At 75.3% G+C, this 57371-nt stretch carries 49 protein-coding genes and 1 pseudogene (1 of these 50 cut by a window edge); 26 read left to right on the forward strand and 24 right to left on the reverse strand.

Annotated elements, in window-relative coordinates; all coding sequences use genetic code 11:
* From IEZ31_RS40830 to IEZ31_RS40845, 4 genes are all read left to right on the forward strand, one after another.
* A partial coding sequence (locus IEZ31_RS40830) for a putative PEP-binding protein (RefSeq protein WP_308429479.1) occupies positions 1–557 on the forward strand: 557 nt, incomplete at its 5' end.
* 20 nt (positions 558–577) lie between these two features.
* On the forward strand, positions 578–1432 hold the full coding sequence (locus IEZ31_RS40835) for a universal stress protein (RefSeq protein ID WP_190255489.1): 855 nt from the start codon (positions 578–580) through the stop codon (positions 1430–1432).
* Between the two features lie 72 nt (positions 1433–1504).
* Positions 1505–3964, forward strand: coding sequence for a cation-translocating P-type ATPase (locus tag IEZ31_RS40840; protein WP_190255490.1), 2460 nt, complete (start codon positions 1505–1507; stop codon positions 3962–3964).
* Between the two features lie 32 nt (positions 3965–3996).
* Positions 3997–4311: an HPF/RaiA family ribosome-associated protein gene (locus IEZ31_RS40845; RefSeq protein WP_190255491.1), complete on the forward strand. Its 315-nt coding sequence runs from the start codon at positions 3997–3999 to the stop codon at positions 4309–4311.
* A 117-nt stretch (positions 4312–4428) separates the two neighbouring features.
* On the opposite strand, the gene IEZ31_RS40850 is transcribed toward IEZ31_RS40845, so the two are convergent.
* The 6 genes from IEZ31_RS40850 to IEZ31_RS40875 form a co-directional block, all read right to left on the reverse strand.
* A complete protein-coding gene (locus tag IEZ31_RS40850) occupies positions 4429–5391 on the reverse strand; it encodes an Acg family FMN-binding oxidoreductase (RefSeq protein WP_190255492.1) in 963 nt (320 codons plus the stop codon).
* Positions 5392–5407: 16 nt separating this feature from the next.
* Positions 5408–6391, reverse strand: a complete 984-nt coding sequence (locus tag IEZ31_RS40855; RefSeq protein ID WP_190255493.1) for an Acg family FMN-binding oxidoreductase — start codon at positions 6389–6391, stop codon at positions 5408–5410.
* Between the two features lie 10 nt (positions 6392–6401).
* Positions 6402–6746, reverse strand: coding sequence for an iron-containing alcohol dehydrogenase (locus tag IEZ31_RS40860; RefSeq protein WP_229836457.1), 345 nt, complete (start codon positions 6744–6746; stop codon positions 6402–6404).
* Between the two features lie 84 nt (positions 6747–6830).
* Positions 6831–7640 carry a universal stress protein gene (locus IEZ31_RS40865; RefSeq protein ID WP_190255494.1) on the reverse strand — a complete coding sequence of 270 codons (810 nt, stop codon included), beginning with the start codon at positions 7638–7640 and terminating at the stop codon, positions 6831–6833.
* Positions 7641–7651: 11 nt separating this feature from the next.
* On the reverse strand, positions 7652–8338 hold the full coding sequence (locus tag IEZ31_RS40870; protein ID WP_190255495.1) for a CBS domain-containing protein: 687 nt from the start codon (positions 8336–8338) through the stop codon (positions 7652–7654).
* A gap of 74 nt (positions 8339–8412) precedes the next feature.
* On the reverse strand, positions 8413–8823 hold the full coding sequence (locus IEZ31_RS40875) for a pyridoxamine 5'-phosphate oxidase family protein (protein WP_190255496.1): 411 nt from the start codon (positions 8821–8823) through the stop codon (positions 8413–8415).
* 185 nt (positions 8824–9008) lie between these two features.
* On the opposite strand from IEZ31_RS40875, the gene IEZ31_RS40880 reads away from it, so the two are divergent.
* Positions 9009–10025 (forward strand): Acg family FMN-binding oxidoreductase, encoded by a 1017-nt coding sequence (locus IEZ31_RS40880; protein WP_190255497.1) that lies wholly within the window; start codon positions 9009–9011, stop codon positions 10023–10025.
* On the forward strand, positions 10022–11257 hold the full coding sequence (locus IEZ31_RS40885) for an acetyl-CoA hydrolase/transferase family protein (RefSeq protein ID WP_190255498.1): 1236 nt from the start codon (positions 10022–10024) through the stop codon (positions 11255–11257). Before IEZ31_RS40880 ends, IEZ31_RS40885 begins: the two co-directional genes overlap by 4 nt.
* A 34-nt stretch (positions 11258–11291) precedes the next feature.
* Here IEZ31_RS40885 and IEZ31_RS40890 read toward each other — a convergent pair whose 3' ends face one another.
* The gene (locus tag IEZ31_RS40890) at positions 11292–11984 is read right to left on the reverse strand and encodes a CBS domain-containing protein (protein WP_190255499.1); all 693 of its coding nucleotides are present in this window, start codon (positions 11982–11984) and stop codon (positions 11292–11294) included.
* Positions 11985–12175: 191 nt separating this feature from the next.
* On the opposite strand from IEZ31_RS40890, the gene IEZ31_RS40895 reads away from it, so the two are divergent.
* The gene (locus IEZ31_RS40895) at positions 12176–13078 is read left to right on the forward strand and encodes a universal stress protein (RefSeq protein ID WP_190255500.1); all 903 of its coding nucleotides are present in this window, start codon (positions 12176–12178) and stop codon (positions 13076–13078) included.
* The gene (locus IEZ31_RS40900) at positions 13075–14079 is read left to right on the forward strand and encodes an Acg family FMN-binding oxidoreductase (RefSeq protein ID WP_190255501.1); all 1005 of its coding nucleotides are present in this window, start codon (positions 13075–13077) and stop codon (positions 14077–14079) included. The genes IEZ31_RS40895 and IEZ31_RS40900 overlap by 4 nt, the downstream gene beginning before the upstream one ends.
* A 45-nt stretch (positions 14080–14124) precedes the next feature.
* Here the strand turns inward: IEZ31_RS40900 and IEZ31_RS40905 are convergent, their stop codons facing one another.
* From IEZ31_RS40905 to hypF, 12 genes are all read right to left on the reverse strand, one after another.
* Positions 14125–16038 (reverse strand): sensor histidine kinase, encoded by a 1914-nt coding sequence (locus IEZ31_RS40905; RefSeq protein WP_190255502.1) that lies wholly within the window; start codon positions 16036–16038, stop codon positions 14125–14127.
* Positions 16039–16160: 122 nt separating this feature from the next.
* On the reverse strand, positions 16161–16742 hold the full coding sequence (locus IEZ31_RS40910; protein ID WP_190255503.1) for a CBS domain-containing protein: 582 nt from the start codon (positions 16740–16742) through the stop codon (positions 16161–16163).
* A 73-nt stretch (positions 16743–16815) separates the two neighbouring features.
* Complete coding sequence (locus IEZ31_RS40915) at positions 16816–17295, reverse strand: hydrogenase maturation protease (RefSeq protein ID WP_190255504.1); 480 nt, start codon at positions 17293–17295, stop codon at positions 16816–16818.
* A complete protein-coding gene (locus tag IEZ31_RS40920; protein ID WP_190255505.1) occupies positions 17292–18599 on the reverse strand; it encodes a Ni/Fe hydrogenase subunit alpha in 1308 nt (435 codons plus the stop codon). Before IEZ31_RS40920 ends, IEZ31_RS40915 begins: the two co-directional genes overlap by 4 nt.
* Positions 18596–19369: an NADH-quinone oxidoreductase subunit B family protein gene (locus tag IEZ31_RS40925; protein ID WP_190255506.1), complete on the reverse strand. Its 774-nt coding sequence runs from the start codon at positions 19367–19369 to the stop codon at positions 18596–18598. Before IEZ31_RS40925 ends, IEZ31_RS40920 begins: the two co-directional genes overlap by 4 nt.
* Positions 19369–20184, reverse strand: coding sequence for an FAD/NAD(P)-binding protein (locus tag IEZ31_RS40930; protein WP_229836459.1), 816 nt, complete (start codon positions 20182–20184; stop codon positions 19369–19371). Before IEZ31_RS40930 ends, IEZ31_RS40925 begins: the two co-directional genes overlap by 1 nt.
* A complete protein-coding gene (locus tag IEZ31_RS40935; RefSeq protein WP_190255507.1) occupies positions 20181–20642 on the reverse strand; it encodes a cyclic nucleotide-binding domain-containing protein in 462 nt (153 codons plus the stop codon). The genes IEZ31_RS40930 and IEZ31_RS40935 overlap by 4 nt, the downstream gene beginning before the upstream one ends.
* The gene (locus IEZ31_RS40940) at positions 20639–21727 is read right to left on the reverse strand and encodes a 4Fe-4S dicluster domain-containing protein (RefSeq protein ID WP_190255508.1); all 1089 of its coding nucleotides are present in this window, start codon (positions 21725–21727) and stop codon (positions 20639–20641) included. The genes IEZ31_RS40935 and IEZ31_RS40940 overlap by 4 nt, the downstream gene beginning before the upstream one ends.
* A 10-nt stretch (positions 21728–21737) precedes the next feature.
* Positions 21738–22796: a hydrogenase expression/formation protein HypE gene (gene hypE, locus IEZ31_RS40945; RefSeq protein WP_190255509.1), complete on the reverse strand. Its 1059-nt coding sequence runs from the start codon at positions 22794–22796 to the stop codon at positions 21738–21740.
* Complete coding sequence (gene hypD, locus IEZ31_RS40950) at positions 22793–23905, reverse strand: hydrogenase formation protein HypD (protein WP_190255510.1); 1113 nt, start codon at positions 23903–23905, stop codon at positions 22793–22795. Before hypD ends, hypE begins: the two co-directional genes overlap by 4 nt.
* Positions 23902–24165 carry a HypC/HybG/HupF family hydrogenase formation chaperone gene (locus IEZ31_RS40955; RefSeq protein ID WP_190255511.1) on the reverse strand — a complete coding sequence of 88 codons (264 nt, stop codon included), beginning with the start codon at positions 24163–24165 and terminating at the stop codon, positions 23902–23904. Before IEZ31_RS40955 ends, hypD begins: the two co-directional genes overlap by 4 nt.
* 4 nt (positions 24166–24169) lie before the next feature.
* Positions 24170–26503, reverse strand: coding sequence for a carbamoyltransferase HypF (gene hypF / locus IEZ31_RS40960; RefSeq protein ID WP_190255512.1), 2334 nt, complete (start codon positions 26501–26503; stop codon positions 24170–24172).
* A gap of 172 nt (positions 26504–26675) precedes the next feature.
* Between hypF and IEZ31_RS40965 the strand changes: the two genes are divergently transcribed.
* From IEZ31_RS40965 to IEZ31_RS40990, 6 genes are all read left to right on the forward strand, one after another.
* A complete protein-coding gene (locus IEZ31_RS40965; RefSeq protein ID WP_190255513.1) occupies positions 26676–27647 on the forward strand; it encodes an Acg family FMN-binding oxidoreductase in 972 nt (323 codons plus the stop codon).
* A 17-nt stretch (positions 27648–27664) separates the two neighbouring features.
* Positions 27665–27934 carry a DUF1876 domain-containing protein gene (locus IEZ31_RS40970; protein ID WP_190255514.1) on the forward strand — a complete coding sequence of 90 codons (270 nt, stop codon included), beginning with the start codon at positions 27665–27667 and terminating at the stop codon, positions 27932–27934.
* Positions 27935–27937: 3 nt separating this feature from the next.
* Positions 27938–30343 (forward strand): glycoside hydrolase family 65 protein, encoded by a 2406-nt coding sequence (locus tag IEZ31_RS40975; RefSeq protein WP_190255515.1) that lies wholly within the window; start codon positions 27938–27940, stop codon positions 30341–30343.
* A 30-nt stretch (positions 30344–30373) separates the two neighbouring features.
* Positions 30374–31054, forward strand: a complete 681-nt coding sequence (locus tag IEZ31_RS40980) for a CBS domain-containing protein (protein WP_190255516.1) — start codon at positions 30374–30376, stop codon at positions 31052–31054.
* 118 nt (positions 31055–31172) lie between these two features.
* Complete coding sequence (locus tag IEZ31_RS40985; RefSeq protein ID WP_190255517.1) at positions 31173–33788, forward strand: bifunctional acetate--CoA ligase family protein/GNAT family N-acetyltransferase; 2616 nt, start codon at positions 31173–31175, stop codon at positions 33786–33788.
* Positions 33789–33835: 47 nt separating this feature from the next.
* Positions 33836–34690, forward strand: a complete 855-nt coding sequence (locus tag IEZ31_RS40990; protein ID WP_190255518.1) for a universal stress protein — start codon at positions 33836–33838, stop codon at positions 34688–34690.
* A gap of 17 nt (positions 34691–34707) precedes the next feature.
* Here IEZ31_RS40990 and IEZ31_RS40995 read toward each other — a convergent pair whose 3' ends face one another.
* From IEZ31_RS40995 to IEZ31_RS57255, 3 genes and pseudogenes are all read right to left on the reverse strand, one after another.
* On the reverse strand, positions 34708–35568 hold the full coding sequence (locus IEZ31_RS40995; protein ID WP_190255519.1) for a universal stress protein: 861 nt from the start codon (positions 35566–35568) through the stop codon (positions 34708–34710).
* 15 nt (positions 35569–35583) lie between these two features.
* Positions 35584–36714, reverse strand: a complete 1131-nt coding sequence (locus IEZ31_RS41000; protein WP_190255520.1) for a site-2 protease family protein — start codon at positions 36712–36714, stop codon at positions 35584–35586.
* 285 nt (positions 36715–36999) lie between these two features.
* A pseudogene (locus IEZ31_RS57255) lies at positions 37000–37404 on the reverse strand (CoA-binding protein); the annotation flags it as partial.
* Positions 37405–37584: 180 nt separating this feature from the next.
* On the opposite strand from IEZ31_RS57255, the gene IEZ31_RS41010 reads away from it, so the two are divergent.
* From IEZ31_RS41010 to IEZ31_RS41030, 5 genes are all read left to right on the forward strand, one after another.
* Complete coding sequence (locus IEZ31_RS41010) at positions 37585–38493, forward strand: polysaccharide deacetylase family protein (protein ID WP_229836463.1); 909 nt, start codon at positions 37585–37587, stop codon at positions 38491–38493.
* A 10-nt stretch (positions 38494–38503) separates the two neighbouring features.
* Positions 38504–40237, forward strand: a complete 1734-nt coding sequence (gene polX, locus IEZ31_RS41015) for a DNA polymerase/3'-5' exonuclease PolX (protein WP_190255523.1) — start codon at positions 38504–38506, stop codon at positions 40235–40237.
* A 742-nt stretch (positions 40238–40979) separates the two neighbouring features.
* Positions 40980–41291 carry a hypothetical protein gene (locus tag IEZ31_RS41020; RefSeq protein WP_190255524.1) on the forward strand — a complete coding sequence of 104 codons (312 nt, stop codon included), beginning with the start codon at positions 40980–40982 and terminating at the stop codon, positions 41289–41291.
* On the forward strand, positions 41288–45622 hold the full coding sequence (locus IEZ31_RS41025) for an HAD-IC family P-type ATPase (protein ID WP_190255525.1): 4335 nt from the start codon (positions 41288–41290) through the stop codon (positions 45620–45622). Before IEZ31_RS41020 ends, IEZ31_RS41025 begins: the two co-directional genes overlap by 4 nt.
* A 113-nt stretch (positions 45623–45735) precedes the next feature.
* Positions 45736–46200, forward strand: a complete 465-nt coding sequence (locus IEZ31_RS41030) for a cyclic nucleotide-binding domain-containing protein (RefSeq protein WP_229836465.1) — start codon at positions 45736–45738, stop codon at positions 46198–46200.
* A 234-nt stretch (positions 46201–46434) separates the two neighbouring features.
* Here IEZ31_RS41030 and IEZ31_RS41035 read toward each other — a convergent pair whose 3' ends face one another.
* The gene (locus IEZ31_RS41035) at positions 46435–47328 is read right to left on the reverse strand and encodes an AraC family transcriptional regulator (RefSeq protein ID WP_190255526.1); all 894 of its coding nucleotides are present in this window, start codon (positions 47326–47328) and stop codon (positions 46435–46437) included.
* A gap of 142 nt (positions 47329–47470) precedes the next feature.
* Here IEZ31_RS41035 and IEZ31_RS41040 point away from each other — a divergent pair, with 142 nt between their 5' ends.
* From IEZ31_RS41040 to IEZ31_RS41060, 5 genes are all read left to right on the forward strand, one after another.
* Positions 47471–50269: an ATP-binding protein gene (locus tag IEZ31_RS41040; protein WP_229836468.1), complete on the forward strand. Its 2799-nt coding sequence runs from the start codon at positions 47471–47473 to the stop codon at positions 50267–50269.
* 194 nt (positions 50270–50463) lie between these two features.
* Complete coding sequence (locus IEZ31_RS41045) at positions 50464–50769, forward strand: putative quinol monooxygenase (protein ID WP_190255528.1); 306 nt, start codon at positions 50464–50466, stop codon at positions 50767–50769.
* 9 nt (positions 50770–50778) lie between these two features.
* A complete protein-coding gene (locus IEZ31_RS41050) occupies positions 50779–51822 on the forward strand; it encodes an alpha/beta hydrolase (RefSeq protein WP_190255529.1) in 1044 nt (347 codons plus the stop codon).
* Positions 51819–52448 (forward strand): class I SAM-dependent methyltransferase, encoded by a 630-nt coding sequence (locus IEZ31_RS41055; protein WP_229836471.1) that lies wholly within the window; start codon positions 51819–51821, stop codon positions 52446–52448. The genes IEZ31_RS41050 and IEZ31_RS41055 overlap by 4 nt, the downstream gene beginning before the upstream one ends.
* 207 nt (positions 52449–52655) lie before the next feature.
* Positions 52656–55172, forward strand: coding sequence for a sensor histidine kinase (locus IEZ31_RS41060; RefSeq protein ID WP_308429484.1), 2517 nt, complete (start codon positions 52656–52658; stop codon positions 55170–55172).
* An 84-nt stretch (positions 55173–55256) separates the two neighbouring features.
* On the opposite strand, the gene IEZ31_RS41065 is transcribed toward IEZ31_RS41060, so the two are convergent.
* Positions 55257–55514, reverse strand: a complete 258-nt coding sequence (locus IEZ31_RS41065) for a hypothetical protein (protein ID WP_190255530.1) — start codon at positions 55512–55514, stop codon at positions 55257–55259.
* A 236-nt stretch (positions 55515–55750) separates the two neighbouring features.
* On the opposite strand from IEZ31_RS41065, the gene IEZ31_RS41070 reads away from it, so the two are divergent.
* Positions 55751–56395: a PhoU domain-containing protein gene (locus IEZ31_RS41070; RefSeq protein WP_190255531.1), complete on the forward strand. Its 645-nt coding sequence runs from the start codon at positions 55751–55753 to the stop codon at positions 56393–56395.
* 65 nt (positions 56396–56460) lie between these two features.
* Positions 56461–57371: the start of a hydantoinase B/oxoprolinase family protein gene (locus tag IEZ31_RS41075; protein ID WP_190255532.1), read on the forward strand. Its footprint extends 2713 nt past the window's final position; 911 of the gene's 3624 nt are visible here — the first part of the coding sequence; it begins with the start codon at positions 56461–56463; its stop codon lies off the right edge, out of view.

Genomic DNA, 57371 nt, shown 5'->3' on the forward strand with positions numbered 1-57371 from the left:
CCGAGGCGGCCCGGCTGGTCGACGGCGCCCGGCCCGAGATCATGGTCCCGCTCGTCGGCGCCGTCGAGGAGCTGGAGGCCGTGCGCGAGGAGGCCCAGCGGATCCTGCGCGAGCTCGGCGTCGACGCGCGCATCGGCACGATGATCGAGGTGCCCCGCGCCGCGCTGACCGCCGGCGAGATCGCCCGCGCCGCCGACTTCTTCTCGTTCGGCACGAACGACCTCACCCAGATGGGCTGGGGCTTCTCCCGCGACGACGTCGAAGGGGCGTTCTTCTCGCGGTACCTCGAACTCGGCATCTTCGGCGTCTCCCCCTTCGAGTCGATCGACCGCGACGGCGTCGGCCGGCTGGTGCGCATCGCCGTCGACGAGGGCCGCGCCGCCCGCCCGGACCTGCACATCGGGGTCTGCGGCGAGCACGGCGGCGACCCCGACTCCATCCACTTCTTCCACGACGCGGGGCTCGACTCCGTGTCCTGCTCGCCGTTCCGCGTCCCGGTCGCGCGCCTCGAAGCCGGCCGCAGCGCGGTCACGGCGGGCGGCTCGGACACCCGCTGACCACTCCCCGAGGAGGAGCCATGAACACACTGGTTGACCGGCGGCGCGTCGTCGTCGGCTACGACGGCTCGGCCGAGGCGCTGGCCGCCGTCGACTGGGCCGCCGCCGAGGCGGAACGGGCCCAGGCCCAGCTGCAGGTCGTCAACGCCTACCGGGTGGCCTGGCCCGGCGCGTACTACGACATCGCCCCCGAGATGACCGAGGCCACCGCCCGGTCGGCCGAGGAGCTCGTCGCCGAGGCCGTCGACCGGGTCCGCGGGCGCGGCACCGGCCTCGACGTCATCGGTACCGCCGTCGACGCCCTGCCCGCGGCCACGCTGCTCGACGTCGGCGACGCCGGCGCCCGGCTGCTCGTCGTCGGCAACCGGGGCGCCGGCGGGCTGACCAACCTGGTGATGGGCTCGGTCAGCCAGCAGGTCGCCACCCACGCCCACGTCCCGGTGGCGGTCGTCCGCGGCCGCACCACCGCGACCGACGGCCCGGTCGTCGTCGGCACCGACGACTCGCCCGGCTCGGACACCGCGCTCGGCCTCGCGTTCGAGGCGGCCCGCGCCCGCGGCGCCGGGCTCGTCGCGATCCGCGCCCACGTGCCCCCGATCCGGCCGGTGCTGCCGCTGAGCGAGATCAGGGCGCAGGAGCACGCCGCGCTGGACGCCTCCCTCGCCCGCTGGGCCGGCAAGTACCCGGACGTCGTGCTGGAGGCCCGGGTGGCCGTCGGGCGGGCGGCGAAGGTGCTCGTCGGCGTCTCGCACACCGCGCAGCTCGTCGTCGTCGGCAGCCGGGGCCACGGCGGGTTCACCGGCCTGCTGCTCGGCTCGGTCGGCCAGCAGCTCATGCACCACGCGGAGTGCCCGGTGCTCATCGCCCACGGGTAGGCGGGCGACGGCCCGGCGCCGGGGTGACCTTCGGCCCTGACGCCGGGCCGGTGCGCGGGTCACGGTGGATGCATGACGACCACCACGTCGGCGCCGGCGGGTCTCACCACGGCCCGGGCCGCCGAGATCCGGTCCACGACGGGGCGCAACGAGCTGCCGGCGGCGCGGCCGCCGTCGGTCGCCGGGCGGATCGTCGCCCAGCTGCGCGACCCGCTCATCATCGTCCTGCTGGCCGCGATGGCGGTCACCGCCGTGCTGCGCGACGTGGCCGACCTGGCGGTGATCGCCCTCGTCATCGTCCTCAACACCACCATCGGCGTGATCCAGGAGATCCGGGCCGACCGGGCCGTCGCGGCGCTGCGGCGCATGGCGGCACCCCTCGCGCGGGTCCGCCGCGACGGCGCCGACGCCGTCCTGCCGGCCGGCGAGCTGGTGCCCGGGGACCTGGTGCGGGTCGAGGCCGGCGACGTCGTCCCGGCCGACCTGCGCGTCGTCGAGGCCGTGCGGCTCACCACCGACGAGTCGGCGCTCACCGGCGAGTCGATGACGGTGGCGCGGGCGGCCGGCGAGGAGCTGTCGGCCGGGTCGGTCACCGCCACCGGCCGGGCCATCGGCGTGGTCGTGCGGACCGGCACCGACAGCGCGCTGGGCCGCATCGCCGCGCTCGTCGCCGGGCAGCCCCGCCGGGCCACCCCGCTGCAGCGGCGCCTCGCCGGGCTCGGCAAGGTGCTCGCCGTCGTGGCGGTGGCCCTGTCCGCGGTCGTGTTCGCCGTCGGCGTGCTGCGCGGCCAGCCGGTCACCGAGATGCTGCTCGCCGCGGTCAGCCTGACGGTGGCCGCGGTGCCGGAGTCGCTGCCGGCCGTCGTGACCCTCTCGCTGGCGCTCGGCGCGCACCGGATGGCCCGCCGGTCGGCGATCGTGCGGCGCCTCCCGGCCGTCGAGACGCTCGGCTCGGTCACCGTCCTGGCGACCGACAAGACCGGCACCCTCACCGAGGGCCTCATGAGCGTCGACCGGTTCGTGCTGCCCGACGGGGCGACGATCACCTTCTCCGGCCGGGGCTACGACCCGGACGGTACCGCCGAACCGCCGCCCGGCCCCGACGGCCTGGAGCTCGCCCGGGCGCTGGTGCTGTGCACCGACGCCGACCTGGCGACCGCCGACGGGTCCTGGACCCCGGTCGGTGACCCGATGGAGGCCGCGCTGCTGACCGCCGCCGGGCGCTGCGGTGTCGCCGTCGCGCTCCGCTCCCGCTTCCCCCGGGTCGACGAGGTGCCGTTCGACGCCGAGCGCCGCCGGATGACCACCGTGCACGCCGACCCGGACGGCGGCTACCTGGTCGTCGTCAAGGGCGCCCCGGACGTGCTGCTCACCGGCGATGCCCTCGGCGCGGCGCGGCTCGCCGACGACGGATACCGGGTGCTGGCCGTCGCCGCCGCGCACCACGACGAGCGCCCCGGCCACGACCGCCTCGACGACGGGCTGCGCCTGCTCGGGCTGGTGGTGCTCACCGACCCGGTCCGCGAGGCGGCACCGGCCACCGTCGCCGCGTTCCACGCCGCCGGCATCCGGCCGATCCTCATCACCGGCGACCACCCGGCCACCGCGACCGCCGTCGCCACGCGGGTCGGCCTGGTCCGGCCCGGCGACGACCCGGCGGCGGCCGTGTACGCGCGCACCCGGCCCGAGGAGAAGCTCACCATCATCGAGCGGCTCCAGCGCGAGGGTCACGTCGTGGCGATGACCGGCGACGGGGTGAACGACGCGCCGGCGCTGCGCCGGGCCGACATCGGCGTCGCGATGGGCCGCGGCGGCACCGAGGCCGCCCGGCAGGCCGCCGACCTGGTGCTCGCCGACGACGACCTGGCCACGATCGGGCGCGCGATCCGCGAGGGGCGGCGCATCTACGCCAACATCCGCCGGTTCCTGGTGTACGCCCTGGCCGGTGGGGTCGCCGAGATCCTGGTCATGCTCGCCGGGCCGTGGCTGGGCCTGGCGGTGCCGCTGCTGCCCGCCCAGATCCTGTGGATCAACATGATCACCCACGGCCTGCCCGGCGTCGCCCTCGGCGGCGAGCCGGCGTACCCGGGCCTGATGCGCCGCCCGCCCCGCCGGCCCGACCAGGCCGTCCTCGGCGGGCTCACCGGGCGGATCGCGCTCATCGGCGCGCTCATCACGGCCACGGTCCTCGGCGCGGCGCTCTGGACGGCGCACACCGGCGGTCCCTGGCGCACCGTGCTGTTCGTGACGCTGGGCCTGGCCCAGCTCGGGGTGGCCCTCGCGCTGCGGGTGCGGGCCGGCCGGGCCCGCAACCGCAGCCTGGACGCCGCCGTCGCGCTGTCGCTGCTGCTGCAGGTGGCGGCGGTGTGGCTGGCGCCGCTGCGGGACCTGCTCGGCACCGAGCCGCTCACGGTCTTCCAGCTGGCCGCGTGCGCCGTGGTCGCGGCGGTGCCGGGCGCGGTCACGGCCCTTGCGACCCGCCGGGCCGGGACCAACGGCCCTGTGACCGGCGCCGCCGCCGCGGTCGAATGATCACAGGCTCCACCGATGAAGGGACGGCAACGATGTCTCGCACACACCCCGAGGTCGACGTCAGGGTCCAGGTCCAGCCGGGCATGGAACCGCGGATCGCCGGATACGCCCGGGAGAAGGTCACCGCGGCGATCGGCCACACGGGCACACCGGTGCTGTACGCCCGGGTCCGGCTCGACCGGATCGGCAACCCGGCCGCGTCCCGGCCGGTGACGGCCCGCGCGGAGATCGACCTCAACGGACACGTCCTGCACGCCGAGGCGCACGCCGACACCCCGTACGAGGCGGTGGACCTGCTGCAGGACCGCCTGCTGTCCCAGCTGGAGCGGCGCACCACCGTCCGCTGACCGCGGGTGGCTGCCGGCGGGGCAGGTCCGGGACGTCCGGCCCTGCCCCGCCGCCGTGTCGAGCGGGATGGTGGAGACACCAGGAGCACCAGCACCGGTTGAGCGTGCTGCGGGCTGCTACTCCACGACCTCGATGATCTGCTCCGCCGGCAGCCGCGGCGTGTGCGGCGGGCCCGCGTGGTCCGGGTCGGCGACCCCGAGCCGCAGCACCAGGTACGGATAGCCGGTGTCGGAGAGCATCCGCCGCAGCGCCTGCCGGGTGAAGTCCAGCTCGACCGGGCTGCTCAGCGGCAGCACGGTCGTGCCGTGCCCCGTCGCGCACAGCCACACCTCGCCGAGCGCCTCGCCGGCGCGCAGCCAGTGGTCCGGCTCGTCGGCGTCGCCGTAGAGCACCGCATACGACGCGGCGGTGTCGTGGCCCTCGCCCGCGGCCAGGGTGCCGGTCACGCCGAAGTCGCGCTCGGCCACGGTGGTCAGCGGCAGCTCGGCCGGCAGGACCGCGGCGGGGACGCCGGAGCCCTCGGGCCGGTCGCCGCCGACCCAGGAGGCGGTCTCGGCGCGCATCCGCTCGTCGCGGCGGTGCGCCTCGTCGGCGTGCTCCACCATCACGGCGAGCTGCAGCACCTCGTCGCGGCGCAGCACGTGCAGCCGGGCGCCGGCCTGGCGGGCCGCGTCGACGAGGGCCTGGCGGACCCCGGGCGGCACCGGCTCCGGGCTGACCACCCGCCGGTCGGTGTGCCGCACCTGGAGCAGCTGGAGGCGCTGCATGGCGTGCGGGTCGGCGGGCTCGTGCGCGACGGCCCGCACGACGGCGAGCGGCTCACCGGCCGGGCGCTCGACCTCGGCGGTCCAGCCCTCGGCGGCCAGGCCGACCAGGGCGTGGTGCAGGGCGGCCCCGCAGCTGACCAGCATGAGCCGGCCGCTCGGGTCCTGCTCCTGCAGCTGCCGCGCGGGCACGGCGTGCAGCTCGAGCCGGTCGCCGCGCACGACCCAGCGCCACGGCTGCGTGTTGTGCACCGACGGCGCCAGCCGGGCGGTCTGCGCCGCGCCGACCAGCGCCTGGGTGGCCTGTTCTGTCATGTTCCCCACCTCATGGTCATGGTTGACCCGGTAGTCCGACAGTATCGGTGCCGGAACGGCGGGTCGACACGGGGACCGGTGCGGCGTCCGGCGCCGGGTGGCCGACCCGCAGCGCGATCGCCGGGTGGCCGACGCCGCCGAGCAGCCGCTGCAGCGCGGTCCGGACCGACTCGACCTCGACGACCTCGCTGATGGGCGAGGCCGCCAGCCCGCGCGCGGTGAGCGTGAGCCAGACGTCGGAGAGGGCCTCCCCGGCGGCGAGCCACGCGGCGGGCGCCTCGGCGTCGACCACGAGGACGAGGTACACCGTGCCCAGATCGCTGCCGGGGCCGGGGTCCAGCGTCGCGGGCGCGGCCAGGTTCAGGTCCCGCGGTGTGAGCGTCCGCGGGCCGGTCGGCACGGTGCTGCGGGCCGAGACGCCGTCGCGCTCCTGCCGCGGGCGGGTCGTCCAGGCCAGGATGTCGGCGCGGTACCGGTCGTCGGACCGCTCCACGGCGTTGGCGTGGGCGACCGCGGACGCGAACGCGGTGACCTGGTCGGCCCGCACGACGTGCAGGTGTACCGCGTGCCGCTCGGCCGCCGACCGCAGCTCGGCCAGCACGGCGTCGCCGGGCCGCCGGTCGCCGAACGGCCGCCGGTCGGTGCGGCGGCGGTAGATCGCCCGGTACAGCTCGCCGTCGGCCGGGCCGGGCGTGCCCTGGCGGATCCGGGCGAGCAGGTCGGGCCGCTCCGGGTCGGGCAGGCGTTCGACGTCGGCCGCGTACCCGGCGGCCCGCAGCGCGACGACCGCGTGGTGCAGGGCGGCGCCGCAGCTGAGCAGCAACAGCCGCCCGTCGGGGTCGATGCCGTCGAGCCGCCGGGCCCGGTCGGCCCACAGCTCGGTGTGGCTGCTCGCCAGGCGCCACCGCCAGGGCTGCGTGTTGAGGATGGACGGGGCGCGCAGGGCGGCGATCGACGCCTCGGCCAGCTGGTCGATCTCCGCGCGTGGGTGCTGCGTCATGACGGACTCCTCAGCCGTAGTAGGCGCTGCGCATGAGCTCGCGCAGGTCGGCGAGCATGGGCATGCGGGGGTTGGCCGGGGCGCACTGGTCGAGGTACGCGTTCATGGCCTGCTGCGGCAGGGCGTCCAGGAACGCCGCCTCGTCGACGCCGGCGGCCCGCAACGACGGCTCGATGCCGGCCTCGGCGCGCAGCCGCCCGACCGCGGCGGCGTAGGACTCGACGCCCTCCTCGGGCGTGGCGGCCGGCAGGCCGAGCATGCGGGCGATGTCCTGGTACCGCTGCGGCGCGACGTACCGCTCGTACTTCGGCCAGGCGGTCAGCTTCCCCGGCACCGCCCCGTTGTGCCGGATCACGTGCGGCAGCAGGCGCCCGGGCGGCCCGGTGCACGAGCCGCTCGATCGCCGCGACCGGCGCCTCGACGATGATGGTCACGGTCCTCACATCCCTCGTATCGAAGGGCTCGGCACGGGGAGCCGGGCCCGGCGGGGCGCGTCCCGCACCAGGGCGACCGGGCAGGTGGCGTTGGCGACCACGGCCGCCGCGACGGCGCCGGGCTCGCGGTGGCGGTTGCCCACCACGACGAGGGAGGCGCCGGCGGCGGCGTCGAGCAGGCGGGCGGCCGGGTCGAGGCCGGCCAGGACGTCGACCGCCACCGGCACCTCGGCGAACGCCGGCCGCCAGGCGGCCAGGGCCTCGCTGAGCCGCCGGCGCGCGTCCGGGCCGGCGGCGCCGTCCGGGGGCAGGACGTGGCAGATCCGCAGCGCCGCGCCCCGGCGGCCGGCCGCGTCGAAGGCGAACCAGAGGGCCGGCGCGTGCGGTACCGCGTCGTCGAGGCCGAGCACCACCGGGCCGGTGGCGTCCGGTGCCACGCCCGCCACCACGACCGGACAGCCGGCGTAGGCGAGGACGTGCGCGGCGGTGCGCCCGCCGTACCGGCCCAGGACGAGCAGGTCGGCCGAGCGCGTGGCGCGCACGAGCGCGGCGGCCGGGGCCCGGTCGGCGACGACGGCCCGCACCTCGAGCCCGGGGTGCTCGTGCAGCAGTGCGGCGCGGGCCGCGTCGACGAGCCGCCGGGCCGCGGTCTGGGCGTCGTCGGCGAGGCCGAGCTGGCCCAGGGCGGCGTAGGCGGCCCGGTCGAGCGGCGCGTGGACCAGGCGGAGGGTGTCCGCCTCCGCGGCGGCGTAGCGGGCCGCCGCCCACGCGGCCGCGGACCCGTCGTACCCGGCGACGACGCTGTGCGGTGGCATCTGCCTGCACCTCAGACGTCGAAGGTGTAGCGGTGCTGCACCGTCGTGTCGTCGAAGCCCCATTCCAGGTCGTCGGTGACGCCGACGACGCCGTCGAGCGCCCGGACCAGGCGGACGGCGATCTGCGCGGTGCTGCGGCGGTCCACCTGCCCGGCGAGGGTGACGTGGCCCTCCTTGACGGCGACGACGACCTCCATCGGGTCGAGCCACAGGACGCCGCGCAGCACGCCGTCGATGACCGCGCCGCGGATCTCGTCGTCGTCGCGCAGGTATCGCCGCAGCAGGTCGCGGCGGGCGACCACGCCGACGAGCCGCTCGTCGTCGTCCACGACGGGCAGCCGCTTCACCCGGTGGTGCTCCATGAGCTGCGCGGCCCGGGTGAGCGTCGCGTCCGCGGACACGGTCACGGCGGGTCCGGTCATGAGCTGCTCGGCGGTCTCGCCGCCGGCCTTCTCCTTGGCGACGCGGTCGCGCCGCCGCTCGAACAGCCGGGCGTGCACGTCGGCGCCGTTGAACTCGACCTTGTGCAGCAGGTCGGCCTCGGAGACGACGCCGAGCACCCGCCGGTCGTCGCCGGTCACCGGCAGGGCGCTGACGCCCATCTCGACGAGCAGGTCGACGATCCTGCGGTAGCCGGCGCCCGGGGCGACGGTCACCACGTTCCGGGTCATCACGTCACGGACCAGCAGCGGTTGCATCGACCTGTTCCCTTCTCGCGTCCTGCGTTCACCGTGCCGCGCGAGCGGGACCGGCACACGGGCCGAAGGTCACATCACGACGGGACCGGCACCAGTTCGTAGCCGGTGACGAGGTCGCAGTCGATGCCGACGACGCAGTTCATCGTGTCGTCCACCCACGGCTGCAGGAGCCGCTCGTACCGGGCGACGCGCTCCTCGTCGAGGATCAGCCGCGCGGTACCGGTGACGACCACGGTCCAGCCGGCGTGGGCGCCGACGTCGATCGTGTCGGCCTCGTACGCGACGACCACCGGCCCGTTGGCGGTGGCGGTCGAGCCGAGCGCGGCGCCGAGGTTGGTCCGGATGACGATCGTGCCGTCGTCGAGCAGGTGGTTCACCGGCCGGATCGCGGGCAGCGCACGCTGCGTGAACACCACCCGGCCGACCGGCACCGACGCCAGCAGTTCCAGGCAGCGTTCCCGGCTCAGTGACCGCAGTTGTGCCATCGTGCTCCTTCCCGATCCCGTCGACACTGCCGCCGCTCGCGGGCCGCCGCCAGGGCCGAACGGCCCGTGCGACCCGGGACCTTCCGCGGGCCTCGCCCGGGCCCCGGGCCGGCCTCAGCCGGGTCCCGCCCCGGGCGGGACCATCGCCCCTGGCCGGCCGCCCGCCGGTGGGTCAGGGTCGGGGCATGGACGAACGCCTCCCGGACCGCACGGCCGCGGCCTGCGTGCGCGCCGCCCTCACGGCGCCCTCGGCCCACAACACCCAGCCGTGGCTGTTCCGCCTCGGTACCGATCGGATAGACGTGCTGACCGACCCGCGGCGGGCCCTGGCGGTCATCGACCCCGACGGCCGGGCCATGCACCTGAGCGTGGGTGCCGCCGTGTGCAACCTCCGCCTCGCGCTGGCCGCCGCGGGCTGGACGTCCCGCCTCGCCGGGCCGGGCCGCGTGGTGCTCGGGCCCCGCCGCGAGCCCGGCGCGGGCGTGCTCGTCCTGGCCTCGGCGATCGGTCACCGCCGCACCAACCGCGGCCCGTACTCGGCCGCGCCGGTCGGGGCCGACGCCCTCACCGCGCTGCGGCTGGCGGCGCAGGCCCCGGACATCCGGCTGACCGTCCTCGACCCGGTCCGCCGCAGCGCCGTCCTCGCCCTCACGCAGGCGGCCGACGAGCGGCAGCGCGCCGATCCGGCGTACCGGTGCGAGCTGGCCCGCTGGACGGACGCCGACGGCACCCGGCGCGACGGCGTCCCGGCCCGCACGTTCGGGCCGCGCGCGACGACGGCCCCGCTGCCGCTGCGCGACTTCGGCCTCACCCTGCCGGCGGTGGAGCGCACCGCCGCCCGCTTCGAGCGGCACCCGCTGCTGGTGGTGCTGCACAGCCGCCGGGACACGCCGGGCGGCTGGGTGGCCGCCGGGCGGGCGCTGCAGCGGGTGCTGCTCACCGCGACGGTGCACGGCCTGGCCACCCAGCCGATGACCCAGGCCCTCGAGGTGCCGGAGTTCCGGCGGTACCTCATCGACCCGGACGTCCGCTGGTGCCCGCAGATGATCCTGCGCGTCGGCCACGCCCAGCCGGCGCCGGCCGGACCGCGCCGCGACCTCCGCACGGTGGTGCTCCGCGAGCCCGGCGACCGGCCGCTGCCGAGGACGACCGCGTTCCCCCGGGGCGCGCTGGTCGGCGCCGGCCGGAGGTCCGGCCGGTGACGCGCCTGGTGACCGAGCCGGAGCTCGCCCGCATCCTCGCCGCGCTGCCCGGCACGCCGCGGATCGTCGCGAGCGGCAACTTCGCGGCGCCGCAACGGCTGCTGACGATCGCCGACGCCGCCGTGGCCGAGTTCCGGCTGTTCATGCTGAACGCGCAGCCGGGCATCCCGGACCGGCCGGGGGTCGGCTACGAGACGGCGTTCGTCGGGCCGGGCATGCGGGGCCACGCCCGGTTGCGGTACTTCCCGTGCCGCCTGTCGCTGGTGCCCGCCCTCCTGCGCCAGCGCCTTCAGCCCGACGTCGTGCTGCTGCACACCGCCCGGCCGTCGGGCGGCACGGTGAGCCTCGGCGTCGAGGTCAACGTCCTGCCGGCCGCGGTCGAGGCGGCCCGCGCCCGCGGCGGGATCGTCGTCGCGCAGGCGAACGCCGCGATGCCGGTCACGTACGGCGACGCGCAGCTGCCGCTGGACGCCGTGGACTACCTGCTGGCGGCGGACGAGCCGCTGACCACGCCCGTGGCCGCGGCACCCGACGGGATGTCGGCCGCGATCGGGGAGCGGGTCGCCGCGCTCATCCCCGAGGCGGCCACGCTGCAGCTGGGCATCGGCGCGATCCCCGACGCCGCGCTCGGCGCCCTGCTCGACCGGCGCGGCCTGCGGATCTGGTCGGAGATGTTCTCCGACGGGGCGCTCGCGCTGGAGAAGGCCGGCTGCCTCGACCACGACACGCCGGTGACGGCCTCGTTCTGCTTCGGCTCGGCCGAGCTGTACGACTGGGTCGACCGCAACCCGCGGGTGCGGATGCTGCGCACCGAGACGACGAACGACCCGGGCACGATCGCGGCGCAGCCGGCGCTGTTCAGCGTCAACAGCGCCCTGCAGGTGGACCTGTTCGCCCAGGCGAACGCGAGCCGGGTCGGGGCGCGCACCCACTCCGGGTTCGGCGGGCAGACCGACTTCATCGTGGGCGCCATGCACTCGCCGGGCGGCCACGCGATCATCGCGCTGCGCTCCTGGCACCCGAGGGCCGACGTCTCGGCGGTGGTACCGCTGCTGACCGGCCCGGTGACCTCGTTCCAGCACAGCTGCATCGTCACCGAGCAGGGCACCGCCCGGATCTGGGGCCGGGACTCGGCCGAGCAGGCGCAGGAGATCCTCGACCACGCCGCCCACCCCGACGCCCGCGACGAACTGCGGCGGGCCGGCCGGGAGCTCGGCCTGCCGCTGCGGTGAGGCGGGGCGGGCCCGTTCGGCCCGCCCGCCCCGTTCAGAACATGACCGGCGACCGGTAGCCGGGTCGCGCGTCGTCGGTGTCGTCGACGGCGGACAGGTGGCTCACCACGTCCACGACGCCGTCGACCCGCTCGACCTGCCGGACCAGCGACGGCACCACCGCGGCGCGCTCGACCTCACCCAGCAGCGTCACCACGCCGTCGTCGACCTCGACCCGCAGGCTCGCGGCGTCGACCCCGACCAGGCCGTCGACGGCCTCGGCGAGGATCTCGCGGCGGATCTCGGCGTCGGAGCGCAGGAACACCTTGAGCAGGTCGCGGCGGGTGACCATGCCGATGAGCCGGCCCAGCTCGTCGACCACCGGCAGGCGCTTGAGCTGGGCGGAGTCCATGATCCGGGCGGCGGCCACGAGGGAGGTCGTCGACATGACCGTGACCGCCGGCGCGTTCATCAGCTCCCCCGCCGCGGTCGCGTGCGCCTTGCCGCGGGCCTGGCGGGTCTGCCGGTTCTCGAACAGCCGGAAGTGCTCGTCGTCGCCCGCGAACTCGATCTTCGGGGTGAGATCGGCGGACGAGACGACGCCGACGACCCGGTCGAACCGGTCGACGACCGGCACCGCGTTCACCTCGTGCGCCTCCAGCAGATCGACGATCTCCTTGAAGGGCGTGTCCTCCTGGACGGACACCGCGCCGATGGTCATCACGTCGGCCACGTTCCAGCGGCTCATCTCGGCCTCCTCTGCGTCGTTTCGGGCTCCTGGGCCGAACGTACGACCGGCCGCGAGCCGCCCGGCAGGGCCGAACGGCACCCCGCACGGGAGCCGTTGGACGGGTCGTTCGGCCCTTGTCGCGGGACCGGCGGGCCGAGGGAAAATGGCAGTGAGGGACCACTGCGGCGCGAGACGCGAGGAGGTTTCCGATGGCCTACGAGTTCGGGCCGGTCGTCGTCGGGGTCGACGGATCGGCCGACAGCATGGGTGCGGTGCGCTGGGCCGCCGACGAGGCCTGCCGGTGGACCCGGACGCTGGTGGCGGTGACCGCCGTCCCGCCCGGCGAGGAGCTGGGCAAGGGCGCGGACCTCGCCGCGGCCGCCGCCGCGGTGGAGGCCCGGCGGTGGTGCGTCGGCGTCGCCGCGGTCGGCGAGACCCACTCCGGAACGCCGGTGGACGTCCTGCGGCACATGGCGGAGGAGGCCCGGCTCGTCGTGGTCGGCGGGCGGGGCGCGTCCGGCCGCACGGCCGAGCCACTGGGTTCGGTCAGCCGGGAGCTCGCCGCCCGGGCCGACGCCCCGGTGCTCGTGGTCCACGAGGCCCAGCGGTGGGCGGCCCCCGACGCCGCGCTGCCCCGCGACGGGACGGTCGTCGTCGGCTTCGACGGCTCCGCCCCCGCCAGGCGCGCGCTGCGCCTCGCGTTCGAGGAGGCCGCGGCCCGCTGCAGCCGGCTCGTCGTCCTGCAGGCCTGGCGGCATCTGGAGCTGTGGCGCCCGGGCGAGGACCGCGCCACCGACCTGTGCGACGCGGCCACCGTCGTCCACGAGGCGCTGTGCGCGGCGGCCGCGCCGTGGCGCGAGCGGTACCCGCTGGTGGAGGTCGAGGTCCGCAGCGAGCCCGGTGACCCGGTCGTGGCGCTCACCGTGGCCTCGCAGTGGGCCACCCTGCTGGTGCTCGGCACCCGGTGCCCGGCCGACGGGGTCCAGCCGTCGAGGCCGTCGGTGGCCAGTCGCGTCCTGCGGCACGCCGCCTGCCCGGTCCTGGTCGCCCACGGCCCGAGCCGGATCCCGGCCCAGCGCGAGCCGGTCGCGGCGGCGGGGAGGTCGTCATGACCATGCTCGTCGGCCCGGCGAGCCGGACCCTCACCGACGCGGCCGTGGCCGCGCTGCAGGCGCCGTCCGTGCTCAACACCCAGCCGTGGCGCTGGCACGTCGAGCGCGGCACGGCGTCCCTGTCCGCCGACCCGAGCCGCCGCCTGGCCAGGATCGACCCGGACCGGCGCCTGCTGGTGCTCAGCTGCGGCGCCGCGCTGCACCACGCCTGCGTGACGCTCGCCGCCGGCGGCGCGGACTTCGCGGTGGAGCTGCTGCCGGACGACCGTGCACCCGACCTGATGGCGATCATCCGGTACCGCGGAGAGACCGAGCCGTCGCCCGCGGCGCAACGCCTGCGCGACGCCATCGCGGCCCGCCGGTCCGACCGGCGCCCGTTCTCGGGCACCCGGGTGCCCGAGGCGGCGCTCGAACGGGTGCGCGACGCCGCCCAGCGGGCCGGCGCCCGGCTGCACCTCGTGCGGGCGGAGGAGCTCGTCGAGGTGATCGCCGCGGCGGGGCGCTCGGCGGCCGAGGAGATGGCCGACCCCGCCTACCGCGCCGAGCTGCTGGCCTGGCTGCGGCCGCCCGGCGTGGGCCGCGACGGCGTGCCCGTCGACACGATCGCACGGCCGGGTCTGCGGCCGGTGCCCATCCGCGACTTCACCGCCGCCGGCTACGTGCCCGCCATCTACAGCGACGCCGACGTCACCGACCGCGAGGCGCGCTACGGCATCGTCGTGACCGACGGCGACGGCCCCGCCGACTGGCTCCGCGCCGGCGTGACGCTGTCCGCCGTGCTGCTCGCCGCCACCGCCGAGGGGCTCGCCACGTCCGCGATGAGCGACCTGGTCGAGGAGCCCACCGCGCGCGTCACGCTGCGGCGGATGCTCGGCAACGTCGGCCACCCGGCGGTCGGCGTCCGGATCGGGGTGCCGGCGCCCGGACCGCTGCCGCGCAGGGCACCGCGCCGCCCGGCGGCCGAGATGGTCGAGGTGGTCGCCGAGCTGGCGCGCGGCTGACCCGGCCGGGACCGTCCCTGGACATGCTCCCGCACCGCCGGGCGTTCAGCGGGCGGCGGCATCGGGAACGGACACCGCGGCGGCGACCGGGTCCGGCTCGGCGACCGGAATCTCGGCGGTCAGTGTCGTGCCCTGCGCCGGCGGGCTGACGACGCTGAACCGCCCGCCCAGGGCCTCGACGCGGTCACGCAGTCCGCCGAGCCCGGTGCCACCGCTCGGATCGGCCCCGCCGACCCCGTCGTCGTGGACCGACAGCCGGACGTTTCGTTCGTCCGTGGCCACCGTGACGCAGGCGACCGACGCCTGGGCGTGCTTGGCGATGTTGGTGAGCGCCTCCGACACCACGTAGTACACCGCCACCTCCACCCGCTCGGGCAGCCGCTGCTCGACGCGCAGCTGCAGCTCCACCGGCACGGCACTGCGCCGGGCCAGGGTGCGCAGCATCGGGCCGAGCCCACCCTGGGTCAGTAGCGCCGGGTGAATGCCGCGGGCGAGGTCGGTCATGCTCTCGTGGATCTCGGTGAGGCTCCCCACGGTGTCGCGCAACAGCTGCCGCACCGCCGACCGGTCGTCCAGCGCCGAGTCCTCCGCGATGCGCAGCCGCAGGGCCAGCGAGACGATGCGCTGCTGCGGCCCGTCGTGCAGATCCCGTTCGATGCGGCGCCGCGCGTCGTCCGCCGCGGCGACGAGCCGGACACGGGACGCGACGAGCTGGGCGCGGTTCTCGGCGTTCGCGATGGCGGTGGCGACGAGCTCGGTGAAGCCTTGCAGGCGGGCCCCGGCGTCGGCAGGCACGGGATCCGTCCGCGCCGACATGACGAGGGCGACGCCCCAGAGCTCTCCGTCGACCACGATGGGCACGCCGACACCGCTGTGGACGCCGATTGCCCGCGCCCCCTCGGCGATCGGACCGGTGGCGGCGTCGTAGTCGATTCGTGCCGTACGGCGGGTGCGAAGGATGACGCCGGCGACGTTCTCCCCGGAGATCGGCAGGCTCGGGCTCTCGGGGAGCAGCCGCCCGTCCGCGTCGCGCGCGCAGATCGAGCTGACGGTGCCGTCCGGTTCGTACCGGATCAGGGCGGTGCTGAACCCCTCGAAGAGTCGGTGCAGTTCGGCGGTCACCGCCGCGAACACCTCCGCCGGTGGCCCGCCGGCGGCGACCATCGTGGCAACCCGCCGGAGTGCGGCCTGCTCCGCGAGCAGCGCCCGGGTCGCCCGCTGGCTCACCCGCAGCGTGCCGACGAGCTCGCGGCGGTCGAGGGCGGTGCGCAGGATCGACTCCAGTGCCGGGCCGACGCGGTCACGAATCCGGCCCACCGCCGCCGGTGGTGTGGCGTCCGGCAGGACCAGCCGCCCCACGCGGCGCGGTCCGTCACCGAGCCCGAGCACCACCGCGCCGCCGACCTCGTCCCGTCCCGGCGCGTCGGCGAGCTCGATCGACGCGCTGGGCAGGCCGAGCCGGGTCGCGAGGTGCCGCGAGCCGGCCCGCAGCCCGGCTCCCAGGTCGTCCTGCCCGAGGATGAGGCGCGCCAGTTCGGCGGCCAGGTCCGCCTCGGCCGCCCGCTGCTGCGCCTCGATGGTGCGCGATCGGGCGACATTGGCCAGCCCGCTGCTGACCAGCGCAACGGTCGCGAAGATCACGGCTCGCACGAGGTCCTGGGACACGGTCAGGTGCAGACCGTTCGACCCGACGTGGAAGTAGTTGAACGCCACCGTGCTGGCCAGCGCGGTCAGGACGCCGAGCCGGGCGCCCCACACGGTCGTCACCGCCAGCACGCCGAGGATGTAGAGGGCGGCGCTCGGCTGGGTCGCCGGCGAGGCGGTACGGACGGCCCCCAGCAGGGCCGTCTCGGCAGCGACGACGGCCACCGCCACAACCACGCCGACCGCCAGCGGCGGCGGTGTGGCCGGCAGCAGACACGACATCAGGCGACCCCGGACCGCGTTCGTCACCGTCATGCGGCCTCCCGCACGTGCCCGGAGCGCGCGGGCCCGCGCCGCTCCGATGTACACACGTACGACCGTTCGCCTCACCGGCAGGCCGCATCACCACCCGCGGCGGGTGACATCGGCGCCGGCGCTCAGGCGGCGCGGGCCCGCACCTGGAGGGTGGTGACGCCCGGTGTGGTTCGCACGAGGGCCACCACCGCGGACCGCTCGGCCTCGTCGTCGAACTCGCCGCCGATGGTCGCGGCGGCCTCGTGCACCGTCACCGGCCAGCGGCGCCGCCCGTCGGCGTAGACGTCGAGGCGGTGCTGCGCCTCGCGCTGCGCGGCGTCGTCGGTCGGCAGCAGCGTCCGCAGCACGTCGCAGCGGCTGACGACGCCGACGACGTGCTCCTCGACCACGACCGGCACGGTGTGCGCGGCCCGGCGGACCATGGCGTCGGCCAAGTCGGCGACGTCGGCCTCGGGCCAGGCGGTCACGGGCAGGCCCGACATCACGTCGCGCACCCGCTGCGCGGTGGCGGATGGCGCCGCGCCGGTTCGGGCCTGGTTCTTGAGCAGGTCGACCTCGCTGACGAGGCCGACGAGCAGGTCGTGCTCGTCGACGACCGGGGCGGCGGTGATCGAGCGCCGCTCCAGCAGCGTGACCGCCTCCGAGACCGGCGCGTCGGCGTGCACGGTGTACGCCGGGGTGCTCATGATGTCCTTGGCGTGCATCGTTCCTCCTCATCGGTTCGTGCCGGGCCGTTGCCCGGCTCACCTCCAGCCTCTCGCCGCGATCGGCGTGCGGTCAGGGACGTTGGTCCCGACCTCCGGTCGCGGCGCGCAGCTCGTCGGCGATCCGGGCCGCCAGCCGGTCGGCGGCACCGGCCACACCGGGCGACAGACCACAGCCGTAGCCGGTGTCGGCCGCCTCGACGCCGTAGAGGACGAGGCGTTGCGGAAGGCGGCCCAGCGTGCGCGCCAGCGCCACCGCGTCGGCCGGACCGGTCGCGTGCGTCCCACCGGGCCGGTTCACCCGTCCCGGCTCCGGCATCGCCATGCGGTGGATGCGGCCCGGGTGCGGCGGATCGGCGCGGACCGCGTCCACCACGACGGCGACGCGGCGGCATTGCCACAGCAGGATCAGCGCGACGGCCTCGCCGTCGCTCTCGGCCAGGGTCACGCCGGGCAGGCCGGCGGCGCGGAGCCGGTCGACGACGGCCAGGCCGACGCCGTCGTCGCGCCGGTACGGGTTGCCGACCCCGATGACGACGGCCTCGGGTCTCACCGGCGCTCCACGGTGAGCTCGAGGAAGTGTGTGGCGCACGAGATGCACGGGTCGTAGTTGCGGATCGCCTGCTCGCACGCGGCGGTGAGGCGCTCGTCGTCGAGGTGCAGCCGGTCCTGGACGAACCGGCGCAGGTCGGCCTCGATGGCCGGCTGGTTCTGCGCGGTCGGCGGGACGATCCGGGCGGAGTCGATGGTGCCGCCGGCGTCGAGTCCGTACCGGTGGAACAGCGTGCCGCGCGGTGCCTCGGTGGCACCCCAGCCGGTCGCCGCCCGCGGGACGACCTCCTCCCAGGACGGGCTGGGCGGCTCGTAGGCGTCGATCAGCCGCAGCGCCTCGTCGATGGCGTAGACCATCTCGACCGCCCGCACGACGATGCTCCGGAACGGGTTGTCGCAGAGGTCGCCCAGCCCCGCCCCGGCGGCCGCCTGGCGCGCCAGGGGCGACAGCCGCGCGTGGTTGAGGTTGTACCGGGCGAGCGGGCCGGTCAGGTAGGTTCCGGCGGCGGCGGCGGCGAGCCGGCCGTGCAGGGCGGTGGAGTGCTCCACCTGGGTCTCGACGATGTGCTGCTCGAAGTCGGCGACCGCGAACGACCGCCCGGCCGACGTCCGGGGCGCGCCGCGGTCGATCGGGTACCGGTCCGGGTCGACCAGGGCGAGCAGCTCATGGTCGATGGTGAAGTCGGGGAAGGTGAACCCGGCGACCCACTCGGCGGTGGCCAGCGCGTCGTCGAGCGCCGGCCGCAGGACGTCGCGGGCCAGCGCCCGCAGCTCGGCCGGGGACGGCGCCCGGTAGAAGCCGCCGACGCGCACGTTGACGGGGTGGATCGCCCGCCCGCCGACGAGGTCCAGGATCGCGTTGCCGGCCTGCTTCAGCGCGAGCCCGCGTTCGACGGCGGCGCGGTGGTCGCGCGCGAGCTCCACCACGCTCGGGTAGCCGAGGAAGTCGGGTGCGTGCAGCAGGTAGACGTGCAGCGCGTGGCTGGCCACCCATTCGCCGCAGTAGAGCAGGCGGCGCAGCTCGGCGACGGGCTCGCTCACCCGCGTGCCGCAGGCGTCCTCGATCGCCAGACAGGCGCTCATCTGGTACGCCACCGGGCAGATCCCGCAGATGCGCGCCGTGATGTCCGGCGGTTCGCGGTGCCCGCGCCCGCGCAGGAACGCCTCGAAGAACCGGGGTGGCTCGTAGATGTCGAGCCGCACGTCGGTCACCACGCCGTCGTCGACCCGCACGTGCATCGCCCCCTCGCCCTCGACGCGGGCGAGGGCGGCGACCCGCAACGCTCGGTCGTGCCGGTGCGTCATCCGCGCTCCCCCTGCTCGGCCGCGGCCTGGAACTCGGGCTTCGCCACGTGGTAGGTGCGGAACACCCGGGCGACGTCCTGCGGGCTCATGCCGTTGGCCCGCAGCGACGCGACGAGGGCAGCGGTGTTGGGCTGGGCCATCGGTCCGAAGCAGCCGTAGCAGCCGCGGCCGTACGCGGGACACAGCGCGCCGCAGCCGGCCCTGGTCACCGGCCCGAGGCACGGCGTGCCGTTCGCGACGGTGACGCACGGGGTGCCGCGGACCTTGCACTGCTGGCAGACGCTGTGCACGGGCAGCGCCGGCCGGCGGCGGGCGAGGATGCCGGTGAGCACCTCGATGAGCTGGCCGCGGTCGATGGGGCAGCCGGGCAACTCGAGGTCGACCGGCACGTGCGCCGCGATCGGTGTGGAGTCGGCCAGGGTGGCGACGTACTCCGGCCTGGCGTAGACGACCGACCGGAACTGCTCCACGTCGGCGAAGTTGCGCAGGGCCTGCACGCCGCCGGCGTTGGCGCAGGCGCCGATCGTGATCAGCATGCCCGACTGCTCGCGGATGCGGTGGATCCGCTCGACGTCGGCCGCCGTCGTGACCGAGCCCTCGACGAGCGAGACGTCGTACGGTCCCGGGTCGTCGGCGCTGGAGGCCTCGAGGAAGTGGGCGATCTCGACGTGGTCGGCGAGCGGCAGCAGCTCGTCCTCGCAGTCGAGCAGCGTCAGCTGACAGCCGTCGCAGGAGGCGAACTTCCACACGGCCAGCTTGGGCTTGACCATCACAGCTCCCTCGTGGACAGCAGGGGACCAGCGGTGTCGAAGGCGACGACCGGCCCGTCGCGGCACAGCAGCAGCGGGCCGAGCTGGCAGTGGCCGCAGTGCCCGATGCCGCAGTGCATGTTGCGTTCGAGCGACAGCCACAGCCGCCCCGGGGGGACGCCGAGCCGGGCGAGGTCACGGGCGACGAAGCGCATCATGACCTCGGGTCCGCACACGTAGGCGACGGTCTCGGCCGGGTGGACCCGCAGCTGGTCGAACAGCGCGGTCACCACGCCGACGCGGCCGGTCCAGCCGGCGGCCGCCCGGTCGACGATCGTGTGGACGCCGACGCCGGCGGACCGCCACTCGTCGTACTCGGCGGGATACAGCAGGTCCGCGGGGGTCCGGGCGCCGATGAGCACCGTCACGCTTCGGTAGCGGTCGCGGTGGGCCTTCGCGTGCCGGACCGCCGGGCGCAGCGGGGCGAGGCCGAGGCCACCGGCGACGACCACGACGTCCGCCCCGTCGGGGGCGGGCAGGGCCCAGCCGCGGCCGAACGGCCCGCGGACGCCGAGCGTCGTGCCTGGCTCGGCGCGGCACAGCGCGCCGCTCGTCGCGCCGACGGTGCGCACCGTGTGCAGGAGGCCGTCGGCGCCGTACCGGCCGGAGACGGAGATCGGGATCTCGCCGACACCGAAGGCGTAGAGCATGGCGAACTGGCCGGGCCGGAACGCCGGCAGCGGCGCGTCGACCGGTTCGAGGGCGAGCGTGACCGTGTCGCCGGTCTCGTCGGCGCGGTCGGCGACCCGGTAGCGGGCCGGCGTCATCGTCGTCATGCCGCCACCCGGTACAGGTCGAGCAGCCGCATCCGGGTGGCCTGCATGCGGTCCACGACGACGGCCATGAACCGGCGGGTGAGCTCGTAGCCGAAGGCCGGGTCGGCGTCGCACAGGGTCCGCACGGCGGCGCCGTCGACGGCGATGCAGAGCACCGGTCCGGCGGCCACGGCGGCGAAGTGCCAGCGGTACGGCGGGAACAGCCAGGACCATCCGAGGACCGTGCCGGGACCGAGCGTCTCGATGATGACGTCGCCGCGGCCGGGCACCCGGATGTCGAGGTTGACCTGTCCGTCCTGGATGAGCCAGAACCGCTCCGCCGGCCCGTTCTCCTCGAAGAGCCGCGTCCCGGCCGGGAACGCTTCGGGATGCGTCAGGCGCTCCAGCCGCCCGATGTCGCCGTCGGCCAGGCCGGCGAGGAACGGGTGCGCCGTGAGCAGCTCGCGGGTGGTGCTCACGGCTGGTCCCCCGCGGCCAGGGCGTGCAGTTCCTCGGTGACGTCGATGCCGACCGGGCACCAGACGATGCAGCGGCCGCAGCCGACGCAGCCGGACTCGCCGAACTGGTCGTGCCAGGTCCCGAACTTGTGGGTGAGCCACTGCCGGTAGCGGGCGTGGCCGGAGCCGCGCACCGGGCCGTCGTGCAGGTGGCTGAAGTCGAGGTCGAAGCAGGATTCCCAGGTCTCCCACCGTTCGGCGTGGTCGCCGGTCAGGTCGGTGGTGTCGGTGACGGAGGTGCAGAAGCAGGTCGGGCAGACCATGGTGCAGTTGCCACAGGTCAGGCACCGTGCGGCGACGTCGTCCCAGCGCGGGTGCTCGAGGTTGCCGGCGAGCAGCGCGCGCAGGTCGGTCTCGGGCACGGTCCGGCCCATGCGTTCCGCCGCCGCCTCGACGGCCTCGGCGGCCTGTTCGACGTCCGCGCCGGACGCCGGCGTGGCGGGCACCCGGTCCAGCACCGACGCGCCACGGGGCGTGCCGGCGGCGGCCAGGTAGTGCCCGCCGGGACGCTCGGTCAGCGCGATGTCATAGCCGTCGTCGGCGCCAGGACGGCCGCCGGCGGACACGCAGAAGCACGCGGCGCCGGGTTCGGTGCAGTTGACCACCACGGTCAGGACGTCCGCGCGGCGGTCGGCGTAGCGTGTGCCGTCGCCGAGGACGTGGTCGAGCACGCCGATCGCGCGCAGGTCGCACGGCCGCACCCCGAACAGGGCGAGCGACCGCCGGGCCACCGGCTGCTCCGTGACGGTGAAGCCGTCCGGGCCACGGTCGGCCGACAACAGCCGCTCGCGCGGTGGGTGCAGCACCTGCTTCCACGAGTGCGGGCCCGACGTGTGGGTGAACGCCAGCCCTTCGTCGCCCGGCCGCAGCCGATAGGTGCCCGCCTCGACCTCGGTGCGCCAGCCGTACGGCAGTTCGGCGGCGTCGGTGAGCTCGGTGAGCACGACGGCCCCGGCACGGACGGTGGGGCCGACGATCGTGCGGCCGTCGGCGTGCAGCGCCTCGAAAAGCCCGTCCAGGCCGGCGAGCATGACCCTGGCCTCCATCGTCCCCACCTCAGCAGATCCGGGGCAGCTGTTCGCCGACGAGCACGTCGACGACGCGCCGGCCGCCCATGAGTGTGTGCATGACGACGCGGCCGGGATGGTCGGCGACGACGGTGCCGAGCCGGACCGCGTCGCGGCCCTCCGGGGTCGCGCGCATCGTCGCCAGCGTGGCGTCGGCGGCGTCGGCGGCGACCATCGCGACCAGGCAGCCCTCGTTGGCGACGTGCAACGGGTCGAGGCCGAGCAGGTCGCACGCGGCGGCCACGAGCGCCGGGACGGGCACCGCCTCCTCGTCGATCATAATCCCGACCGCGGAGGCGGCGGCAATCTCGTTGAGCGCCGCCGCCAGCCCTCCGCGGGTGGGGTCGCGCATCGCGTGCAGCGCCGCGCCGCCCCGCGCCACCATGGCGGCGGCGAGCCGGTGCAGGGACCGGGTGTCGGAGGCGATCTCCGCCTCGAACCCGAGTGACTCCCGGGCGCCGAGGATCGCCATGCCGTGCCGGCCGATCGGTCCGGACAGCAGCACCGCGTCGCCGGGGCGGGCGGCGCCGGCCGACATCCGCGCGCCGGGGAGCCGCCGGCCGAGCCCGGTGGTGGTGACGTACAGCCCGTCGGCGGCGCCCCGGCCGACCACCTTGGTGTCGCCGGTGGCGATCCGCACGCCCGCCTCCGCGGCGGCCGCACCGGCCGAGGCCGTGTGCCGCCGCAGGTCGGCGATCGGGAAGCCCTCCTCGATGATGTACGCCAGGGCGAGCGCGACCGGCGCGGCACCCATCATCGCCAGGTCGTTGACGGTGCCGTGCACGGCGAGGCGGCCGATGTCGCCGCCGGGGAAGACCAGCGGGTCGACCACGAACGCGTCCGTGGTGAGCACGAGCTCCGCGCCGGCGACGGTGACGACGGCGGCGTCCTCGGCCACGGCGTCCGGTGGCGCGCCGAGGGCGGGCAGCAGCACATGGCCGAGCAACTCGGCGGAGAGCCGCCCGCCGCTGCCGTGCCCGAGCAGGACCCGTTCGGTCTCGTGGGGCGGCGCGGGGCACGCGGCCCGGGCCGGGTCGACCGCGGTCAACGGGCCGTCACCTCGCCCGCCGCCAGGCCGCGGCCGGCGGCGTGGAAGGCGGCGCAGGTGCCCTCGGACGAGACCATCGGCGCGCCGAGCGGTGCGCGCGGGGTGCACAGCGTGCCGTAGGCGGTGCAGTCGGTCGGCAGGCGGGTGCCGCGCAGGATGTCGCCGGAGATGCAGTCCGGGTGCTCGCGGGTGGTCAGTGCGTCCACCGCGAAGCGCAGCTCCGCGTCGTAGGCGGCGAACTCGTCCGTGAGGGCCAGCCCGCTGGCCGGGATGGGGCCGATGCCGCGCCAGGCCCGGTCGCCGATGCGGAAGACGCGCCGGATCGTGTCCTGCGCGGTGGCGTTGCCGGCGCGGCGCACCGCCCGGGCGTACTGGTTCGCCACCGCCGCCTGGCCGGCCTCGAGCTGCCGCACCGCTATCAGGAGCCCCTCGAGGAGGTCCAGCGGCTCGAACCCGGTCACGACGATCGGCACGCGGTAGCGGGCGGCGATCGGCTCGTACTCGGTCCAGCCCATGACCGCGCATACGTGCCCCGCGGCGAGGAACGCCTGGACCTCGCAGTCCGGCGCGTCGAGGATGGCGGTCATCGCGGGTGGCACGAGCACGTGGCTGACCAGCATGCTGAAGTTGCGCAGCCCGAGGTGGTGCGCCCGCAGGACGGCCATGGCGTTGGCCGGGGCGGTGGTCTCGAACCCAACGGCGAAGAACACGACCTGGCGGTCCGGGTGTGCGGCGGCGACCCGGACCGCGTCCAGCGGCGAGTACACGACCCGCACGTCCGCGCCACGGGCCCGCAGCGCGAGCAGGTTCGTGTCGCTGCCGGGAACGCGCAGCATGTCGCCGTAGGAGGTGAACACGACGCCGTCGCGCGCGGCGATGGCGAGTGCCTTGTCGATGAGCTCCAGCGGGGTGACGCAGACCGGGCAGCCGGGGCCGTGGATCATCCGCATCCCGGCCGGCAGCAGCTCGTCGAGTCCCTGCCGCACGACCGTGTGGGTCTGCCCGCCGCAGACCTCCATGAGCGTCCACGGCCGGGTGGCCTCCGCGCCGAGCTGGGCGAGCAGCCGCCGGGCCAGGTCGGGGTCGCGGTACTCCCGCAGATACTTCACGGCTCCATCCCCTCTGGCGTCAGCTCGCGCTCGACGGCGTCGCCCATGGCCTGCAGTACCGCCAGCGTCCGCCGCGCCTCGTCCTCGTCGAGCCGGCTGATCGCGAACCCGACGTGCACGACGACGTACTCACCCACCCGGGCCTCCGGCGTGTAGGCCAGGCACACCTCACGCTGCACTCCGCCGAAGTCGACGGTTCCCATGGGCAGCCCGCCGCCGTCGGTCACGGCCACGACCCGGCCCGGCACGCCGAGACACATGCGATCACTCCCCTCGTCCCCGGGCCGCGGCGACCGCGGCCTGGCCGTAGCTGAGGCCGCCGTCGTTGGCCGGCACCCGCTCGTTGACCAGCGGCGTGAGCCCCGCCGCGGCGAGCCCGGCGACCAGCGACTCGACGAGGACGCGGTTCTGCATGACGCCGCCGGACAGGCAGACCACCGCGGTGCCGTGCCGCTCGGCGGCGCGCGTGCAGACGGCGACCGTCACGGCGGCGAGGGTGGCGTGGAACGCGGCGGCGACGGAGCCGGTGTCCGCCCCGTCCCGCAGGGCCTGCAACGCCCCGTGGAGCGTCGGCTCGGGGTCGTAGACGACGAGGCCGTCACGGGTCGTCAGGCGCCAGGGCAGGGCCGGGGCGGCGCCGTGCGCGGCCGCGTGCGTTTCGAGCGTGACGGCCGCCTCGCCCTCGTAGGTCGCGTTGTCGGCCAGCCCGAGCAGTGCCGCGACCGCGTCGAAGAGGCGGCCCGCGCTGGACGCGGCCGGGCAGTTGACGCCCCGGCTCACCATCCGCCGCACGGTGCCGACCTCGGCCTCGGGCAGCCGCCGCAGCAGCGGCGCCGCCAGCGCCTCCAGCGGCGGCCGGGGACCGTCGCCGAGCCGTTCGGCCCCGAACAGGTAGCCGAGCGCCATGCGGGCCGGGCGGCGCACCGCGGCGGCGCCGCCGGGCAGCGGCGCCCGGCCGAAGCGGGCGATCCGCCGGTACGACCGCAGGTCGGCCAGCAGCACCTCGCCGCCCCACAGGGTGCCGTCGTCGCCGAGCCCGAGCCCGTCGTAGGCGACGCCGAGGAAGCGGCCCGTGATGCCGTGCTCGGCGGCGCACGACGCGACGTGCGCGTGGTGATGCTGGACCGCGACCCGGGTCAGTGGCAACGCCGTCGCGTACTGCGTCGAGAGGTACCCCGGATGCAGGTCGTGGGCGACGACCCGCGGCTCGGCACCGGCGACGCGGCACAGCTGCCGCAGGCTCGTGGTGAACGCCTCGAGCGCGTCCTGCCGTTCCAGGTCGCCGGTGTGCGGGCCGACGATCGCGGTGCCGTCCCGGGCGATCGTGAACGTGTGCTTGAGCTGGCCACCGACGGCCAGCAGCGGCTCGGGCGCAGGGAAGGGCAGGCCGAGCGGTTCGGGTGCGTAGCCGCGGGCCCGGCGCACGACCGACGGGCGGCCGGCGGCGACGCGGACGACGGAGTCGTCGTACCGCGACCGGATCACCCGGTCGTGGCCCAGGAACCCGTCGGCCAGCCCGCCGAGCCGCCGCCCGGCGTCGCCGTCGTCGATCGCGATGGGTTCGTCCGCCAGGTTGCCGCTCGTCACGACCAGTGGGCGGGCCAGGTCGGCGCACAGCAGGTGGTGCACCGGCGTCGCTGGGAGGAACAGGCCGAGCCGGTCGGTGCCGGGTGCCACCGCGGTGGCCAGCGGGCCGCCCACGCGGCGGGCGACGAGGACCACCGGCCGGGCCGCCGAGGTCATCAGCGCCACCTCCGCCGGGGTGAGGCCGGCCAGCATGGCCGCCTCCTCGGGGCCGGTCACCATGACCGCGAACGGCTTCGCGGGACGGTGCTTGCGGGCGCGCAGCCGGGCGACGGCGGCCTGGTCGGTGGCGTCGCACACCAACTGGTAGCCGCCCAGCCCCTTGAGCGCGAGGATGCCGCCGCCGCGCAGGAGGGTCTCGGCCGCGTCGAGGGCGTCGTCGCCACGACGGTCCCCGGCCGCGGCACGCCAGGTCAGCTGCGGACCGCAGGCCGGGCAGGCGATCGGCTCGGCGTGGAAGCGGCGGTCGGCCGGGTCGGCGTACTCGTCCGCGCACGCCTCGCACATCGCGAACGACCGCATGGTGGTCCGCTCGCGGTCGTAGGGCAACTCGTCGAGGATCGTCGCACGCGGGCCGCAGTCGGTGCAGTTGACGAAGGCGTAGCGGTGGCGGCGGTCGGACGGGTCGAGCAGCTCCGTGCGGCACGCGTCGCACATGCCCAGGTCGGGTGGGATCCGGGCGAGGTCGTCACCCGTCGCGACCCGATTCGCCGGTGACGACGGGTCGACGCGGAAACCGGTCCCGTACGCCGGCGCACGGCCCCGCGGCTCGCCGATGCGCACCTCGTGAACCCGGGCGTGGGGCGGGGCGTCGGCGCGCAGCCGCGCGGGCAGCGCCCGCATCGCCTCCGCCGGGCCGGCCGCCTCCATCACGACGAGGCCGCCGTCGTTGCGGACCCAGCCGTCGAGGCCGAGGTCGCGGCCGAGACGGTAGACGAACGGGCGGAAGCCCACGCCCTGCACCGTGCCGTGGATCTCGATCCGGGAGGCCACCCGCTCCCCTGCGTCCTGCATGCCGCGCGCCGCCTTCGACTGTTCCGACCGATGCCGCAGTTGCGAGTCTCACGCCGTGTCCGCGGCAGCCGCCGCGGAACGCCGAAGGCTCACCCCGCACACCATCGGTGGTGTGAACGCCGATGCCGGGGGAAGGAGTCAGCAACGACCGACTGCATGCACGGAGGCGGCTGTGACGACTGACCCCGTGGCGAGCGTGTTGTACCGGGCCGCGGAGGACGCCCTGCTCGCGCCGTCCATCCTGAACACCCAGCCCTGGCACTGGCGGGTCCACGACGACACGCTGGAGCTGTTCGTCGATCGGTCCCGGCAGCTGCACGCGGCCGATCCGTACTGGCGCCTCATGATCATCAGCTGCGGCGCGGCGCTGCACCACGCCCGGGTGTCGCTGCGTGCATCCGGGTACGAGCCGGTGGTGCACCGCCGGCCCGACCCGCACCAGCCCTGGCTGCTCGCCCACGTGCAGGTGGGGCGGGCACATCCGCCCTCGGCGACGGCCATGCGCACCTACCAGAGCATCCGGCTGCGGCGCACCGACCGGCGGCCGTTCGCCACCGACGTCCGGGTGCCGGCCGACGTGATCGCGGGGCTGCGGTCGGCGGCGGAGGCCGAGCACGCTTTGCTGTACACGCTCAGCCCGGGGGACGTCACCTACCTGCGGTACGCCGCTCGGGGCGCGCAGACCGCCGCCGCCCGGGACCAGGTCAAGGCGGCCGAGCTGCGGCAGTGGACGTCGGGCGGCGCTGACGACGGGGTGCCGCCGCAGACCGTGGCGAAGCCGAGCCCCCGGCCGGTCCCGACGCGCGACTTCGGGCTCGGCGCCGACGCCGCGCTCGAGCCGGGACCCGGTGACGACCGCTCGGCCGAGTACCTGGTCGTGGCCACGGCCGGCGACGATCTCGTCGCCTGGCTCGCTGCCGGGGAGGCGACCAGCGCGGTCTGGTTGCGCGCCACCGTCGAGGGCCTGGCGGTCTCGCCGATGAGCGACGTCATCGAGGTCCCCGGCGCGCGGATGCTGCTGCGCAGCCTCCTGCAGCCGACGGCGCAGCCCCAGCTGGTCCTGCGGACCGGCACGACCGGCGACGCCGGACCACCACCGGAGAGCCCACGGCGCCCGGCATCGGAGGCCATCGACGTCGGATGAACGACGAGGAGATCGGCATGGTAACGGCGAAAGACTGGACCGTCGACGTCCACATCGGCGAGACCGACGGCCGGACCTACGCGGAGGCCCGGCTGCAGATCAACGAAACCACCCAGCTCAGCGGGTACGGCGAGGCCCGCCTCAACCCCGCGGACGAGGACATCCCGGAGATCGGCGACGAGGTGGCCGTGGCGCGGGCGCTGACCGACCTGGGTCATCGCGTGCTCCTCGCGGCGGCGGCCGACATCCGGGCCGTCACCGACGCACCAGTGCATCTGCGCCGATAGTCGATGGACGCGTGGACGTTCCGGTTCGACGGGGCGGACCCGTCCCGGGAGGGACTGCGGGAAGCACTGTGCACGCTGGGCAACGGCTACCTCGCGACCCGGGGCGCCGTGCCGGAGTGCGAGGCCGACGGCGTGCACTATCCGGGGACGTATGCGGCCGGCTGCTACAACCGCCTGCCGGACACCGTGGGCGGCGAGCACGTCGAGAACGAGAGCCTCGTCAACCTGCCGAACTGGCTGCCGTTCACGTTCCGGGCTGAGGACGGGCCATGGCTGGGCCGGCCCGGCGCCGAGGTCCTCGACGAACATCACGAGCTCGACCTGCGGGGCGGCGTGCTGTCGCGCCGCCTGCGCGTCCGCGACGACGCCGGTCGCACCACGGCGGTGACCCAGCGGCGGTTCGTGCACATGCGTGACCCGCACGTCTGCGGCCTGCAGGTCACGCTCACCCCGGAGGACTGGTCCGGGACGCTGACCGTCCGCTCCGGACTCGACGCCGCCGTCAGCAATCGCGGGGTGCAGCGCTACCGGGGGCTCTCGGATCGTCACCTGACGCTGCTGGCCGCCGGCCCCCTCGCCGCGGACGGCGTCGCGTGCTCGGTCGAGACGAACCAGTCCCACGTCCGCGTCGCGCAGGCCGCCCGCACCCGCGCGTTCACCGGCGGCCGGGCGGCCGGCGTCGCCGGCTGCTGCGGCGAGAGCGGCGCGGAGCAGGAGATCACGGTCAGGGTCTCCGCCAACCGCCGGGTCACGGTCGAGAAGCTGGTCACCGTGTACACCTCGCGGGACGGCGCGATCAGCGAGCCGTCCGCCGAGGCGCGGGAGCACCTGGCCCGGCTGCCGAGCTTCGGCACGCTGCTCGACGAGCACCGGCTGGCGTGGCGGCAGCTGTGGCGGCGCTTCCGCTTCGCGCTGCGCGGCCCGGAGAGTCCCGCGCTGCCCGTGGTACGGCTGCATCTGTTCCATCTGCTGCAGACCGTGTCCGACCACAGCGTCGACGTCGACGCCGGCATCCCGGCCCGGGGACTGCACGGCGAGGCGTACCGCGGGCACGTCCTGTGGGACGAGCTGTTCGTCTTCCCGATCCTCAACCTGCGCCTGCCGACGCTGAGCCGGGCACTGCTGCGCTACCGCCACCGGCGCCTCCCCCGGGCCCGCGCCGCCGCCGCGGCCGCCGGATCCGCGGGTGCGATGTACCCGTGGCAGTCCGGCAGCGACGGGCGGGAGGAGAGCCAGCGGCTGCACCTCAATCCGCTCTCCGGTCGCTGGATCCCGGACGTCACCAGCCTCCAGCGGCACGTCGGCCTGGCGGTGGCGTACAACGTGTGGCAGTACTTCCAGGTGACCGGCGATCTCGAGTTCCTCGGCCACTACGGCGCCGAAATGTTCATCGAGATCGCGCGGTACTTCGCCGCGCTGGCCGAGTACGACGGCACCCGCGACCGGTTCGTCATCCGCGGCGTCATGGGCCCGGACGAGTTCCACACCGGCTACCCCGGCACCGACCGCCCCGGCATCGACAACAACGCCTACACGAACGTCCTGACGGTGTGGGTCCTGCTGCGGGCGCTGGACGTGCTCGACGCGCTCCCCCCGCAGCGGCGGGCCGAACTGGCCGAGGCGCTGCACCTCGACCCGGCCGAGCCCGGGCGCTGGGAGGACATCTCCCGCCGGATGTACGTGCCCGTCCGGCCCGGCGGGATCATCGACCAGTTCGAGGGCTACGGCGACCTGGCCGAGCTGGACTGGCCGGCGTACCGCGACCGCTACGGCGACCTGCGCCGCCTCGACCGGATCCTCGAGCTGGAGGGCGACACCCCGAACCGGTACCAGGCGTCGAAACAGGCCGACGTGCTGATGCTGTTCTACCTGTTCTCCGCGGACGAGCTCGGGGAGCTGCTGGGCCGGCTCGGGCACACGCTGCCGGCCGACGCCATTCCGCGCAACGTCGAGTACTATCTGGCCCGCACCGCGCACGGCTCGACGCTGAGCGCGGTCGTCCACGCCTGGGTCCTCGCCCGCAACCACCGCACGGAGGCGCTGCGGTACTTCGTCGAGGCGCTGGGCAGCGACGTCGCCGACATCCAGGGCGGCACCACCGCGGAGGGCATCCACCTGGCCGCGATGGCCGGGTCGGTGGACGTGCTGCAGCGCTGCTTCGCCGGCGTGGAGACCCGCGACGGCGCGCTGCTGCTGAATCCCTACTGGCCGCGCCACCTGGGCGCGCTGGAGTTCGACATCCAGTACCGCGGGCACCGGATCACCCTGTCGATCAGCGGCGACACCGTGCGGGTGACGGCCGGCGACGGCCGCTCGCCGCCGATCCGGCTGTGCTGCCGGGGCGAGACCACCGACCTGGGCCCCGGCGAGGTCGTCCAGTTCCCGCTCGCGTCCCAGCCCCAGCGATGAGCCGTTTCACCCCGCGGAGGGAGACTCGCGATGGCCCACCGGACGCTCGCCGATGTCATGACCCGCGACGTCGTCACGGTGCGCGAGGACACGACGTTCGACGACATCGTCGGGCTGCTCACCGAGCGTCACGTGAGCGCCGTCCCGGTCGTGGACGGGCGCGACCGGGTGCTCGGCGTCGTCTCCGAGGCCGACCTGCTGCGCAAGCTGGAGTTCGCCGACACCGATCCGGCCGCGCTCGCCGGCACACCGGCCGCGGCGGTCGGCCGCGCCGCCCGGGTGAAGGCCGCGGCCTGCACGGCGGCCGGCCTGATGACGGCGCCGGCGGTGACCGCCCCGGCCGGCATGCCGGTCACCGCCGCCGCGCGGATGATGGAGGCGGCCGGCGTGAAGCGGGTGCCGGTCGTGGACGAGGGCCGCCGGCTCGTCGGCATCGCCTCCCGCCGGGATCTCCTCACGGTGTTCCTGCGCCCGGACAACGCGATCCGCCACGAGGTCGTCCGGGGAGTGCTCGAGACGCTGCTGTGGATCGCGCCGACCGAGGTGACGGTCGACGTCCGGCACGGCGTGGTGTACCTCGACGGCGAGCTGGACCGCCGGTCGCTGGCCGAATCCGTGGTGGGCATGGTCCGCGCCGTGGACGGCGTGGTGGACGTCGTGAGCCGCCTGACGTACCCCTTGGACGACACCGGCTCCGCGCCGGGTGGCTGAGGCCCTGCAACTCCTCCGCTTCGTCGAAGAGGAGGCGGCAGGCCCGGGCGTCCAGTGACCTTCGGCCGATGTGGCTCGTCCAGACCTCGGTCACCATGGACAGGAGGGGGGTACCGCGATGGAAGCCACCGACTGCCTCACGATGGACGGCCGGATCGTCCACGTCCGGACCATCCGGCCCGACGACGCGCCCGCCCTGCTCGCGCTGTACCAGCGGCTGTCGCCGCGGAGCCGGTACCTGCGCTTCTTCTGCGCCGGCGCGGCATTGGACGCCGAGGTGCGCCGGCTCACCCGGGCCCCGGACGCCGATCATGTCGGGGTGCTCGTCGAGGAGGGCGGCCGCGTGCTCGCCGCGGGTTCCTACGAGCGGGTCGGCCGGGACCAGGCGGACTTCGCGCTGGTCGTCGCCGACGAGCATCACGGCGAGGGCCTGGGCACGCTCCTGCTGGAGCACCTCGCGGCCGCCGCCCGGCGGGCCGGCATCACCGAGCTCGTCGGCGACGTGCTCCCGGAGAACGCCGCCATGCTCAAGGTCGGTCGCGACATCGCGCCCGGTTCGGCCGGCCGCTTCGTCTGCGGCGCGGTGCGGATCACCGTGCCGACCATCCCCGACGATGCGGCGCTGGCCGCGGTCGGAGCCCGGGACCGCACGGCGGCGCACCGGTCGCTGCGGCCGCTGCTCGCGCCCGCGTCCGTCGCGGTTGTCGGCGCCGGGCGGGCAGCCGGCGGCGTCGGGCACGAGGTGCTGGCGGCGCTGCGCGACGGCGGCTTCACCGGCTCGCTGTACGCGGTGAACCCGCACGCCGATCAGGTATGCGGGATGGCCGCCCACCCGACGGTGGCCTCGATCGGGTCGCCGGTCGACCTCGCCGTCATCGCCGTGCCGGCCGGGCAGGTCCCGGACGTGGTGCGGCAGTGCTGCGACGCCGGCGTTCGCGCAGCCGTGGTGCTCAGCGCCGGGCTGGACCGGGCCGCCAAACGGGACCTCGTCGCGTCGGCCCGCCGGCACGGCATGCGGATCGTGGGGCCGAACTGCCTGGGTGTGATCAACATGGACCCGGCGGTACGCCTCGACGCGGCGTTCGCGCCGGCACCGCCGCTCGCCGGGGGGCTCGCGGTGGCGTCCCAGTCGGGCGCGGTGGGCATCGCGATCCTGCACGCGAGCGCCCGCTGCGGCGTCGGTGTCTCCAGCTTCGTGTCCCTCGGCGACAAGGCCGACGTCAGCAGCAACGACCTGCTCGCCTACTGGTGCGACGACCCGGCCACCCGCGCCGTCGCCTTGTACGTCGAGTCCTTCGGCAACCCGCGCCGCTTCGCGTGGGTCGCGCGGGCATTGTCCCGCCGCAAGCCGCTCCTGGCGGTCAAGAGCGGCCGCTCGGAGGGAGGCCTGCGGGCCGGCGCGTCGCACACCGCCGCCGCAGCCGCGCCGGACACCGCCGTGGGGGCGCTGTTCGCGCAGGCCGGCGTCATCCGCACCGACACGCTCGGGGAACTGCTCGACGCCGCACGGGTGCTCGTCGACCAGCCGCTGCCGGCCGGTTCCCGGCTCGCGGTCGTGGGCAACGCGGGCGGGCTCAACGTGCTGGTCGCCGACGCCGCCGGTACCGCCCGGCTCACCCTCCCGACGCTCACCCTGCCGGGACGGGCCGGCGACAACCCGATCGACCTCGGCGCGGAGGCCACCCCGGAGGCGATGGCGGCGGCGATCCGGGCCGTGGCCGAGTCCGGCGGGGCGGACCTGCTGGTCGTGACGTTCGTCGCCACCCGTGCGAATGACGGCGCCGCGATGCTCGCGGCGCTGGCCGCGGCGGTCGACGAATGCCCGGACCTGCCGGTCGCGGTCGTCGCGGTCGGGCTGCCCGACGTCCCCGCGAACATCGGCGTCCGACGCGTGCCGGTGTTCGACCTCCCGGAGCCGGCGGTGCTCGCGCTGGGCCGGGCCGCCCACTACGCGGCCTGGCGCCGTGAGCCGGCCGGAAGCCGGCCGGTCCTGCCGGGGATCGACGCGGAGACCGCCCGCGACGTCGTGCGGCGGACGCTCGCGACCGGTGACGGCTGGCAACCGGCGGACGTGGCCCGGTCCCTGCTGGGGTGCTACGGCGTGCCGGTCGTGGAGACCGTCGCCGCCACCGGCGCCGACGACGCGGTCCGGCGCGCCGCCGCGGTCGGCTACCCGGTCGCCGTCAAGGCGGCGGCACCGGGCATCGTGCACAGGTCCGACATCGGGGCCGTCTGGCTCGGCCTGTCCGACGAGGCCGCCGTCCGCCGGGCGTACCGCGCGATCGGCGGGGCGCTCGGCCAGGCCCGCCCGGAGGTCCTCGTGCAACCGATGGCCCCGGCGGGGGTCGAGCTCGTGGCCGGGGTGGTCCACGATGAGCGGTTCGGTTCCGTTGTCATGCTCGGGCTCGGCGGGGTGCACACCGACCTGCTCGGCGACAGCTCGCTGCGCCTGCTCCCGCTCACCGACCGCGACGCCGCCGCCATGTGGCGCGGGCTGCGCGGTGCTGCGCTGCTGACCGGCTACCGCGGGGCGCCGCCGGTGGACACCGCGGCCCTGGAGGACCTGCTGCTGCGGCTGGGCCGCCTCGCCGAGGACCTTCCCGAGGTCGCGGAGCTCGACCTCAATCCGGTGCTCGCAGGGCCGCGCGGCTGCACCGCGGTGGACGTGAAGCTGCGGCTGGCCCGGGTCGGCGCGGAGCCGGACGCCTACGTGCGGCAGCTGACGCACGCTTGAGATCAGGAAGCCACGCAGGGCATCATCCCGAAGCCCGAGGAGGCATCATGAACGTCATCCGACGTCCGGTGGTCGTGGGCATCGACGGCTCGCCGGCCGCCTTCGGCGCGGTGCGCTGGGCGGCCGACGAGGCCCTGCGCCACGGCCAGCCGCTGCGGATCGTGCACGCCCTGGAGGTTCCCGTAGTCCAGGAGGAGGAGGCCTTCCCCGACGAGCAGCGACTCGTCCTCGACGCCGCCGCCGAGGCCCGCAACTGGCAGCCCGGCCTCGACGTGACCACGGCGACCAGCCACGGCAGCCCGGGTTCGATGCTCGTCGAGCAGTCCCGCCACGCGAGCCTCGTCGTCGTCGGCAGCCGCGGCCGCGGCGGGTTCCGCGCGCTGCTCCTCGGCTCGGTGAGCCTGCAGGTCGCCGCGCACGCCCACTGCCCCGTGCTGGTGGTGCACCACGCCGAACGCTGGGCCGGCCCGGAGGCGCAGCTCCCCCGCCATCAGCCGATCGTGGTCGGCGCCGACGGGTCCGCCGGCGGCGAGGCGGCCCTGGAGCTGGCGTTCACGGAGGCCGCCTCCCGGGGCGTCGGGCTGACGGCCACGCGGGCGTGGCTGGAGCCGGCCCACCGGTGGGGGCGCCGCACGGACACCGACCGGCTGGCGGAGACGGCGCGCCGGGAGCTCGCCGCCGACCTCGAACCGTGGCTGGCGAAGTTCCCGGCCGTCGAGGTCCGGCAGCGGGTGATGCGCGGTGGGACGGTACCGCTGCTGCTCGACGAGGCGCGCGAGGCGCTCATGGTGGTCGTCGGCGCCCGCGGGCACGGCGGCTTCGACGGCCTCAACCTGGGCTCCGTGCCGCTGCAGGTGCTCGAACACGCCGACGCACCCGTGCTCATCGCCCACCGGTCCTGACGGGTGGGCGCCAGTGCTCAGGCGCGGGCGATCAGGACCGGGCAGTCCGCCCGGTGCAGCAGCCGCAGGCTGACCGAGCCGAGCAGCAGCCCGGCGAACCCGCCGTGTCCCCGGTTGCCGACGACGACCAGCTGCGCCTGCCGCGAGCGGCGGGCCAGCGCGCCGATGGCGTCGCCGGTGAGGCCGTGGAAGTCCCACGCGACGCCCGGGTGGCGCACGGCGGTCGTGGCGACCTCCTCGGCCGCCTCCTCGAACAGCGCCCGGCGGACCTCCGCCGCGTCGAACAGCAGCGGTGGCGCGCCGATCGCCGGCGGTCCGACGCTCGTGTCGACGGTGCGCACCGCGCTCACGCCGCAGCCGCGGACCGCCGCCTCCAGGAACGCGAGCTCGAGCGCCAGGCGTGCCGGCTCGGAGCCGTCGAAGCCCACGAGCACCGGGCCGTCCGGCTTGGCGCGGCCCCGGACGACGGCGACCGGGCAGGTGGCGTGCGTGGCCACCTGCTGGCTCACCGAGCCGAGCACGGTGCCGGTGGTGGTCCGCCGCCCGCGGGTGCCGACGACGAGCAGCCCGGCCGAGGCGGCTGCCGCGAGCAGCGTCTCCGCGGGCCGGCCGAGCGTGGCCGTCGCGTGGACGTCGGCACCGGGCGCCGCGGCAGCGGCCTCCCGGCCGAACGCATCGGCCTGGATGTCCGCGAGCTCTTGTGCGGTGTGTGCCAGCTCCGTTCCCGGCGCGAAGGCGGACCAGGGCGCGCGCCAGTGGTAGGCGAGCACCACGCGCAGCGGCACCCGCCGCCGCGCCGCCTCGGCGGCGGCCCACCGCATGGCCACCAGCGAATGCGCAGTGCCGTCCACGCCGACGACGACCGGGCTCTCGTTCATGATCAGCAGGTCTCCTCACCGCTCGGCCCGGCGCAGTGCGGCGCGCTGGACGGCGCGCCGCACGTCGGCCGGTGACACGACACCGACGAGCTCGCCGTCGCGGACCACCAGCGCTCGCGCGTCCGGGCTCTTGCTGAGGCGTGGCATGAGATCCATGACCGTCTCGTCCGGCCCGACCACGGGTACCTCGCTCATCGGGCAGGCCGCGGCGCGCAGCCTGGTGCTCGCCCGCTCCTGCGGCGGCACGCGCCGGAGCCGGGCCAGTGTGACCAGGCCGGCCGGGCCCGCCTCGTCGACGACCGGGATCGCCGAGTGCCGCGCTTCGTACAGGTAGTGGTCGACGAAGTCGGCCACGGTCAGGTCGGCCGGCGCCGTGACGGGATGCGGTGTCATGACGTCGGCCACCCGGACTCCGGACAGCCTGCTGCCGAGCTCCGCCTCGCGCCGCTCACCGATCGCGGCGGACACGATGAACCATCCGATGAGCAGCAGCCACAGCCCGCCGATCGCGGCGCCCATGGCCAGCTGCACGAAGCCGGCCGCGATCAGCAGCGCGCCGAACGCCTGGCCGGTCCTCGCGGCCGCCCTGGCCGCCCAGGCGCGGTCGCCGCGCCACTTCCACAGCCCGGCCCGCAGCAGCCGCCCGCCGTCCAGTGGCGCCGCCGGGAACAGGTTGAACACGGCCAGCAGGAGGTTGATCCCGGCGAGCCAGCTCACCGTGCCCACGACGAGGCCGGTCTGGCCGGCGGTCGCCAGGAGCGCCGCGACCCCGGCGAAGCCGAGACCGAGCAGCAGGCTGACGAGCGGGCCGACCCCGGCGATGCGCGCGTCGGCGCCGGGGGTGGACGGCTCCCCCCGCAACCGGGCCACACCACCGAACACCCACAGCGTGATGCCTTCCACCTGGATGCCGTTGCGCCGCGCGAGTACCGCGTGGGACACCTCGTGCGCGAGGAGGCCCAGCAGGAACACGACGGCCGCCAGCAGCCCGGCCGCGGCGTAGGCCCACTCGGGCCGGCCCGGGTACCGGGCCGGGAGCCGTCCGGCCGCCAGCAGCCACGCGAGCAGCACGAAGACGATCAGGACGCTCCAGTTCGCGCCGACCTCGACGCCGGCGACACGCCCCAACCGGAAGCTCGCCGTCATGCTGACCTCCCCCAGGCAGCCGGCTCGCCGCGGCGGCTACGACCCCGCGCGACGGCTGCGGACCCGGCGCATCCGGGCCTCGACATGGCCATCGGTCCAGGTGGTCGGCGCCGACCGGCAGCTCGCCCGGTGGCTCGGCACGCACCACGGCGCCGCGGCCGACAGCCGCACCGCCCGCTGCGTCCCGCCCGCCACGACGATGCGAAAGTGCTGGTTCGGCGCGCGATCGTCCGGCTGGGGCTGCGGCGGGTACAGGCCCCGGTACACGACCGGACGGGGCGTCGCGCCGCCGGCCACCATCTGCGCCAGGGCGCGCTGCGCGCCGATGCAGCAGTCCTCGACGTAGTCCAGACCGGCGTCGTGCGCCAGCCGGCGGGCCGCAGCGCTGGCGATGCCCGGCTGCAGCCACACCGCGCGAGCGCCGGCGGCGGCCGCCTGCCGGACGAGCTCGGGCGCCTCGCGTGCGGGCCGGAAGACGTTCACGACGTCCACGGGTTCGGGAATGTCGGCCAGCCGCGCGTACGCACGCTCGCCGAGCACCTCGCTCGCGAACGGGTTGACCGGAACAATCCGCCACCCCTGCTCCTGCAGTGTCTTCGGCACCCAGTGCGCCGGCTTCAGCGGGTCGCGCGACGCTCCGACGACCGCGATCGTGCGCGCCCTCGCCAGGATCTCCCTCGCGGTGCGCATCGGAATCACCTCCCGGGGGTTCCGGCGGGACCACCGTTGGTAGTTCCACCGTCGTCCGGTGCGGGGCCGCCCCGCAACACCAAAGTCCCGCGCGTCCGGGACGTCCGGCCCGTCCGCCGTGCACGGATACCCACGGGAAATGGAGCCATCCCATACGACCGTCCCATGCACACTGACGGCATGGATGGACGTGCCTTCGAACCTGCGGCAACTGAGCTGCTGGGCTACCCCGCCGATGCCCGGATGCTCATCATCAACCTCGACGACTTCGGGATGTACCACGGGATCAACGCCGCCGTCGTCGCCTCGATCGAGGAAGGGATCGCCAGCTCGTGCAGCCTGATGGTGCCGTGCCCGGGCGCGCCGCATGCCATGCGTCTGCTGCGCGAAAAGCCGGAGATCCCGTTCGGGATCCACCTCACGCTGTTGTGCGACACGACCCACCACCGGTGGGGGCCGCTGACCGCGAGGGAGCAGGTGCCCTCGTTGCTCAGCGAGACGGGCGAGCTGTTCACGCCGGCTGAGGTTGCCGAGCTGCTCGCCCGGGCCCGCCCGGACGAGGTGGAGCTCGAGTTCCGCGCGCAGGTCGACGCCGTGATCGACGCCGGGCTGACGCCGACCCACCTGGACTGGCACTGCCTGGCCGACGGCGGACGCGCCGACATCTTCGACCTGACCCTTGCGTTGGCCGAGGAGTACGGCCTGGCGATGCGGGTCTGGCTCGATCCAGGGCGCCGGCGGGCGCGGCGGCGTGGTTTGCCGGTCGTCGATCACGACTTCCTGGACAGCTTCCGGTTGGACCTCGACGGCAAGTCGGCCCGATACGCGCAGCTGCTCCGCGACCTGCCGGTTGGCCTGAGCGTATGGGCGGTGCATCCCGGCCTGGGCGACGATGAGTCGCAGGCGCTCGATCCTGGCGGCTGGCGCGTGCGCCGGACCGACTACGAGTTCCTGACCTCGCCGCAGGCCCGTGAACTCCTCCGGCAGGAGGGGATCACGGTGACCGACTACCGCAGCCTCCAGCGGGTGTGGTCGCAGACCAGCGCACGCCGTCCTTCCGGGCGCGTCGCCGACGGGTCCGCCGCCTAGACTTGGTGCAATGGCGCGGGCCAACGACGCCGTCGCGGCGCTGCTGCAGGAGTACGCGGATCTGCTGACCATCACCGGGGGTGAGCAGTTCAAGAGCCGGGTGTACGAGAAGGCGGCTCGTGCGGTCGGCGGCCTTGCGTCCGACGTGGCGAGCATGGACGCCGGCGAGCTGCGGCAGATCCGGGGCGTCGGCGCGTCAATCGCCGACAAGATCACGGAGTACCTGCGCGACGGGCACGTGGCCGCGGTGGACGCGCTGCGGCTGCAGGTGCCCAGCGGCGTGCCCGAACTCGTCCGGATTCCCACCCTCGGCCCGAGACGGGCCGTGCAGCTACACGACGATCTCGGTGTCACGTCCGTCGACGAGCTGCGGGACGCGATCGTCGCCGGCAAGCTGTCCGGCCACCGCGGCTTCGGCGAGCGGACCGCCGAGAACATCCTGCACGGCATCGAGCTGCTGGAGCGCAGCCACGGCCGGGTGCTGCTGTCGGTCGCCACCGACGCGGCGGAGCAGGTCGTGGAGGCGCTGCGCGGCGTGCGGGGATGCCGGCGGTGCATGTGGGCGGGCTCGCTGCGCCGGTTCCGCGAGACGGTCGGCGACATCGACGTCCTCGCCGCCGCCACCAGGTCGGGTCCGCTGATGGACGCCTTCGTCCGGCTGCCGATGGTCGCCGAGGTGCTGGCCGGCGGGCCGACGAAGACCTCGGTTCGGCTGGTCGGTGACCTGCAGGTCGACCTGCGCGTCGTCCCGCTCGCCTCGTGGGGCGCGGCGCTGCAGTACTTCACCGGATCCAAGCCCCACAACGTGCGGATCCGCGCGATCGCTGTCCGGGCCGGGTTCAAGCTGTCCGAGTACGGGCTCTTCCGCGTCGACGACGGCAGCCTCGTGGCGTCCGCGACCGAGGAGGAGGTGTACGAGCGGCTCGGGCTGCAGTGGGTCCCGCCGCCGCTGCGCGAGGACCGCGGCGAGGTCGAGGCGGCCCGCGACCACGCACTCCCGGCGCTGGTGACCGCGGCCGACATCCGCGGCGACCTGCACACCCACACGGACCTCACCGACGGCGTGGCGTCGCTGGCCGACATGGTCGCCGCGGCACGCGACCGGGGCTACGAGTACTACGCGGTCACCGACCACGCCAGGAACATGCCCATGCAGCGGATGACCGACGAGAAGATGCTCGCCCAGCGCCGGGCGTTGCGGGAGCTGGAGTCGGCCGGCGGCCCGGTCCTGCTGCACGGCACGGAGCTCAACATCGGCCCGGACGGCGAGCTGGACTGGCCGGACCGGTTCCTGGCCGGCTTCGACCTGTGCGTCGCGTCGGTGCACTCCCACTTCGCGCAGCCCGCCGAGCAGCTGACCCGGCGGCTGATCCGCGCGTGCGAGAACCCGTTCGTCACCATCCTGGGCCACCCGACGACCCGGCTGATCGGCAAGCGGGCACCCGTCGACGCCGACTTCGACGCGGTGTTCGCCGCCGCCGCCCGCACGGGCACCATCCTGGAGGTCAACAGCTTCCCGGATCGGCTGGACCTGCCCGACGAGCTCATCCTCCGGGCGAAGCGCCACGGCGCGCGATTCGCCATCAACACCGACGCGCACGCACCCGTGCACCTGGACCACCTGCGCTACGGCATCGGCACGGCGCAGCGCGCCTGGCTCACCGCCGAGGACGTCGTCAACACCTGGCCAATCGCCCGCCTGCGCACCCTCATCACCGCAAAACGCAACCCAGCACCCCGCTGACCCCCGCCCCAGAGCACCCACCCCACACCGCTAGGTTCAACGCGCCCTCCAGCACGTCGCCCAAGCCGCTTGGGGGCACGGGATGGAACCCCACAAAACCGCGGACGAACCCCGCGGAGCCAGAAAGCCGCGCGTGCGAGCGCGCCGGCTCGCGAACCCCGACTCAACCGCGGGCGAACCCCGCGGCACAAGAAGCACCACGGCGAGCGTGAGTCGGGGAACCGCACCAAACCGCGGGCGCAGCCCGCGGAACAAGAAGCACCACGGGGAGCGTGAGTCGGGGAGCCGCACCAAACCGCGGGCGCAGCCCGCGGAGCTAGAAACAGCAGCAACAACAACATCACTCTTGTCCGGCGGTTCATTCCATGTTCAACTGGCGCTCCTAGATTTCCGCGGGCAACGACTGGAAGGAAACAAGATGTCCGCTCTGCTCTCCGCCATCGCGGTCGAGGTGGTCAGCGCTCTGCTCGTCTCGCTCGTCGTCGTCGCGGTCCGCCGCCTCTTCAGCCGCCCCGCGGCCGCCTGAACCGAAGCGGGTCGCGGGTCACCCGATCCGCTGGCCCGTCCGTGGGTTGATCGTATGAGCGCCGGGTAAGCCTCTTCTTTCTGGAGGTACTGACCCATGACGACAACCACGCAGACACGTACGCGCACCCGTCCGCGGGCCGGTGGGACACAGACCGCGAACCAGCGGCCGTCCAGGGCGCGAAAAGCGGCGACGCCGGCCAAGGCTACGCAGAAGGTGGAACAGAAGCCCGCACCGAAGCCCCGGCAGACGGCACAGGCGCCCGACCAGGAGCTGGTGACCTGGGAAGACGTGCCGATGCCACACCTGAAGGTGCCGGTCGTCCACATGGGCTCGGGCGCCCGCATGGGTTCGGCGGTCGAGCGCGTCCGGGCCGCGGTGGAGCCCCGGCCCGGGCGGCTGCTGTACTACGGCGGCGTCGGGGCGCTGGCCGTCCTCGGCGTCCTCGAGTGGCCGGTCGCCCTCGCCGCCGCGGCAGGGGTGTGGGTGGCGACGCACGAACGTCGCCGCACCGCTACCAGCGGGTGACCGCGCGAAGCGGAAACCGGCCGTCCCGCGGCCGGCGGAAGGCCTGGGCGCGGGACGGCTTCGCGCACATCGAGATTCGCGGCGCCAGGCGGGGCCTGGTCACCGCAGAGCACGGGCGGCTGGTCGAGGAGACCGTCGCCGCGCTGCGCGGCGTGGACTGGGCCGCGTGGAACGCGGCGCTCGGCCGGCTGATCGTCAGCTACGACGAGGGCGGCGTCGACCTCGGCGATCTCGTCGACGCCGTCACGGAGGCCGAGTCCGGCTTCCTGGCCGACGGCGCCTCCAGCCTGGACGCGGAGTCACGGCAACGGGTCACGCTGGCCGCCGACGTCCTGGGCGCCGCCGGGTCATTCGTGGCCCGCCAGCTGCGGCTGCCCGCGGCGGCGCGCGAGCTGACCGCGCTCGTCACGCTGGTCGACCACATACCGGGCGTCCGGTCGAGGCTGCGCCGGGTGCTGGGCCGCCACGAGGCCGACCTCCTCGTCTCCGCGCTCGGCGCGACGATCAACGCCGCGGGCCAGGCCGAGCTGTCGCTGCTCGCGGACGCGGGCCTGCGCGGCATCCTGCTGCGGGAGATGTCGGCGCAGCGCGACACCTGGCAGCGCCGGTCGGGCGAGCTGACCCGCACCGCCACCGCGAGCCGGGCCGCGAGGGCCGGCGGCGACCGGCCCGTCGAGCTGCCCGACGGGCCGGTCGAACGGTACACGCGCCGGGTGAGCACGGTGACGCTGCTCCTCGCCGCCGCGGCGACGCAGCTACCCAGCGGCGTGCGCCGGGCGGCCCGGGTGCTGATGGCCGGCGCGCCCGCTCCCGCGCACACCGGACAGGAGGCGTTCGCCGGCGGCCTCGGGCGGCTCCTCGCGCGCCGCGACGTGCTCGTCCGCGACCGTACCGCGCTGCGCCGGCTCGACCGCGTCGACACGATCGTCATCGACGCCGACGTCCTGACCGGCGACCAGCGGGTCATCACGCACGTGGCGCCCGTCGAGGGAACGGTCGAGGCCGCCTGGGAGGCCGCCGCACGGCAGGTCGGCACCCCGCCGGTCGACTCGGACGACGGCTGGGCGCTCACCGAGCTGCGCCATGCGGAGCACTCGATCCCGGACCCCGTCCTGAAGGACGCCCGCGCGCACGACGGGAGCCGCGGCGTCCTGCACGTGCTCACCCGCGACGGTACCGCCGTCGCCGTTGTGCTGGTGGAGGACGCGCTCGACCCGCTGACCGCGGCCGTGATCGCGGCCGGCCGCCGGGTCGGCCGGGTCCTGCTGGCCGGCGCGCCGGCCGACGTGCGCCGCCGGGTCCCCGCGGACGGCACGGTCCCCGGCGGCTCGCGCCTCGCCGGGTCGATCCGCGCGCTGCAGGCCGACGGGCGCGTGGTGGTGCTGGTCGGCGGCCGCAACGACGCCGCGCTCGCCGCGGCGGACTGCGGGTTCGGCGTCCTGCACGAGGACCGCCGGCCGCCCTGGGGCGCCCACCTGATGGGCGGGCCCGGCCTGGAGCCGGCCTGGCTGCTGCTCGAGGCGGCGGCCTTGGCCCGCGCCGTGAGCCGGCGCAGCACCCACGTGGCGCTGCAGGGCTCGGTGGCGGGCGCGCTGCTGGGGCTCGCCGAGGTCACCGAGGCCGGCGCGCGCCGGACCTCGATCGCCACCGCCATCGCCCAAGCGGCGAACATCGCCGGCGCGATGTGGTCGGTGCGCGGGCTGTCCCGCCGCACGCCGCCCACCCCGGCCGTCGACGTCGCCTGGCACGCGCTGCCCGTCGCCGAGGTCATGCGGGCGCTGGGCACGACGCCGCACGGGCTCGACGAGGCCGACGCCGAGCAGCGCCGGCAGGAGCGCGCGACGACGGACGCCGCCGACGCGCCGGCCGGGCGGGGGGTGCTCGGCACCATCGTCGGCGAGCTCGACACGCCGCTGACCCTGCCGCTGGCCGCCGGGGCCGGCGTGTCGGCCACGACCGGGGCGACGACCGACGCGGTGCTGGTCCTCGCCGTCATCCTCGCCAATGCGGTGCTGTCGGGCATCCAGGACGCGGCGGCCCGGCGGGCGCTGCAGCGGCTGGTGAGCGAGGCGGCGCCAACGGTCCGGCTGCGCCGCGCCGGCGTCGACCGGGTCGGGCGCATCGACGAGCTCGTCCCCGGCGACGTCGTGCTGCTGGAGCCCGGCGACGCGGTACCGGCGGACGGCCGGCTCCTCGACGCCACCGGGCTGGAGATGGACGAGTCGCCGCTCACCGGCGAGTCGGTGCCCGTCGCCAAGAGCACCGCCGCCGCGCGGGCGGAGGCGATCGCCGAGCGCACCAGCATGGTGTACGCCGGTACCACCGTGGCCGCCGGATCGGCCGTGTGCGTCGTGGTGGCGACCGGCGCGCAGACCGAGGCCGGCCGCAACGCCCTCATCGCGCTCCGGGAACCGCCGCGCAGCGGGGTCCAGCAGCGGCTGCGTGAGCTGACGAAGGCGTCGCTGCCGGCGGCCGGCGCGTCGGCGGCGGCCCTGCTCGCCGCCGGCCTGCTGCGGGGCCGGCTGGCCGAGTCGGTCAACAACGCCGTCGCGCTCGCGGTCGCGGCGATCCCGGAGGGGCTGCCGTTCATCGCGACCGCGGCCGAGCTCAGCGCCAGCCGCCGGCTGTCGCGGCGCAACATCCTCGTCCGCGACCCGCGGTCGATGGAGGCGCTCGGCCGGGCCGACGTGATCTGCTTCGACAAGACGGGCACGCTGACCGAGGGCCGCATCGCGCTGCGCAGCGTCTCCGACGGCCGCTCGCGGCTGCCGCTGGAGCGGCTCACGCCGCGGCACCGGGAGATCCTCGCCGCCGCGCTGCGCGCCAGCCCGGCCCCCAACGAGCGCGAGGCCCTCCCGCACCCGACCGACCAGGCGGTGGTGGCGGGCGCCGCGACCGCCGGCGTCGGCACCGACGAGGCCGCCGACGGCTGGCGGGCCGTCCGCGAGCTGCCGTTCGAGCCGGTCCGCGGCTTCCACGCGGTGCTCGGCGCGGCGGACGCCGGTCAGGTGATCAGCGTCAAGGGCGCGCCGGAGATCACGCTGCCGCGCTGCGTGAGCTGGCGGTCCGACGGGAAGGTACGCCCGCTGACGCGCACCGACCGGCAGGAGATCGAGGCGGAGGTCGACCGGATGGCCCGGCAGGGCCTGCGGGTGCTCGCGATCGCCGAGCGAGCGGCGTCGGCGCGGGGCCGGCTGGACGACGAGCGGGTCGAACGCATGGAGTTCCTCGGCCTGCTCGGGCTGGCCGACCCGAGCCGCCCCAGCGCGGCCGAGGCGGTGGAGCGGCTGCGCCGGGCCGGCATCCGGATCCTCATGCTGACCGGCGACCACCCGAGCACGGCGGCGGCGGTCGCGGCCGAGCTCGGCCTGCTCGACGGGGGCACCGTGGTCACCGGGCCGGAGCTGGACGGCGCCGCGGGCGACGAGGCGCTCGTCGACGCGCTGGTGTCGAAGGCGTCGGTGTTCGCCCGGGTCAGCCCGGCCCACAAGGTCGCGGTGGTCGAGGCGCTGCACCGGGCCGGGCACAGCGTGGCGGTCACCGGCGACGGCGCCAACGACGCCCCGGCGATCCGCCTCGCCGACGTCGGCATCGCGCTCGGCGAGCAGGCCACGGCGGCGGCCCGCCAGGCGGCGGACCTCATCGTGATGGACGGCCGGATCGAGACGATCGTCGACGGCGTGGTCGAGGGCCGCGCCATGTGGGCGTCGGTCCGCGAGTCGCTGGCGCTGCTGCTCGGCGGCAACCTCGGCGAGATCCTGTTCACCGTCGGCGGCTCGCTCGTCTCGGCGACGCCGCCGCTCAACACGCGGCAGATCCTGTTCGTCAACCTGATGACGGACCTGCTGCCCGCGATCACGGTCGCGGCCCGCCCGCCGAAGCACGTCAGCCCCGACCAGCTGGTCCGCGAGGGGCCGGAGGCCTCGCTGGGCCGGACGCTGACCGGCAACGTGGTCCGCCGCGCGGTCGCGACCTCGGCCGCGACCGCGGGCGCCTGGCTGACGGCGAAGGCGACGGGGACGAACGCCCGGGCCAGCACCGTGGCCCTCGCCTCGCTCGTCGGCGCGCAGCTGGGCCAGACGGCGCTGCTGTCGGGCGGCGACCCGATCGTCCTGGGCGCGGCCGGCGCCTCGGCCGCCACCCTGGTCGGGGTCGTGCAGACCCCGGGCCTGAGCCAGTTCTTCGGCTGCCGCCCGCTGGGCCCGGTCGCCTGGGGCATCGTCCTGACCGCGACGGCGGCCGGCACGGCGCTCGGGGCGCTGCGCTTCCCGCTGCCGCTGCCGGGAGGCCCGCCGCCACATCGCGACGAGGGCACCGGCGCACCGGCGTAGCCGGACAGGTCGTCCGGCCCCGCAGTCCCGGGCCGGACGACCCTGGAGAAGCGGTCACGGACCCGGTTTCCTGGAGGGAGAGCCCGGACACCGCGCCGAGGGAGGCGACATCCATGATCACCGCATACGACCTGCTGGCAGCGCACCCGTTCATGGCGGGCATCCCCGGGGAGTACCTGGCGCGGATGGCACACTACTCGCACCGCGCGGTGTTCCACGCCGGCGCCCGCATCTTCAACGAGGGCGCCACCGCCAACCGGTTCTGGCTGATCCGTGAGGGCCGGGTCGACCTCGACACCGACGTCCCGGGCCGCGGCCGCGTCGTCGTCGAGTCGATCGGCGCCGGCCAGGTGCTGGGCTGGTCGTGGCTGTTCCCGCCGTACCGCTGGCATTTCGGCGCCACCGCGCCCGAGCCGGTGCTGGCCGTCACCCTCGACGGGCCGGGCATCCGCAGGCTGTGCGCCGACGAGCCGGAGCTCGGCTACGACCTGACGACCCGGCTCATGCAGGTCGTCGTCGCCCGCATGCAGGCCACCCGGATGCGGCTGCTGGACCTCTACGACACCTGCTCGACGTAGCGCGGCACCGCCAACCATCCGGCCGCCCCGCGGCGTCCTCTCAGGCAACCAGCCTTGAGGGGGATCGATGCGCCGTAAGCTGCTCCTGCTCCTCCCGCTCCTGCTCACCGTGCCCGCCTGCGCCGGCACGACCGCCGGGTCGCAGCCCGGCGGCGTCGGTCAGCAGAAGGGCGGCTGATCCTCGGGCGGCGAGGCGCCGGATGCGGTCGTCGCCGTCCGTCCCGGTTCGACGGATCAGGATGCGGACAGGTCGGCGGTGCGCAGCTGGGCGGCGTCCCGGCTGGGCGGCACGCCGAACTGGCGGCGATACTCGCGGCTGAACTGCGACGGGCTGTCGTAGCCCACCCGGCGGCTCACGGCGGTCACGTCGCCGGTCTGCGCGGCGAGCTGGAGCCGGGCCTGCTGGAGCCGGATCTGCTTCTGGAACTGGATCGGGCTCATCGCGGTGACGGCCTGGAAGTTGCGGTGGAAGGCCGAGACGCTCATGCCCGCGATCCTGGCCAGGTCCTCGACCAGGAAGCGCCGCGTGTAGTTGGCGTGGATCCACCGGACCGCCCGGGCCACGTGGCTGAGGCTGCTGTCGGGCAGGCCGAGCTGGCGCACCGCCGGACCCTGCTCGCCGGTGACGAGCCGCCAGAGGATCTCGCGCTTGGCCATCGGCGCGAGCACCGGGATGTCGCGCGGCCGGTCGAGCAGCCGCACGAGCCGCAGGAGGGCGTCGAGCAGCTCGGTCGAGGCGTCGCTGACGGCGAGGCCGGCCGGGGCGTCGGTGCCGATGGCCGGCAGGTCGCCCGGCCCGACCTGCAGCAGCAGCTCCGCGACGTCGGCCGGGTCGAGGTTGAGCCCGACGCCGAGGCCCGGGGAGGCCGGGGTGGCCTCGGTGAAGTGGCTGCTCACCGGGAGGTCGACCGAGGCGACGACATACTGCCCGGCCCGGTACTCGTACACGCGGTCACCGAACGCCAGGCACTTGGTGCCCTGGGTGACCACGGCGAGGACCCGCCCGTAGACGACCGGCTTCGGCGGATACGGCCGATCCGCCCTGATGATCAAGAGGTTGTCGATCGCGGTCGTCAGGTCCGGGCGGGCGTGCCGGGCAAGCAGGCTGGACAGCTCGTCGAGGACCATACGTGAGTGTAGAACGCGGCGCGCGCCACCCATCGGCCCCGTTCGACAGGATCGAGCCGAAGATCGCGAGCTTTGGGCAAGCGGCTCCGGTTCGGCGGCTGTTTTCATGGGGCGGTACCGCGACTGTCGCTCTGGGGTTGGTGTGGCCGACAACGAACTGTACGGCCGCCAGGCCGAGCTCGAGCATCTGACGGCGTTCCTGGCCGGGTTGCCGGAGCGGGGTGGCGCCCGCCTGGTCCGGGGCGAGCCCGGTGCCGGCAAGTCGGCGCTGCTGGCCGCCGCGGCCGGGCTCGCGCGCACGGACGGGATGCGGGTCCTGCGGGCGTCCGGCTCCGAGTTCGAGGCGGACGTCAGCTACTCGGCGCTGAACCAGCTCCTGCTGCCGGTCCACGCGGACCTGGAGCGGCTCGCCCCCGGCCCGCGGGAGGCGCTGGCGGTGGCGCTCGGCTTCGGCGCCGGCCCGCCGCCGGACGCGCTGCTGGTGTGCAACGCAGCGCTGCTGCTCGTCACGGCGGTGGCCGCGGAGGCCCCGGTGCTCCTGCTCGTCGACGACGTCCAGTGGATCGACCGGGCGAGCGCGGTGGCGCTCGGCTTCATCGCCCGCCGCCTGGAGGGCAGCCGGGCCGGCCTGCTGGCCTCGGCCCGGACGGGTGCGGTGAGCTTCGTCGACCCGCGCGGGCTGGTCGACCTGGTCGTCGGGCCGCTCGACGCCGACGCGGCCGGAAAGCTGGTCGACGCCACCGTGCCGCAGCTGCCGCCCCGGCTCCGGCAGCGGCTGCTCGACCTCGCCCAGGGCAACCCGCTCGCGCTGACCGAACTGCCGTCCACGCTGCTGAGCGCCGGTCCGACCGAGGTGGTGCCGCTCAGCGAGCGACTCCAGGGGATGTTCGCCTCGCGGATCGCCGGCCTGCCCGAGCCGACCCGCCGGCTGTTGCTGCTGGCGACGTTCGAGGGCACCGGCGACGTGCGGACCCTGCGCGCCGTGCTCGACGGACGCGGCCAGGACGACGGGGGTGGCCTCGCCGACCTCGCTGCGGCGGAGCGGGCGCAGCTGGTCCACGTCGACGACGCGACGGCCCGCCTGGTCTTCCGCCACCCGCTGATCCGCTCCGCGGTCGTGGCGATGTCCACGCACGAGGAGCGCCGCAACGCGCACGTCGCGCTCGCCGGTGTCCTGCCCGACGACGCGGAGCGCCGGGCGTGGCATCTGGCGGCGGCCGCGGCCGGCCCGGACGAGGCGGTGGCGGAGCTGCTCGAACGCGCGGCGCACCGGGTCATGCTGCGCGGCGACGCGTTCGCCGCCGTGGAGGCGCTGATCCGGGCGGCCGAGCTGAGCCCGACGGACACCGCACGGGCGCGGCGGCTCGCCGAGGCCGCGTACATCGGCGCCGAGGCGAGCGGCACCGTCGACGACGCGCAGATGCTGCTGATCGACGCGCGCCGGGCGGCGCCCGACTCCGCCGGTTCGCTCCATGCGGCGAACGCGGCCGTCTTCCTCATGCTCAACGGCGACGGTGACGTGCGGACCGCCCACCGCCTGCTGGTCGGCGCGATCGAGACCGGCGAGCACGGCTACCGCGCCGACGATCCCGCGCTGATCGAGGCCATGCACACGCTGCTGCTGTTGTCGTGGTACGGCGGAACCCAGGAGCACTGGAAACCGTTCTACCGGGCGCTGGGCCGGCTGCGGCCGGAGCCGCCCGAGCTGCTCGCCCTGGCGAGCAAGACGTTCCCGGATCCGGTGCGCACCGCGGCGGCGGCCTTGCCGCACGTCGACGCGGTCCTCGACGGGCTGCCCGACGAGGCCGACCCGAGCCGCATCGTCCGGATCGGCACCGCCTCGGTGTACGTGGACCGCCTGAGTGACAGCCGCGAGCCCTCGTGGCGGCTCGTCCGGCAGGGGCGGGACGGCGGGACCGCCCGCCGGCACGTCGGCGCCCTCATGCACCTGTGCCTGGGTGACTACCTCACCGGCCGGTGGGACGAGGCCGAGCAGCTCGCGGTCGAGGGCCAGCAGGTCTGCACCGACACCGGCTTCTCGTTCTTCACGTGGTACTTCCTGTACAACCGGGCGATCGTCGCCGCCGGCCGCGGCCGCTTCGACGAGGCGCACGCCCTCGCCGACGACATGACCCACTGGGCGCTGCCCCGCGGTGTCTCGGCCGCCGCCCTGTTCGCCCACCACCCGCGGGCGCTGGCCGCCGCGGGCCGCGGCGACTGGGAGGCCGCGTTCCTGCACGCCGCCGCGATGAGCCCGCCCGGCGTGCTCGCCTCGCACGTGCCGCACTGCACGTGGGTGATGTTCGACCTGGTCGAGGCGGCCGTGCGGACCGGCCGCGCGGCCGAGGCCCGAGCCCACGTGGCGGCGATGCGGGCCGCCGGCGTCGCCGCGATGTCGAGCCGGATGGCCCTCCTCCAGGCCGGCGCCGAACTCCTGGTCGACGACGAGGTCGACGGCGAGGCCGATAACGAGGCCGGCGACGGGGAGCCGGGGGCGGCGGCCTCCCGGCTGGAGGCCCTGCTGGCCGGTCCCGCCGCGGACCGGTGGCTGTTCGAGGCGTCGCGGATCCGCCTCGCCCTCGCCGAGCGGCTGCGCCGGACCCGGTCGCCGGCGCGGGCCCGCCGGCACCTGCTCGCGGCCCGGGACGGCTTCACCGCGATGCGCGCCGACCCGTGGCTGGAGCGCACCCACGCCGAGCTGCGGGCCACGAAGTACCGGCTGGCCGACGTGCCGTCGGGCGGCCCGGCCACGCTGACCCCGCAGGAGCTCCAGATCGCCCGGCTGGCGGCCGGCGGCCTCACCAACAAGCAGATCGCCGACCAGCTGTACCTCTCCCATCGCACCGTCGGCGCGCACCTCTACCGGATCTTCCCCAAGCTCGGCGTCGCGTCCCGCGCCGGGCTGCGGGATGCGCTGTCGTCCGACCCGGCCGGCCGGTAGGCGCCCCGTCATGCCGTCGATCGTCGGGCACGGCCGCTGACGGTACATCTGTCAAACGACCTAACGGCCGCAGCCGGGTAGGTCACCGGCGGCAGCGGCCGGCGAGGCCGCGGACATATGACTGATGAGCGCGGCCGGGCGACGCCGAACAGTGGACGGCATCACGGCACCACCGATCGAAAGAGGTATCCGCCATGACCGTCGGCCACGGCTTCCACGCCGTCATGACCGCGCAGCCCGGCCGGGGCGACGAGGTCGTCGCGCTGCTGCTCGACGCGCCGTCCCTGCCGCACGAGGACTGCATCGTGTTCCTGGTGAGCCGCTCGGCCGCCGACCCGGACGTCGTCTCCGTCACCGAGGGCTGGGCCAGCCGGGACGCGCACGCCGCGTTCTTCGCCGGTCCGGCCGCGCAGGCGTTCCTCGCCCGGCTGCAGCCGCTGCTGACCGGCGAGTCGCAGTACGCGGACACCGTCCCCGTCGGCGGCAAGCCCGCGTTCTGAGGAGCCACCATGACCGTCACCCGACCCGGCGTCGACCCCGAGCTGCGGGCGCTGCTCGCCGGCGTGCCCTTGTCGTCCGACCTCAACCCCGAACTGCTCGCCCAGATCCGCCAGATGCCCGGGACACCGGTCGAGGCCCTGCTCGACGGCCGCGCCGCGGACGTTCGCGACGTCACCGTCGCGAGCCCCGACGGTGCGCGCATCCCGCTGTCGATCTTCAGCCCGCGGCGCGCCGAGCGCGTCACGGCGGCGCCGTGCGTGTACTGGCTGCACGGCGGCGGCATGGTGATGGGAGACCGCTTCTCCCAGATCGACATCCCCCTCGAGTGGCTCGACCGCTTCGGCGCGGTCGTCGTCACGGTCGAGTACCGGCTGGCGCCGGAGGCCACCGGCACGACGCCGGTCGAGGACTGCTTCCAGGGTCTGCGCTGGACCGCCGAGCACGCCGCCGAGCTGGGGATCGACCCCGATCGCATCATCGTGGCCGGCATCAGCGCCGGCGGTGGCCTCGCCGCCGGCCTCACCCTGCTGGCCCGCGACCGCGGTGGCCCCGCGATCGCCGCCCAGATGCTCATCTGCCCGATGCTCGACCACCGCAACGCCACCACGTCGAGCCGGCAGTACTCCGGCGAGCCCGGCGTGTGGACCCGCGAGATGAACGAGTTCGGGTGGCGGTCGGTCCTCGGCGACCTCGGGGACGCCGACGTGCCCGCCTACGTGTCGCCGGCCGTGGCCGAGGACCTCGCCGGCCTGCCGGCCACGTACATCGACGCGGGCACGGCCGAGGTCTTCCGCGACGAGGACGTCGCCTACGCCACCCGCATCTGGGCCGCCGGCGGCCAGGCCGAGCTGCACGTCTGGGCCGGCGGCTTCCACGGCTTCGACGCCCTCTACCCGCACACCCGCGTCTCGGCCGCCGCCCGCCGCGCCCGCACCAACTGGCTCACCCGCGTGGTGGGCTCGCCCACCTCCGAGACCGCCTCCGAGACCGCCTCCGAGACCGCCTCCGAGACCGCCTCCGAGCTCACGCCCGACCCCGAAGGAGCGTCGTGACCCACGTCGCCACCACCGCGCAACCGGCGGCCGACCGCGCCGCGTTCCTGCGCGAGTTCCTCCAGGACCCGTTCACGGTCGCGGCCGTGACGCCCAGCAGCGCCGCGCTGGCCGACGTGGTCACCGCGACCGTGCCGAACACCGGCGCCCCGGTGGTCGTCGAGCTCGGCCCCGGCACCGGCGCCTTCACCGCGGCGATCCAGCGGCGCCTCGCCGGCCGCGGCCGGCACCTGGCCGTCGAGATCAACGCACGCTTCGCCGAACGCCTCGCCGCCCGCTACCCCGGGGTCGACGTCACCGTCGCCGACGCCCGCGGCCTGCGCGACGTCCTGGCGCGGCACGGCCACCGGCACGCGGACGTGATCGTGAGCGGGCTGCCGTGGGCGGCGTTCACGCCCGACCGCCAGGACGACCTGCTCGACGCGGTCACCGGCACGCTCACGCCCGACGGGGCGTTCACCACCTTCGCGTACACGCACACGCGCTGGGCGCCGCCGGCCCGCCGGCTGCGGCGCCTGCTGCGCGCACGGTTCGAGGAGGTCGTGCTCAGCCGGACGGTGTGGGCCAACGTACCGCCGGCGTTCGTCTACTACTGCCGCCGACCCCGGACGACACCGAACAGGTAGGGCTCCATGCAGATCGCCATCATCACGGGTGCCAGCTCCGCCGAGGAGTGCCGCTGGATCACCGCCCAGGACATCGAGGTCTCCGGCGGGTACAACCTGTAGCCGTGCGGACGCACGGAGCGGGCCGCCCGGGCGGCCCGCTCCGTGCCGGTGTGCCGGTGTGGTGGACGGCGACGGTTCCTCCGGCCGATGCTCAAAGGTGGGGGGATGGTCATGGCACGCGGCCGGTTACGGATCTACCTGGGTGCGGCGCCCGGGGTGGGCAAGACCTACTCGATGCTGGCCGAGGGGCAGCGCCGCCGCTCGCGGGGCACCGACGTGGTGATCGGGGTCGTGGAGCCGCACGGCCGCCGGCTCACCGCGGCGATGGCCGAAGGGCTCGAGGTGGTCCCCCGGCGGACGTGCGACTACCGCGAGGCCCGGTTCACCGAGATGCACCTGGACGCGGTCCTGGCCCGGCACCCGCAGGTGGCGCTCGTCGACGAGCTGGCGCACACCAACGTGCCGGGCTGCCGCAACGCCAAACGCTGGCAGGACGTCGAGGAGCTGCTCGACGCCGGCATCGACGTGGTCACCACCCTCAACATCCAGCACCTGGAGTCGCTCAACGACGTGGTGCGGCAGATCACCGGGGTACCGCAGCAGGAGACGCTGCCGGACTCGGTCGCCCGTGCGGCGGAGCAGGTCGAGCTGGTCGACATGACCCCCGAGGCGCTGCGGCGACGCATGGTGCACGGCAACGTCTACCCACCGGACCGGATCGAAGCGGCCCTGACCCACTACTTCCGGCCCGGGAACCTGACCGCGCTGCGGGAGCTGGCGCTGCTGTGGCTGGCCGACCGGGTCGAGGAGGGGCTGCAGCAGTACCGGGCCGAGCACGGCATCGGCACCGGCTGGGAGACCCGCGAACGCATCCTGGTGGCACTGAGCGGCGGCCCGGAGGGCGAGACCCTGATCCGGCGGGCGGCCCGGGTCGCCGAGCGCACCCGCGGCGCCCACCTGCTCGCCGTCCACGTGCTGCCGTGCGACGGGCTGGCCGAGCGCAACTATGTGGCGCTGGCCGCGCAGCGGGCCCTCGTGGAGTCGCTGGGCGGCCGCTACTGCCAGATCGTCGGCAGCGACGTGGCCCGGGCCGTCATCGAGTTCGCCCGGGCCGAGAACACCACCCAGATCGTGCTGGGGACCAGCCGCCGGGCGTGGCCGATGTCGGCGCTGAGCGGGGAGGGCGTCGGCGCCCGGGTCACCCGGCTGTCGGGACCGATCGACGTCCACATCGTCACGCACGAGCACGCGGCCGGCCCGCCCAAGCTGCGGCTGCCGCGCGCCGACGGCCGGGCCGGTGTGCGGCGGCACCTGGCCGGCGCCGCCCTGGCGGTCCTGACGCTGGCCGGGCTCACCCTGGCCGGGCTGCACGGACGGTACACGCTGTCCAGCATCCTGCTGTGCTACCTGCTGGCCGTGGTGGCGGTGGCGGCGACCGCGGGGTTCTCCCTGGCGATGGCCACCGCGCTGGCCGGTGCGCTGTGCGCCGGTTACCTGTTCGCACCGCCGCCGCCCAGCATGGGCGTCACGGGCGCCGCCGATCTGGTGGCACTGATCGCGTTCGTCACGGTCGCGATCCTGGTCAGCTGGGCGATCGACACGACCGGCCGGCAGGCCCGCCGCGCCGCGCGGGCGTCGGCGGAGGCGAACGCGCTCAGCGCCCTGGCGGGCGCCGCATGGGGCCGCCCCAACGTGGCGGCCCAGCTGGAACAGACCCGGCAGCTGTTCGGGCTCAGGGCCGTCAGCCTCCTGTACCGCCAGCCGGGCGGCGGCAGCGGACAGCGCTGGCAGGTCCTGGCCTCGGCCGGCGACCGGCCACCGGAGCAACCCGGCGAGGCCGACACCAGCGTCTCGGCCGGGCCGGCACTCACCCTGGCCGGGCGGGGCCGCGTGCTCAGCGACAGCGACCAACGCGTGCTGGTGGCCTGCGCCGCGCACATCGCCATCGGCCGGGAACGCCAGCAGCTGGCCGCGCACGCCGCCGACGCCGACCAGCGGATCGTCGCCGACCGCACGCAGACCGTGGCGCTGCTGGCCACCCAGCGGGAACTGCGGGCGCCGCTACAGCAGCTGCAGGAAACCCTGGCCCGGCTCGCGGCCCCGGAGTCGTCCGGTGCCGAGCAGCGGCACGAGCTGGCCGCCGTCGGCCAGGCCAGCCTCGCCCGCCTCGCCGCCGTCATCACCGACCTGCACCACCTCGGCCAGGCGCGGGCCGGCGCGCTGGACATCCACCTGCGCCCGGTCGAACTCGACGCGATCCTGCCGGCCGTGCTCGACGACCTCGGCCCCGGAGGGCACGACATCGTGGTGGACGCCCCCGAGGACCTGCCGGACGTCATCGCGGACGCCAACCTGCTCACCCGGGCGGTCACCACCCTGGCCGCCAACGCCCTGGAGCGCAGCCCCAACGGCACGCCGGCCACGATGACCGTGACCGCGCAACCCGAGCACCTCACCATCACCATCGTCGATCACGGCGGGCGCCGGCCGGTGCCGGCCGTGGCCGGACGACCCGCCGCCGGCGCGACGGGCGAGACGATCGACCTGGATCCGGCCCGCAGCCTTCCGGTCTGCACGGCCCGAGCGCTCATCGAGGCGATCGGCGGGGCGGCGCAGTGCCGTGCCACGCCCGGCGGCGGGCTCACCGTCACCGCGACGCTGCCCAGGACCGCCCGGCCGTGACGGGCTGAGGGGCGGGGTCGAGCCGGCACACGAATCCGGGCCGCACGCCGCAATCGCCCGTGCAGCACGGCCTCGCGGCGAAGCCTACCGATGCTTCGCCCTGGCCCGGCGCCATGCGCCGAGGAGGCCTCGCATCGGTGCGGCCGCCCAGGAGCGGACGACGTCCGACGACTTCTTCTCGTGGATGCCGTAGCGCGGCCTGCTCCAGGCGTGTACATCACCGTGGGCGTGCCGCATGTGGCGCTCGTTCTGCTCCGCCAGCCGCGCCGCCACGCGCAGCGCCGCCAGCGCACACGCGAGCCACAGCACCCCGAATACGGCGATGCCGATGGATGCTGCCATTGCCGCCTCACCAGTGACGCTGCCGCACCCGGCTGGTCGTCAGCAGCCGCGGTCCGCAGCTCGGGGCCCGTCGGGCGCTTCTCCTTCGAGCGTACGACGGCGTCCCCGCCGGCGCCGGATCCCGGTCCGCGGGTGATTGGCGCTCGGTGCTCGGGGGTAGTTTCCGCCGGTTGGCGCCCCGCGCCCGAGTCGGCGCGATGCAGTACGGAGCCGCGACCATCCAGCAGGAGCCTGGGATGTGGAATCGTGAGGAACTCGGCGGGCTGCGCGGTCACCTGGCCGAGGTGATCGCGCGCTCGCACATCGTGTTGGAGCACGTCACCAGAGCCTTGTGCGACTCCGGTACTTCCGCCGCGAGCGCTCTGCCCGACGCCGAGAAGGCGCTGTACCTGCTGCGCCAGGCCGTCGACGATCAGGCGTTGGCGATCGAGGAGACCCGGGTCGTGCCACCCATGGCCGCTGTGCCGACGATCGTCGTCGCCGCGCAGGTCAACGCCGACGCGGAGGGCGTCGCCGGACTGGCCGGGCGGCTGGCTGAGATCGCCGGGTCGCGGCCGGGTCGACCGGCGATACCGGCCGACGTGCAGGCCGTCGTGTGCCGCATGGGTCAGGCCTGCGTCGACATGATGGCCACGGCGGTCAGCGCCGGGAGGTCGCCGCGGGCCGACACGGCGGCGCGGATCGCAGCGGCCGACGCCGAGGTTCGCCGGCTGGGACAACGGCTCCACCAGTTGCTGCTGCACGACTCGGCTCCGATCGAGGTGGATGCCGCACTCGACGCCGCATTGGCCGGCCGGTACTACGCACGCTGCGCAGAGCTCGCGGGTTCCATGGCTCGGCACGCGAGCCCGGGCGCGCACTCAGGGCAGGCCGGCCAGTGAGATCTGGTCGAGGATCCGCTGCCGTACCGCGTCGTTGAGGACGTCCCGGCGGAGGGGGATTCGCGGTGGTAGGTGGACGGTGGCAGTTCTGGGTCGACCGTGGTGGCACGTTCACCGACATCGTCGCCAGGACGCCGGACGACGGCCGGCTGGTGACCCGCAAGCTGTTGTCGGACAACCCCGCACGCTACGCGGACGCGGCGGTCGCCGGAATCCGGGAGCTGCTCGGTGTTCCCGATGCGGTGTCGATCCCGGTCGACCGGATCGAGGCGGTGCGGATGGGGACCACCGTCGCCACGAACGCGCTGCTGGAGCGCAGCGGTGAACGCACAGCGCTGGTCATCACCGAAGGCTTCGGCGACGCGCTGCGTATCGGCTACCAGAACCGGCCACGCATCTTCGACCGGCACATCGTGCCGCCGGAGGTGCTGTACGAGCGCGTGATCGAGGTGGACGAACGGGTGTCGGCCGACGGCACCGTGCTGCGCTCGCCGGATGTCGACCGGTTGGCCGCCGACCTGCGGCGTGCGTATGACGACGGCATCCGTGCGGTAGCGGTGGTCTGCCTGCACAGCCACCTGTACCCGGCGCACGAACGGGAGGTCGGGACGCTGGCGGAGCGGATCGGCTTCGGCCAGGTCTCGTGCTCCAGCGAGGTGAGCCCGTTGATGAAGCTGGTGCCGCGTGGCGACACCACGGTCGTCGACGCGTACCTGTCGCCGGTGCTGCGCCGGTACGTCGCGGCGGTGGCGGAGCAACTGCACGGCGTACGGCTGATGTTCATGCAGTCCAACGGCGGCCTGGCTGAGGCCGGGCACTTCCGTGGCAAGGACGCGATCCTGTCCGGTCCGGCCGGTGGCATCGTCGGCATGGTGCGCATGTCGCAGCTGGCCGGCTTCGACCAGGTGATCGGCTTCGACATGGGCGGCACCTCCACGGACGTGTCGCACTACGCCGGTGAGTACGAGCGGGTCTT

This window comes from Dactylosporangium sucinum (genome assembly GCF_014647515.1).
GTDB classification, from domain to species: Bacteria; Actinomycetota; Actinomycetes; order Mycobacteriales; family Micromonosporaceae; genus Dactylosporangium; species Dactylosporangium sucinum.

Coding starts and splice junctions, on each gene's coding strand:
- IEZ31_RS41050 (WP_190255529.1), top strand. CDS start 50,779: ATGACCGTCACCCGACCCGGCGTCGACCCCGAGCTGCGGGCGCTGCTC.
- IEZ31_RS40865 (WP_190255494.1), bottom strand. CDS start 7,640: ATGCCACCGCACAGCGTCGTCGCCGGGTACGACGGGTCCGCGGCCGCG.
- IEZ31_RS41035 (WP_190255526.1), bottom strand. CDS start 47,328: ATGGTCCTCGACGAGCTGTCCAGCCTGCTTGCCCGGCACGCCCGCCCG.
- IEZ31_RS40840 (WP_190255490.1), top strand. CDS start 1,505: ATGACGACCACCACGTCGGCGCCGGCGGGTCTCACCACGGCCCGGGCC.
- IEZ31_RS40890 (WP_190255499.1), bottom strand. CDS start 11,984: ATGAGCCGCTGGAACGTGGCCGACGTGATGACCATCGGCGCGGTGTCC.
- IEZ31_RS40980 (WP_190255516.1), top strand. CDS start 30,374: ATGGCCCACCGGACGCTCGCCGATGTCATGACCCGCGACGTCGTCACG.
- IEZ31_RS41010 (WP_229836463.1), top strand. CDS start 37,585: ATGGATGGACGTGCCTTCGAACCTGCGGCAACTGAGCTGCTGGGCTAC.
- IEZ31_RS40995 (WP_190255519.1), bottom strand. CDS start 35,568: ATGAACGAGAGCCCGGTCGTCGTCGGCGTGGACGGCACTGCGCATTCG.
- IEZ31_RS40850 (WP_190255492.1), bottom strand. CDS start 5,391: ATGACAGAACAGGCCACCCAGGCGCTGGTCGGCGCGGCGCAGACCGCC.
- IEZ31_RS40835 (WP_190255489.1), top strand. CDS start 578: ATGAACACACTGGTTGACCGGCGGCGCGTCGTCGTCGGCTACGACGGC.
- IEZ31_RS40925 (WP_190255506.1), bottom strand. CDS start 19,369: ATGGTCAAGCCCAAGCTGGCCGTGTGGAAGTTCGCCTCCTGCGACGGC.
- IEZ31_RS40920 (WP_190255505.1), bottom strand. CDS start 18,599: ATGACGCACCGGCACGACCGAGCGTTGCGGGTCGCCGCCCTCGCCCGC.
- IEZ31_RS40940 (WP_190255508.1), bottom strand. CDS start 21,727: ATGGAGGCCAGGGTCATGCTCGCCGGCCTGGACGGGCTTTTCGAGGCG.
- IEZ31_RS40985 (WP_190255517.1), top strand. CDS start 31,173: ATGGAAGCCACCGACTGCCTCACGATGGACGGCCGGATCGTCCACGTC.
- IEZ31_RS40855 (WP_190255493.1), bottom strand. CDS start 6,391: ATGACGCAGCACCCACGCGCGGAGATCGACCAGCTGGCCGAGGCGTCG.
- IEZ31_RS41070 (WP_190255531.1), top strand. CDS start 55,751: ATGTGGAATCGTGAGGAACTCGGCGGGCTGCGCGGTCACCTGGCCGAG.
- polX (WP_190255523.1), top strand. CDS start 38,504: ATGGCGCGGGCCAACGACGCCGTCGCGGCGCTGCTGCAGGAGTACGCG.
- IEZ31_RS40870 (WP_190255495.1), bottom strand. CDS start 8,338: ATGCAACCGCTGCTGGTCCGTGACGTGATGACCCGGAACGTGGTGACC.
- IEZ31_RS40845 (WP_190255491.1), top strand. CDS start 3,997: ATGTCTCGCACACACCCCGAGGTCGACGTCAGGGTCCAGGTCCAGCCG.
- IEZ31_RS41045 (WP_190255528.1), top strand. CDS start 50,464: ATGACCGTCGGCCACGGCTTCCACGCCGTCATGACCGCGCAGCCCGGC.
- IEZ31_RS40875 (WP_190255496.1), bottom strand. CDS start 8,823: ATGGCACAACTGCGGTCACTGAGCCGGGAACGCTGCCTGGAACTGCTG.
- IEZ31_RS40910 (WP_190255503.1), bottom strand. CDS start 16,742: ATGCACGCCAAGGACATCATGAGCACCCCGGCGTACACCGTGCACGCC.
- hypF (WP_190255512.1), bottom strand. CDS start 26,503: ATGCAGGACGCAGGGGAGCGGGTGGCCTCCCGGATCGAGATCCACGGC.
- IEZ31_RS40900 (WP_190255501.1), top strand. CDS start 13,075: ATGACCATGCTCGTCGGCCCGGCGAGCCGGACCCTCACCGACGCGGCC.
- IEZ31_RS40895 (WP_190255500.1), top strand. CDS start 12,176: ATGGCCTACGAGTTCGGGCCGGTCGTCGTCGGGGTCGACGGATCGGCC.
- IEZ31_RS40880 (WP_190255497.1), top strand. CDS start 9,009: ATGGACGAACGCCTCCCGGACCGCACGGCCGCGGCCTGCGTGCGCGCC.
- IEZ31_RS40990 (WP_190255518.1), top strand. CDS start 33,836: ATGAACGTCATCCGACGTCCGGTGGTCGTGGGCATCGACGGCTCGCCG.
- IEZ31_RS40930 (WP_229836459.1), bottom strand. CDS start 20,184: ATGACGACGATGACGCCGGCCCGCTACCGGGTCGCCGACCGCGCCGAC.
- IEZ31_RS40955 (WP_190255511.1), bottom strand. CDS start 24,165: ATGTGTCTCGGCGTGCCGGGCCGGGTCGTGGCCGTGACCGACGGCGGC.
- IEZ31_RS41030 (WP_229836465.1), top strand. CDS start 45,736: ATGATCACCGCATACGACCTGCTGGCAGCGCACCCGTTCATGGCGGGC.
- IEZ31_RS40905 (WP_190255502.1), bottom strand. CDS start 16,038: ATGACGGTGACGAACGCGGTCCGGGGTCGCCTGATGTCGTGTCTGCTG.
- IEZ31_RS41060 (WP_308429484.1), top strand. CDS start 52,656: ATGGTCATGGCACGCGGCCGGTTACGGATCTACCTGGGTGCGGCGCCC.
- IEZ31_RS41065 (WP_190255530.1), bottom strand. CDS start 55,514: ATGGCAGCATCCATCGGCATCGCCGTATTCGGGGTGCTGTGGCTCGCG.
- IEZ31_RS41000 (WP_190255520.1), bottom strand. CDS start 36,714: ATGACGGCGAGCTTCCGGTTGGGGCGTGTCGCCGGCGTCGAGGTCGGC.
- IEZ31_RS40970 (WP_190255514.1), top strand. CDS start 27,665: ATGGTAACGGCGAAAGACTGGACCGTCGACGTCCACATCGGCGAGACC.
- IEZ31_RS40975 (WP_190255515.1), top strand. CDS start 27,938: ATGGACGCGTGGACGTTCCGGTTCGACGGGGCGGACCCGTCCCGGGAG.